The sequence below is a fragment of the Brucella sp. LJL56 genome (assembly GCF_054871705.1).
Genome location: NZ_JBTXLQ010000005.1, coordinates 1 through 57,671 on the forward strand (window position 1 = coordinate 1; position 57,671 = coordinate 57,671).

The window sequence follows — 57,671 nt, forward strand, 5'->3', positions numbered from 1 at the left end:
TCAAGGCCACGCCACATCGTGCTGGCCGAAGGCGAAGACCCGCGCATCATCGATGCGGCGCTGCGTGCCGAACGGGAAGCCATTGCCCGCGTCACACTTCTGGGGTCTGAAAATATCATCGGCAGACAGATCGACGGTTCAAAGATCGCGATCATCGATCCCAAAACATCGGACAGAAGCGCAGATTACGCGCAGAAGCTCTATCGGCTGCGTCAGGCCAAGGGCATGACCGAAGAACAGGCCGAAGCTATGGTGAAGACACCGCTCGGCTTTGCCGCCATGATGGTGCGGGAAGGCGATGCGGATGGAACCGTGGCCGGTGCGGTTGCGACGACAGCCGATGTGGTGCGCCATGCCCTGCAGATCATCGGCAAGGCCGAAGGCGCTTCGCTTGTCTCCAGCTTCTTCCTGATGCTGTTGTGCCAGTCGCATCATCAAAAGAAAGGCGCTTTCGTCTTTGCCGACTGTGGCCTCGTGGTGGAACCGGATTCCGCCCAACTGGCCGATATCGCCATCCAGTCGGCCGATTCATACCGCCAACTGACCGAGAAAGACCCGGCCGTGGCCATGCTGTCCTTCTCCACCGGCGGCAGCGCCGCGCATGAACGCGTATCGAAGGTCGTTCAGGCAACCCGGACGGTGCGGGAGCGCAAACCCGATCTGTGCATTGATGGCGAGTTGCAGTTCGACACCGCTTTCGTGGAGGCGATCAGCCATGCCAAATCACCGGGTTCTCCTTTGAAGGGCAATGCCAATATCTTCGTGTTCCCCAATCTGGAAGCCGCCAATATCGGCTACAAGATTGCCCAGCGCATCGGCGGCGCACAGGCCATCGGCCCCGTGCTCCAGGGCCTCGCCAAACCCGCAAACGACCTCTCCCGCGGCTGCTCCGCCGATGACGTCCTCCACATGATCGCTATTACAGTCAATCAGGTAATGTGAGGGACAATAAGGCGCTACTTGCGGACTGCTACGACTTCAGGAACCGCGCAGCGATGCCATAGAGAAACTGCGGTAGCACCGTAAAGGCATAGGGCGCATAGACCCGTTCCAGCCGCTGATGATACTCGCGTCCCCATGGGCCGATATTTACTACAGGATAAGAAAGCGCCTTTGGATTGGCGCGGTCGATAAACTGAGCGGCGGGCGTGTTGGCCGCGATGACTTCGCTATCCATCGCGTCGGGGATATGACCGAAGAAGCTCATATCCGAAATCCCGGCAAAGATTTCCCTATATCGGATCGTCGTATCGAACTGACGTTCCGCATCCGCACGCGCCTTTTCCAAAGAATCTGCAAAACGCTGTTCTTCAGCCGTTTCAGACCCCATGCGAACATGCGGATAGACGAGACTTCCGAAACCTATAATGACCGTTGGGCCTGTGATACGTGCCTCGGCTACCATGCAATTGACGAGTTCTCGCGTCATGAGGAGTGGGTTGTCGCTACTCGAAAGTTCGGCCTCCATCACGGCAAGCCGTTCCAGCGCCGCATCGCCACCGATACGGCGGACCTCCTCGCGCAGCTCCGCCGTAGTTAGAATTCGTCCCTTGTAATTTATGTCGGCTTCACTGCCGACCAGCTTTGCAAATCGCTCCGCTTCGACATTGAAGTGAGTGATCGCGCGATCCAACGCCTCGCCGACAACCGCCTTGAACCGCTGGAACAACGCGTCGGGCGAAACGGAATGGGTCAGCCAGTTGAAGGCGATCCATGTTCGTTCCGGTGTGGTCACTTCATAGCCGCCACGGAAATCCCGCGCCTCCAGGCAGATCGGAGGCGGCGAAACTTCGCCATCCGCCGTGTCGCAGAGGGTTGCATTGGCTTCCACCGCCCGCATAATTTCGGATGCGATAAGGTGCGCGCTGACACCTTCGAACGGATAGCTCGCATGTGACGGCTGCCCAACGACGAAAGCAAAGGGAAGCTGCTTGCCGATTGTGCCACGATAAATGGCGCGGCCTTCCGCGCCGTTACCTTGATCGCTTGTTGCATCCAGATTGATACCAGCGACGATGTCGAGGCCCCATCGTTCGGCAAGCTCAGGCAAGGCGTCGCGCAGGCTGCGCATTCCCCGCGAACCGCGCTCTTCGTCAGGGGTCGCGAACAGGATCAGATTGCCTTCGCGATCAAGCTGTTGCGAGAAATATTCCAGTGTGGCGATACCCGCTGCTACGCCGCTCTTCATGTCGAGCATGCCGCGTCCTGGGATGTAGTTCCCGCTCTGGAAGTCAGCGAGCGCCTTTTCTTCGTTCGGTGCAAGCGGGCGGCTCGTAAGATCTGCCAGAAGAGCTTCCAGCAAGGCGTCCGGTTCGAAAGCCAGATGCTTCAAATCGCGATAATTGCCCGTTTCCACCACGTCGAAATGTCCGGCCAGCGCCAGGGTTCGCCGCCCGGTACCGCGAACGACCGCGATGACATTCTTCGTCATCGGCGAACCGTGACTGTCGATGACGGCAATGTCGTCTGGATTTTTCTGGAAATAAGGAATCTCACGCAGAAGCTCGGCAAGCTTCGGACCGAAGGATGCCTCATCAGGCGTTCCGGTCTCGCTCGGCCATCGTACCATGCGATAGGAGAGTTCTCGCACCCGTTCCGTCGGGTTCCATTCTTTTGGGGATGTCACGGTCTTTCCTCGCTCAATAATTCCCCGTCTCCGTGCCTTGTTGAAGGCACAGACAGGTTCTCAAAACTGGTTTAAACGTCGACTTACTGGTTGAGATGTTTTTTGAGGAACGCTCTCGTTCGTTCATTTTCCGGATTGCTGAAGATCACGTCCGGCTTGCCTTCCTCAACCACAACGCCCTTGTCCATGAAGAGCACCTTGTCGGAGACTTCAGCGGCAAAGCGCATCTCGTGGGTCACGATCAGCATGGTCATGTGCTCCTGTGCAAGCTGCTTCATGACCTGGTTGACCTCCTCAACCAATTCCGGGTCAAGCGCGGAGGTCGCTTCATCGAACAGCATGACTTTCGGCTGCATGGCAAGTGCACGAGCGATAGCCACGCGCTGTTTCTGTCCGCCCGACAGGCGCGACGGATACATCGAAGCCTTGTCAGCAAGGCCAACCTTCTTCAAAAGTGAAACGGCCAGTTCCTGTGCTTCCTGCCTGCTCTTGCCCTTAAGCTTGATCGGGCCGAGCGTGATATTTTCCATGACATTGAGATGCGGAAACAGATTGAAGTGCTGGAAAACCATGCCCATCTGCTGGCGCACTGCATTGATGTGCCGCTCGAAAGCGCGTCCGCTCAACGACTGGTTGACCTGAACGCCGTCCAGCAGGATTTGGCCTGAATTGACCGTTTCCAGATGGTTGATAGAGCGCAGCAAAGTACTTTTACCGGAACCGGACGGACCGATGATCGCGATGATCTGGCCGCGTCCGACAGACAGGTCGATACCTTTGAGGACTTCGAGTGCGCCATAAGACTTGTGGACGTCCCGCACTTCCACCATGGGGTTACTGTTGCTCATCGGTAAGCCTCGACTTTCTTTTCCATCCAGTGCAATCCGGCTTCCAGGATGAGATTGAGTACGTAGAAGATCACTGCGGCAGTGATGTAGAATTCAAACGGGCTGTAGGTTTCGCTGATCGCCTGTTGCGATGCATGCACGAGCTCGGTAATGCCGATCACCGACACGAGTGCCGTATCCTTCAGCAGGGCGATGAGGTTGTTACCCACCTGTGGCAGCGCGTTACGGACGGCCTGCGGCACGATGATGTAGCGCAGTGTCTGACCACTGCCGAAGCCAAGAGAGCGTGCGCCTTCATTCTGCCCCGGATCGACGGTCTGGATCGCGGTGCGGAAGATGTCAGAATTATAGACCGCAAAATGCAAGCCAAGGCCGATGATACCCGTCCACACAGCCGGTATGTTGATGCCGATCTGCGAGAGACCGTAATAGAGCAGGAACAACTGCAGAAGCAGCGGGGTGCCCATGAAAAGCCAGATGAAAAAGCGAACAGGATAGCGCACCAGCCAATTGCCATAGAGCACGAGCAGGGCGAATGCGATACCGCCGAAGAAGCTGACAATGGACGAGGAGACAGCGATGATAAGCGTCCACCAGACGCCCGTCATCAGAAGTTCGGTATAGGGCGGGACGATGGAAAAATCGAGTTGCATGGGATCACCGCCTATTTGAGTGCGTAGCGGGCTTCGAGGAAATCGACGAAGCGTGCAACAATGTAGATGAGAACCATGTAGATGGCCGCGGCGATGCCGAAGATTTCAAACGGGCGGTAGGTCGAGCCGATGAATCGTTGGGCCGTGTAGGTCAATTCGACCACGGAAATCGCTGAAACCAGAGCCGATCCCTTGATCAGCATGACAGTGTTGACGCCCAGCGAGCGGATCATGAGCCGTGCTGCCTGGGGCAACACCACAAAGCGCATCGACTGTCCGCTGCCAAAGCCGATAGAACGGGCAGCCTCCCTCTGACCGACATCGACCGTCAGAATGGCGCCCCGCATGGCTTCGGCGTAATAAGCGCCGATGTTGAGACCAAGACCGATAGCACCTGCTGCGAACGGTTCGAGATTGATGCCAATTTGCGGTCCACCGAAATAGAGAACAAAAAGCTGCAGCAGGCACGGTGTGCCGCGAAACACGCTGACATAAGCTGTTCCGATGAAACGCAGCGGCCAGAAGCGCGAAAGTTTCGCGGCTGTGGCAAGAGCACCCACGCTCAAACCGATGAGAATGGCAAGCGCCGATATTTCGACGGTAACCAGGGCGGCCTCCAGGAAGTATGGAAAGACCTCCGCCATCAAAGAGAAATTCATTATCTCCCCTTTCCTGTCTGGAAAACCAAGTCGGAAAGCCAAGTTGCCGGGACACTTGTTTTAGCAGTCGTCCCGGCAAGGGGTTTCATACGGTTAGCGGATGTCTCGACCGACCCACTTGGTCGAGATTTTCTCGTAGGTACCGTCAGCTTTCATGTCATCGAGAGCCTTGTTGATCGCATCCTTCAGCTCGGGGTTCCCCTTGCGCAGAGCAATCCCGACATTATCGGTGCCCTTAAGTTCAGGCGTTTCGAGCTGACGAACCTTCTCACCGCTTTCCTTGATGGCAATCAGGATCGGAATGTCGTCCGATGCAATGGCGTCCACGCGTCCCGAACGAAGCTCGAGCAGCAGTTCCGGAATGCCCTTATAGGTACGGACGGTCCAGCCGCCCTGCTCGCGCGCCCACTTGTCACTGGTTTCGCCAAGCGTAACGGCAATGGTCTTGCCCTGCTTCAGTTCGTCCATGGACTTGATTGGCGAAGCTTCCGTCACGAAGATTCCACGGCCACCGCGATAGTATGGGCCTGCGAAATCGACGGCCTTTTCACGTTCCGGCGTAATGCTCATGCTACCCACGACGACATCGAATTTGCCTGCACGCAGTCCGGCAATGATACCGTCGAAAGCGGTGGTCACGACAACCGGCTTCACATCAAGGCGCTTGGCGATTTCAGTGCCGATATCAACGTCGAAGCCGACAACCTGGTTCTGGCCGTCAACAAAGCTGAACGGCGGAAAAACGCCACTCATGCCGATACGCAATTCACCGCTCTGCTTGACCTTTTCGAGGTCACCCGCATGAGCGGGCGCAAGCATCATCAGCGCGCCGACGCCGGCGGCAATGAGCGAAGACAAAAGGGTTTTCATTTCATTTTTCTCCTAAGTGACCGTAACGCGATCACGGGCGATGCCCGTTCCGAGCGCCTGGCGGGACGCATCTTTCCAAATCGTCGACGCCCGACAGGCGGCGACAAATTTCTCGGGAAAACCGATTCGGAACAGGCAAGATCATCGCGTCCTGGTTACCCAAGAGCGGGAGAAAGAAAAGCTCCATCGATCTACCTCCGAAATTCCCCTTGCCGGTTGCGCTGCTGCTTATCCGGCTTGTTTGTTTTCAAGCAGGCTAACGGAGCAAAGGATCAACGAAAACGCCATTTCGGCATAGAAATGTTCAGCAATTTGCGATAAACGCAATTAAACTGACGAAATCGTCAGAACAGTGGTGTATTGATGGATGATCTGGATCAACGATTAATCTCGGAACTGCGCATCAATGCGCGCGCGTCCATCCCGACGCTTGCCAGCATTCTGGGTGTGGCGCGCGGCACGATACACAGCCGGATGGAGCGTCTGATCGCATCGGGTGTCATTGCAGGCTTTACCGTGAGGCTGAAAGATCACGGTTCCACCGACATGATCCGCGGTATCATGATGATCGAACTAACCGGACGAAACATCAAAAGCGTGATCGCGACGTTGCGTAAAAACCCTGGCTTTTCGGCTGTGAACACCACGAATGGAACATGGGACCTGATCGCCGAGATTGAAGTCCCCAACATGAATGAGTTTCACCGGCTGGTGACAGGTATTCGCGCCATGGACGGAATTGCGAAGTCCGAGACGCACATCTTTCTCGGACCCGCTTGAGCAAACGGCGGCTTATTCTGCCGCTTCCGCCACATAACCGAATTGCATGATGGCATCCGGCGCGGCGACACCCGGCAGGATACGACCGTCATCCACCGGCGCACCCATCTGGGTGGTCATCGGAATGACGCCTGCCCAGATCGGCAGGGCATAATCGGCATCATCATCCTTCGGCGGACCAGAACGAACCTTTGCCGAGGCTTCATTCAGTTCCAGTTCCAGAAGCATGGTGGCCTTCAGTTCCTTGGCCATCATTGGGCGCAGCCCTTCCCAACGTCCTGGTAGCAGACCGTTCACGAAACTGCGCAAGTGATGTTCTTTCGTTGCAGCATCCGTCACCTTGCGCGCTGTTCCGAAAGCCATGACCGAGCGATAATTGCAGGAATGATGGAATGCCGAGCGGGCGAGAACCAATCCATCAAGCAGCGTAAAGCTCACGCAAACTTCAGTTTCGTTGCAGCTTTCCAGCATACGGCTGGCGGATGATCCGTGCCAGTAAATGAAATTGCCTTCCCGCCAGACCAGCGTCGGCGTGACATAGGGCGTTCCGTTAAACACATACGCCACGTGCGCCAGAGGCTGCGCATCGATGATTGCGTGAACCGTGGCTGCGTCATAGGCACCGCGCTCATGCATGCGTTTTACGCGGCTGCGTTCGGAAGGGACTGTCGTCATGGCCGATATTTCTCCTTTATGTTCGGCCAGATTGGCGCCATAGTGGCTTTGAGAGAATAGCCACTTTGAATGAATATAATAATGCCAATTTTCAACACGCTTCCAGAGTTAGGGATTGACCGCGCCAGCGATATCCCGCTCACCACCCAGTTGGTCGAGCAGATCAGGCAGGCGGTCCTGGCCGGGCGCCTGAAGCCTGATGCGAGATTGCCGTCCACGCGCGCCTTGTCACTGGAACTGGGCCTCTCCCGCACCACCGTTCTCGCCGCATTCGACCAGTTGATTTCCGAAGGCTATCTAGAGGGAAGGCAAGGCTCCGGCACCCATGTCGCGGCAGAACTTCCAGACACCAGTCTAACGGTCAACCAGCAGCCTGCGCACCGAGCGACAACGCCCCAGCGTTTTCATCGAGAGGAAACCAAACCCTTTCGGCTGGGCGTATTTGATAACGATCATTTTCCGCACAATCAGTGGGGCAAACTGCTCGGGCGTATCTGGCGCGCGCCCTCCCCGGACCTGTTGGACAGTGAGGACATGTTCGGCTTCCATCCCCTGCGGATATCATTGGCCCGCCACCTGCACGAATGGCGTGGTATGATCGTATCACCGGAACAGATCATCATTACCGCAGGTAGTGCCGACGCTTTTTCGCTCATCAGGGAATCCCTGTTCGTGCCTGGCGACAAGCTGTGGATGGAAGAACCGGGTTATCCGCCCGCACGCAAGATACTTGGCGTCAATGGCCTCGACGTCATCCCTATTCCTGTCGATAGAGGAGGCCTTGACGTTTCGGTGGGGCGAGAAAGAGCCTTGGATGCCCGCGCAGCCTTTGTCACACCGGCGCGACATCACCCAACTGGCGTAACGATGACTTTGGGTCGCCGGCTGGAACTTATCACTTGGGCGAGAGAACACGATGCCCTCATCATTGAGGACGACTATGACAGCGAGCACCGTTATGTCGGTCAGCCCCTGCCATCCCTGATGTCACTCGACCCGGAACGCATCCTCTATATCGGAAGCTTCTCCAAAGTCTTCTCACCACTCTTGCGACTGGGTTTTCTGATTATACCGTCGCATATGACTGATCGATTCAGAGCGCTGCGACAAAGTCTGTTCCCCGCGCCATCGCCATTGGCCCAGCCAGCATTGGCAAGTTTTATCGAAACGGGAGCCTTTGCCCAGCATATCAGGCGCATGCGGCGCATACATGCATCGCGGCGGCGGAAGCTGATCGCGGCGCTCGCTCCCGGAGATCCGAAGCTTTTCCGAATTGAAGCCCCTCCTGCCGGGCTTTCATTGCTGCTGGCTTTGCCAGACGGGCAAAGCGATACGCGCCTTGCCACTATTCTCGCAGATGCTGGTATCGAGGTTTATCCGCTATCAACGCTCTATACAAAACTGACGCCACGTCAGGGGCTTATCCTCGGATTCTCAGGATTTGATGAAGCTGCATTGGAGAATTCGGCAACAGCGCTGATAAAAATTCTCGAACAATCGAATTAGAGAGTGTGCATTAGCAATTTCGTAAACTTTGGATTCAGCATTTCCCCGTAAGCTTCGACTGGCAATTAGCTCGGAAAGAGCGTTGCAGCCCACTTGTTTTGCGTTACGGGTGCTCATGCGTTCTTCGGTTGTATCAGTCATTGCCCTTGCCTGCGCCGCTTTGACGGGCTGTACGTCAAGTTCCGGCATCGACAGCATCATGCTCCAGTCGAAGACCTCGGCTGAGACCACGAGTTCGGTCGCTCGCCCGGTCCCGCCCGCTCCCTTGAGCGAAATGGCAAGCGCACCGCAGCCAATGCCGGTATCCCAGCAGGAAGAAGTTTTGGCCTGGGCCGGCCCCATACCTGATGCGGGCCCGTTCAAGGCGGAACCACCTGCGCCCATCACGCCACAGCCACAGCTACAAGAACGACCACAGGCGCGCATCTCGGTTCCAAAGCCCGAAGTCGCAGCCTATCCGCCAGTGCGTCTTGCACCGCAAGAACGGTCGAAAATCTACAGTCATCGTTTCCGTGATGCGAAACCGATCAATTTTGGACGCTCTTCTCCGCGCAAGCTGGCAGTGCACGGCGTAGACGTATCTCGCTGGCAGGGCGATATCGACTGGGTAAAATTGCGCACGCAAGGGGCAAACTTCGCCTATATCAAGGCAACCGATGGTGGTGACCATCTTGATCCTAAGTTCCGCGAGAACTGGCGCGGGGCGAAAGCGGCGGGTATCAAGCGCGGCGCATACCATTTCTTCTACTGGTGTCGCGTAGCAAGCCAGCAGGCTGACTGGTTCATCCGCAACGTTCCGAAGGAAGCCGACGCGCTTCCACCTGTCATCGATGTCGAATGGAACGGCGATTCCTCCTGCAAGAGACGGCCTTCTCCGGCGCAGGTACGGGAAAAAATGCAGGTCTTTATGGACAGGCTGGAGCAGCATTACGGCAAGCGGCCAATCATCTATACCGCACCGGATTTCTACGATGACAATCTGAAAGGCGCCTTCACCAATTATCCATTCTGGCTGCGTGCCGTCGCCCAGCATCCATCCAAGGTCTATCCGGGTCGCCCGTGGACCTTCTGGCAGTATTCAGGATCAGGGCTGTCACAGGGCGTGAATGAAAAAATCGACCTGAATGTCTTCCACGGCTCCGAAGACGATTGGCACAGATGGCTGGCGCGCGCCGCCAGCTAGAGCATTTCCAGCTTAAATTGAATCATTGGAATGATCTAATTCTTTGTTTTTACACGTATCTCATCCGAAAATCGTTTCACATTTTTCGGGATGCGCTCTAATCGCTTGCGGAACTGGCCACCGGCCAGTTTGAGTGTTATGAGGTCATATCAGGGATAACCGAAGCTTTGCCTCGAAACCCGGCATGCAACATCGCCATGCCGGGCCATTTGCTGCCCGCATGGTGTTACCATGAAAGGGAATGGCAAGTATGGACGTTCGGCTATTCGTGTTGGCGCTGGCAACCTTCGTTACTGGCACCGCGGAGAATATCATCGTTGGCATTCTTCCGGGCATCGCCCGCGGTTTGAATGTTTCAGTCAGTGCCGCCGGGCAACTGACTTCTGTTTTCTCGATTACCTTTGCTCTGACTGCACCACTGGCACTCATCCTCACGGCGCGGTTTGAGCGAAAAACCATTCTGATCAGTGCACTGACCGTTTTCATTGCAAGCAATATCATCGCATGCATCAGCCCCAACTATCTCATCCTGTTTGCCGCTCGTATGTGCATGGCTGCTGCAAGCGCAGTCGTCTGTCTGATTGCCACAATGCTGGCAACCGAACTGGTCAGCCCTGCGATGCGCGGACGCGCCATTGGAATCATATTCATGGGCATCAGCGGATCGATGGTGGCAGGCGTTCCAGCAGGAATGATCGTCAACGATTGGCTGGGCTGGCGCACAGTATTCTTCTGTCTGGCATTGATGGCAGCTTTGGCTCTGCTTCTATCATCAGCTTCACTGTCCCAAGCCGGATGCAGTCTGGGCGGTGTACCGCCCTACAAACCTCATCTGAAATCATTCCGGCTGGTGTCAGCGCAACTTGTTTCCATCCTTATGATCGGCGGTCATTTCGCATTATTCGCCTATCTCTCGCCATACCTTCTGGAAGCAGTGCAAATCTCTTCCCAAAACGTTATCTGGGCAATGGTGGCCTTCGGTGTAGCTGGAATGACCGGAGGATATCTGGGAGGGTTGCTTGTTGACAAACTGTCACCGCGGCTGGCTCTCGTGCTGACGCCACTTTTCTATCTGACGGCCCTGGCGGCGATACCGCTCACGACTGGGTCCAGCACTATTTTCGGCGCGGTACTGATGATCTGGGCCTGCATCAGTTGGATGATATCGCCCGTCGTTCAGAGCTTTCTCATCACAACCGATCCAGCAACCGCAGATGCAGGTGTCGGGATCAATCTGTCAGCCATGCACATAGGCGTCGCGCTTGGCACCGCGACAGGTGGGCTTGCACTGCAACGCTTGCCCCTGCAAGCCCTGCCCTGGATCGGGTGTTTTCCAGTCGCGCTTTCGCTGTTGTGCGCTCTCAACGCTTCCCGATATTTTCCAGGTCGTAGGACGTCGATTGATACATCTCGTTGATCCAGTTTCCGAAAAGAAGATGCGCGTGGCTGCGCCAGCGATTTTCCGGCTGGCGCGTCGCGTCGTCACCGGGAAAATAATTCGCCGGAACCTTCGTTTCAGGCTGAGCCTGAATGTCACGGAAATACTCATCCGCAAGCGATGTAGTGTCATATTCCACGTGATTGAACATGTGTAGCGAGCGATGACGGGGGTCATCAAGCAGGCAAAGCCCCGTCTCTGGACTATCGACTAGCACTTTCAGATCACTATTGGCCGGAATGTCGCTTTTGCGCACTTCAGTCCAGCGCGAAACCGGGATCTTGAAATCATCCGAAAACCCGCGAAGGTAGGGCGATGACGGTGCAAGGTTGCGTTGGCTATAGACGCCTGATGCCTTACCCGGCAGTTCGTACTTGCCCATGCCATGGAAATGATGAACAGCGGCTTGCGCGGCCCAGCATATATTCAGAGTCCGGTGTACATGGGTCTGCGTCCAGTTGAAGACACGCTGCATTTCGTCCCAGTAGGTGACTTCCTCAAATTCGAGACGTTCGACCGGAGCCCCTGTGATGACAAAGCCGTCAAATCGCTGGTCCTGCACCTCTTCCCACGGCTGATAGAAGGATAGCATGTGATCAGCAGGCGTGTGGCGTGCCACATGATTGGTGATACGAACAAGGGTCAGCTCGACCTGCAGCGGGGTTGCTCCGAGAAGGCGAGCAATCTGCGTCTCGGTGGTAACCTTGTTGGGCATTAGGTTGAGCAGGCCGATCTTCAGCGGACGAATATCCTGACGAACGGCATCTGCTTCGCGCATGACCATAACGCCCTCGGCCTGGAGAACACTGGTTGCTGGCAGATCATCAGGAATTTTAATCGGCATGTCGCGTCGGTCCCTAGTTTATGCTGGAGATGACGCGAGTGGCTTTATCCGTATATTTGCCGGTTTGGCCACATCCTCTCTTTACAGAGAGTACCACCTTGCCCGGAGAGGCAGGTTGGCGTTGGGCGTCTCCCCAACTCTTGATGTGATGTCACTTCTACTCAAACTCTTTCAGAGTGGCAATAGGGTTTGAGTGTCACCTTAAAGTGTATGAGAAACTTCCGCTTCGCGAACCAAACGGTTCGTGGATTTTACACTCACAGACACCCTGAATTTGGAATAAACGCCCTTTTTAAATGCTTTCGATTGCGACTTTCAAAGCGCTTACGCGCTGGGCCGATGTCCGAAATGACTGTTCGACAGCAAAACCGAAGGCGATAGCGCGAAAATCCTTCTCTTCGAGCGGGACGCGGCACGAAGCATGAACTTCTGTCGCGCCAGTCGCTTCAATTATTCGGCCCACATTCTCAGCGTTGACACCGCTGCCGGGCATGATGCTGATGCGCCCGCGAGCAATTCCAGTCAGCCGCTGCAAATTATCCAGCCCCTCTTCCGCAGTTTGTGACAGGCCGGACGTCAGGATGCGCTCGCAACCAAGTGCAATTGCCTGCTGTAGTGCAACCGTCATATCTGGAACCAGATCGAAAGCGCGGTGAAGCGTCGTTCCAAGACCTTTTGCCTCCGCAAGCAGTCTTTCCAGCATAGTAACATCCAGTGAACCATCATTCAGCGAAGCGCCGACAACGACACCAGTCAAACCAGCACTTCTGGCGTTGCCTATGTCGGACACCATTACGGCCTCATCTTCAGTCGAAAAGCGGAAGTTGCCCGCGCGCGGTCTGATCATTGCGTAAACTGGGATCGGTGCTTTCGAGGCAAGCTCCATCAAAGTCTGTGAGGGCGTCAATCCACCCAGTTCAAGCGCAGAACAGAGCTCGATGCGATCTGCACCGCCTTCGATTGCCAACCGCAACCCTTCAGCGCTATCTACGCAGACTTCAAGTAACATACTCACGTCTGATGCCCCAATATCGCTGCCCCCACCAAACCGCCATCGCTGCCGAATATACCTGGAACGACTAACGGCCTGTCAGTTTTTCGCAGAATTCTGGCTCTCACCGCCGTGTCAAGCGCCGAAACCAACTCCGAAGCGGTAGCAAGCCCGCCGCCTACCGGAATGATCGACGTACCGGTTACGTTGACGACTGCGGCGAGCGGATCGGCCACCAGTTGAAGATAGGCGGCAATTGTCCGTCTTGCCTCCTGACGACCTTCCAGCCATTCCCGCAGGACTCTATGGCTGCTCGCTTCGATACCATTCAGAAACTGGTGTAGTCTCTCGATCCCGCGTGCGCCACCAATCGTATCGACACAACCACTTTGCCCGCAACCACAACTGAAGCGTGGGACCAGCACAGTTTGTCCGTCGATTTCTACACAGGTGTTGAGGATCGGGCCGTGCCCCCATTCGCCGGTCAAGCCGCCTTTACCACGAACCAACCGACCATCGACAACAAGCCCGCCGCCAACACCAGTACCCAACACTATGCAGAAAACAATCTCATGTCCTTTTCCAGCACCTTCGATTGCCTCGGCGAGGGCCAGACAATCGGCATCGTTGGCGGCGATCACCTGTCGCTGCAATCGCTCGCCGAGTTCGAAGCTTAGCCTGTGATCGGTGATGCAAGGGATATTGGCAGAGAAAGCGGTACTTGTATCCGGATCAACCAATCCGGCAATGGAAAGCGCTAGTGGCCCTTCGTCGTTCGATGCATGAATACGAAGCGCTGTTTCCAATGCGCCCCCGAATTCTTCCCAACTGTTTGCTGATGTCGGCAGTTTTTCAAGAAGCTCGATACTTCCTGGATGTGTTGAACGCGCCAGCCGGATGAAGGATCCGCCAACATCTGCGGCGAACACAGTTCCAGCCCGTTGAGACTGACGCATCCTTCTGTCGTGCATGATCAATCTTCCGCCGATACGTTTCGATGTTCCATTCAATCATCGCAAATGTATCGGCAGTCAATCGCGCAGCGCAATCTATTCTACGGTTTCGGCGCTACAAGCGAGATGTTCACGCCTTGCGGGTCCTTGCATTGAACAACCCATTCGCCATTCGGCACTTCCATCGGCTCTTGCAAGACCGCTCCGCCCAGAGACTTGACCTTGCTGGCAGCATCTTTGACGCCATTGACCATGAAGTAGAAACCCCAACCTACATGGGTACCGGGAGGTGCGGTCATGATGCCGCCGTGATCGGCGCCATCGACACTAAACACCTTGTAGTTTCCCATGGGCCCCATGTCGAAGTCGCGTGAGAGCTTCCAGCCAAATACTTTCTCGTAGAAGGGAAATACCGTCTCGCAATTCTGGGCGTATAGTTCATGCCAGCCCGGATGTCCCGGTTTACGCGAACCAAAGTCGGCCGGTGGCGGCATGTCGTCCTTCGGCTCAAAGAGTGCAAAGACGCCACCTTGTGGGTCCGAAACAATCGCGAACCGTCCGATGTCCGGAATATCCTGCGCGGCCCTTAAAACCTTGCCGCCTTCTGCCTCGACTTTCCGGGAATATTCATCGGCATTTGTCACACCGACATAACCGATCCAGCCGGGTTCACCTCCACAATCCTCTTTTGGCATATCCGCCATCGACATCATGCCGGCGATCATGCATCCGGGCACTTCGAACAGTGTATACTTCATGCCGGGGACTCCGGCATCTCTCGCTGTCCAGCCGACAACTTTCGTATAAAAGTCCTGCGCGTTATCAGCGTCTGTCGTCATAAGTTCGTACCAGACGAACGGAGAAGAACCGTTTTTCATTGAATGTACTCCCTTGGATTTTGTTTCGCGTTCGAACGATCAGCCGCAGCAGCTATGTTTGGAAGCCTGCGCCTCATATTCATCGTGCCGCTTGACGAAATGCATCGTGCCATTTTCATTCCGCCCCTTGGGCGCGCGGTCGAGGATCATCAGAGTGCCGATCCATTCTTCAATGCCGCGTGCATAGCTGGAATAGGTATGATAGATCGCGCCGTTTTCATCCTTGTAAAAAGCGCTCATGCCGGGCAGCTCATCGAAAGCATCTTCTGCCGCCAGCTTTTCGAAGTTGTAGAAAACACGATTGTTCTCGAGTTCATCCTTCGTAAAGGAGACGTGGTAATCGAAATTGAAGTCGCTGCCTTCTGACGAAACCCAGGGGAAGTGCCAACCCATCCGCTTCTTGTAAGCTTCCAGCTTTGCCAGCGGTCCGCGCGAAACGGCGGCGAGCGTGACGTCGTGATTATTGAGATGTGTCACGGCGCCATCAAGATTATCGGCCAGGAACGAACATCCTGTGCAACCTTGATCCCAGTCGGGTCCGAACATGAAATGATAGATCAGCAACTGGCTGCGCCCGTCGAACAGGTCAGAAAGTGTTTTCCGTCCCGAAGGCGTATCGAATGTATAGTCTTTATCAACCTTCACCCACGGCAGAGCCTGCCGCTCACGATTGACCTTGTCGCGCAGATGGGTGGCTTCTTTCTCGCTTGCCAGAAGCGCGCGCCGCGCCTCAAGCCAGACTTCTCGGGATACGACCTCATTCATGGTGCAAGCCCTCCTCCGGCTTTTGCCCCGTGTCCATGCCCAGATAACAATCTTCCCGCTTGACGATTTACATTGATATCAATATTAATAATGCATGTCAAATAGCCTCGATGTACCTTTTGAAACAACACTTCTGGTTCGGGACACCTGCCTTTGTTTGCATGTTCAGCGCGCCGCACGCGCTCTCGCCCGACGTTTTGACGATGCCCTGCGTCCGGTTGGGCTGACCAATGGGCAATTCTCATTGATGATGTCGCTTAATCGCCCGACGCCACCGCCGATGAAGCCGGTTGCCGAACTCCTGGCCATGGATCAGACGACTTTGACTGCAGCCTTGAAGCCATTGCAGCGGCAGGGCTGGGTGGAGATCGTCGTAAACCCGAACGACAGACGCGAGCGTTTATTGCAGCTCACATCTGAGGGAAAGACTGCTCTTGCTGCAGCCGTGCCTATATGGAAGACCACGCATGCCGATATCGAGAAACAGCTCGCAAGCGGCACTGGTGACGACGTTCGCCGGGATTTGCTGGTTCTGTCCTCAGTCTGATTGCAGAAGGGGCGCTGATTGCGCCCCTGCCCTGACCACTTATTTCTTTTTCTTAGGCTCGAATTCCTTATTGTAAACCTCTTCCGCCATACGCCGGAGCGAACGTCCGATCGCGGCATATTCATATTCATTGAGGTTGGCCAGCGAGATGCGGCCTGCAGGCTGCAAGGTGCCGAAGCCTGTGCCCGGCAGCATAACAATGCCGGTTTCATCCGCTATGCGGAAAAGCAGCTCGGTCGGAGAGATATTCTTCTTTACCCATGTGGCAAAGTCATCGCCATACAGACGGCGGACAATATCTTCCAAGTCGAGCAAGGTATAGTAGTCGACCTCGTTCTCACCGGACTGAGGCGCCAACCCCAGTTCGCGATAAAGCGCTGCTTCGCGATGGCGGATCAGCTTTTTAAGCTCGGCTTTGTAGGAATCTTTTTCGTCCATAAGGCCAAACAACGAGAACAGCACCATCTGGACTTGCTGAGGCGTTGACAGACCTGCCGTATGGTTTAGCGCAACTGTACGACTATCCGCGACGAGCCTGTCAATGAACTTCAGCTTCGATACATCCGGCGTCAATGAGGAATAGCGCTCGTTCATTTCCTTCTTTGCCGATGACGGAAGATTCTTCAGTTTCTCATCCAGAACATTATCTTTCTGCATTGCAATGACACCCAGACGCCAGCCCGTTGCACCGAAATACTTCGAGAATGAATAGACCAGCATCGTATTATAGGGACAGATCGCGAAGAGCGATTTGAAGTTGTCCGCAAAAGTGCCGTAGACGTCATCGGTCAGGATCATGAGATCGGGGCGCTTTTCCTTTACGATCCTGGCGATCTGCTCAAGGCCACGTTGATCCATCTTGACCGAAGGTGGGTTGCTCGGATTGATCAAGAAGAAGACCTTGACCGACTTGTCGAGCAGCTTGTTCAGCTCTGCTTCCGGATATTGCCAACCCTGATGCGGGTCGGCATTGATGTGCACTTCCTTCAACCGATAATTGTTCAGTTCCGGTATTTCGATGTAAGGCGTGAAAGCGGGCATGCCGATGGCAACGGTATCGCCTTCATCGAGAATCTTGTTCTGCTTCAGCGTGTCGAAAATATAGGTCATGGCGGCAGTTCCGCCTTCTACCGCAAAAACATCGAGTTGATCGGAACTCATGTAACCGCCGATCATCTCGCGCACGAGATAATGCTTCACGATCTCCTCGCTGATCTTCAGCATGCGCGGCGGAACCGGATAGTTACATCCAAGAATACCTTCCACCATTTCGTGCAGGTATTCCGAAGGGCAAAGGCCAAGCTGATCACGAACATAAGACAGAGCCCGCCCGAGAAATTTTACTCCCGGCTGATCGCCATTATCGGAAAGAAAACGCTGGAATCGCCCTTCTATTCCTTCGACTTTCGGCAAACCGCCGACGCTTGTCGACATATAAGAGTATGAAAGTTCCGCTTCGGCGACGGCAAAAAGCCCCAGCCGCAGAAAGGCGCGACGCGGTAGGGTCGCAAGGAAATTCGGATTTCCGCGACCGGCGTTCAGCATGGTCAGGTCAGCCTTGCTGGACGCCAACTGGATCAGTGCATCCTTAAGTTCGAACGGGCTGAGCTTTGCATATTTGCTATAATCAGTCTTCACCATGATCTACTCCTCAGGAGAAAGCGACCACCAGCGGCCCAAGCAATGTCAAAAAGACATTGGCAAGCGCGTAGGTGATTGCGAACGGGGTGGTAGGAATGGAATTACCTGCTTTGTCCAACACTTCGCCAAAAGCAGGATTTGCACTGCGCGAGCCGGAAAGCGCGCCCGCAAACACAGCCACATTGTCGTATTTCAGCACGTAACGACCAAAGAACATCGTGATGATTAGCGGAAGGATCGTTACGACCACACCGATCAGGAAAATGGTGAGACCACTACTGATGATTGTCTGAACGGCCTGCAAACCTGACTGGAGACCGACAACCGCTACAAATCCCGCTAGGCCAAGATCACGCAGCAATGTTGAGGCTCCGGTCGGCATATTGCCGATAGTCATGTTGCGACTGCGATACCAGCCGAAGAGCAGACCCGACAGAAGCGCACCACCACCGCTACCAAGCGTTAGCGGTATTGAGCCGATGCGCACGACAGCCAGACCAATCAAGAGACCTAAAGCAATGCCGAGCCCATGAAACACGAAATCGGTCTTGTCGCTTGGAGCAATCACCGGACCTATAGACTTCGCAGCACGCTGCAGATCCTGATCAGTGCCGTATAGTGAAACGACATCGCCAGCATTGATGACCGTATCCGGCTGCAACGGCAAAGGCTTATCCGCCCGTTTTACTCCGGTAACGTAGACGCCGTGGCGTAGCTCGGAACTTATACTGTCCTTGATCGCAGCTACGGTCTTGCCGACATAATCCGGTGAGGTGATCGTGACATCACGGATCTGCACAACGACATCCATGCCTTCCGAGGCTTGCAGCTCCGCGCCGATCTGATTGCCGGACGCAACGACCCCCGCACGCCGACCGGCCACGAGAACAATATCGTCACGCTCCAGTGTCAGATTGGGCGCAAGACCGATAATCTTGTTGGCGCGTTTGACACGTTCTACGGTCATGGCGTTTTCAACTGAGGTCATCGCCTCAATCTGAGCCACAGTTTTTCCGGCGGCCTGCTCCACCTTGTAGATGCGTCCCACCAGGTCGGGAGCAGCTTCACTTTCGCCCTGTCCCAATACCCTTATGCCGGCCAATAGTTCAGCTTCGGCTTTGATGGCATCGTCACGAATAGTGCGCCCCATGAATTTCGGCAGCAGATTGACGCAGACGATAATCGCACCGAAGGAACCGAAAATATAAGTGACGGCGTATCCAACCGCGACATTGGCCTGTAATCGCTGCACTTCGTCAGCGGCAAGTCCAAGTTTCGAAATGGCCGAGCTTGCCGTTCCGATAATCGCCGATTGTGTTAGCCCGCCAGCGGCGATACCTGCCGCGAGCCCCTTGTCCAAGCCGAATATGCGCGCCATGATTACAACCGTTGCCAGACCGCTGATCGCAAGCACCGCAGCCATTGCGATCTCGCGCAGCGACTGCCGCCCGAGCGAACGGAAGAATTGTGGACCGCTTTCGAAACCGACTGCATAAATAAAAAGGGCGAAAAGCAAAGCCTTCACCCCATTGTCGATCTGGACACCTACCTGACTGATTATCACCGCGACAAGCAGTGACCCGGCAACTCCTCCCAATTGGAACTTGCCGAAGTGTATCTTGCCGATGGCATACCCCCCGGCCAAGGAGAGGAATAAAGCTATTTCGGGTGCCTGCTGAAATATTGCCTGAAGCCAATGCATCCGTCCCTCCAAGCTCCGATAACAACCAAAGATTAGCTAGAGCGGAAATGCCAAAGACAAGAGGTCGACAACACAAATGTAAAAAGAAACCACGACCGCGCAAACATAAGTTAAAAAGTTGAGATCGCCCTCTAGAACCATTCTATTTGAGGATGAAGGCAATTTCTTTACAACGATCTTTGATAAAAACTTGAAAGTGATGAATATGAGATGGATGGCCCGGAAACACCGGATACAGACATAAACTATGTCAAATGCCCCTGTTCACGACGAACCGGCTGGCTACATATGGAATATTGAAAGCAGGCGGAAAGTAATGAACGAAAAACGCGAACCCCATATCGTTGTCGTCGGTGCTGGTTTTGGCGGATTGCAACTGATCCACGACCTTCGAAAGGTCGATGTGCAGATTACACTTATAGACCAGCGCAATCATCATCTTTTTCAGCCGCTTCTATATCAGGTCGCGACAACCATTCTTGCTACGTCCGAAATCGCATGGCCGATCCGGCATCTGTTTAAAGATCGGAAAGAGGTGACTACGTTGCTAGGCACAGTCACCGATGTGAATACTGATCGTCGTCAGGTACAGCTCGAAAACGGCACTGAAATTTCATATGATATGCTCATACTCGCGACCGGAGCGCGCCATGCCTATTTCGGCAACGATCAATGGGAAGCGCTAGCACCCGGATTGAAGGCGCTTGAGGATGCAACCACCATTCGCCGCCGCTTGCTTCTAGCCTTCGAACGGGCGGAGCGGGAAACAGATGAAGCAAAAACGCGGGCGCTGTTGACATTCGCCATCGTGGGTGGCGGCCCAACTGGTGTGGAACTTGCCGGTATTATCGCGGAGCTTGCCAAACAGACGATTTGGCCGGAGTTTCGGAATATCGACACGCGGCAGACACGCGTGATGCTGCTTGAAGCAGGTCCACGCATTCTGGCGGCGTTTCCTGAAGATTTATCGAATTATGCGTTGAAAGCGCTCGAAAAACTGGGGGTGGAAGTAAGGCTCGGAATTCCGGTCAAGGACATCGCAACCGAAGGCGTTACGGTGGGCGAAGAGTTTATTCCTTGCCGAACTGCAATCTGGGCCGCGGGCGTTGCCGCCTCTCCTGCGGCGACATGGTTGAATGCCGAAAGCGACCGCGCAGGACGCGTAAAAGTGCTATCCAACCTCAATGTACCGGGACATGATGATATCTTCGTCATCGGTGATACTGCATGGGTCGAAGGACCGGACGGCAAGCCGGTTCCTGGCATCGCGCCCGCCGCCAAACAGCAAGGTGCCTATGTTGCCAAAGTCATTGGAAGCCGCATCGAAGGAAAGACGCCGCCGATGCCGTTCCGTTACAAGCACCAGGGCAACCTTGCGACCATAGGCAGAGGCGCTGCTGTGGTCGATATGGGGCGCTTCAAACTCAAGGGAATCATCGCCTGGTGGTTCTGGGGTATCGCGCATATCTTCTTCCTCATCGGAACGCGAAGCCGTGCAGCCGTCGCCTGGAGCTGGCTCTGGACCTATATTTCCGGACAGCACAGTGCCCGATTGATAACACAGGGCAAGCCGGTCGAACGCTGAATATAAAACGGCCCGTCGGAAGCGGGCCGTTTTGTTGTTCAAGCCAGTGGCAGTTTATTCGGCAGGTTCCATTTGTGGAACAATATCTGTGATAACAGGCGCTCCGTTCATCGCGGCAGCAAGCTTACCGGTATCGAGTTCGTTTTCCCAACGAGCCACAACGATGGTTGCAACCGCGTTGCCAACAAGATTGGTCAGTGCACGGCATTCAGACATGAATCGGTCGATACCGAGGATCAAGGCCATGCCCGCAACCGGGACAGACGGAACGACAGACAGCGTTGCTGCAAGCGTGATGAAACCTGCGCCGGTAATGCCTGCGGCGCCCTTGGAGCTAAGCATCGCGACCAATAGAAGCAGAATCTGATCACTCAGCGACAATGGAATATCCGTCGCCTGCGCAATGAACAGTGCCGCCAGCGTCATGTAGATGTTTGTACCATCGAGATTGAACGAGTAACCGGTCGGAATGACCAGGCCGACGACTGAACGCTTGCAGCCTGCCTTCTCCATCTTATCCATCAGTGCGGGGAGCGCAGCTTCCGAAGATGACGTACCCAGAACCAGAAGCAGCTCTTCCTTGATGTAGCGGATGAGTGCAAGGATCGAGAAGCCGTTGTAGCGAGCAACCGCCCCAAGAACGACAAGCACGAACAGCAATGACGTAAGATAGAATGTGCCGATCAGCAGCGCGAGATTGGCAATCGAACCAATGCCGTACTTACCGATGGTGAACGCCATGGCACCGAAAGCACCGATCGGAGCAGCTTTCATGAGGATCGCAACCAGTTTGAACACAGGTGCAGTCAGGACATGAAGAAAGTCGGTAACAGGCTTGCCCTTGTCACCGACCAAGGCCAGCGCGATACCGAACAGGACCGAGAAAAACAGCACCTGAAGAATATCGCCTTCGGCAAACGCTCCAACAATTGTCGTTGGAATGATATTGCTCAGAAAGCCGGTAATGCTCTGCTCATGTGCCTTGGCAGCGTAATTGGCAACCGCTTTCGGATCAAGCGAAGCCGGGTCGATATGCATTCCGGCACCTGGCTGCACCACATTGGCGACGATAAGCCCGATGATCAAGGCGAGCGTCGAGAATGTCAGGAAATAGATCATTGCCTTACCGGCAACCCGACCGACCTTCTTCATGTCGGTCATTCCGGCAATGCCAGTTGCAACGGTCAGGAAAATAACGGGCGCAATAATCATCTTCACGAGTTTGATGAATGCATCGCCTAGCGGTTTCAGTTGCGTGCCCAATTCCGGATAGAAATGGCCGAGCAGAATACCGGCAGCAATAGCCACCAATACCTGTACATAAAGATGCTTGTAAAAGGGGATTGGGCCGCGCGGCTCGGCCGCCGCACCTGTCGGTACTGCAATCATGATATCCTCCGTTTGGCCCAGCATGGAACTTGTCCAGCCTCCCGAGCCTTTCAGCCTCAAACTTCAGCGGTATAAGCCGCTGCTAATAGTGTTGATTGCAATGTCCGTGCCAGTTTGCTGGCACCTTATTAACTAATTGTTTTTATTTGATTTAGTGCTCTTTACTCGAATAGAAACGCAAATAAAGTGCGATTATCCGCACATTTCTGTTTCCGATCTGTGTGAGATATTGCACAATGTTAATAATGAGCTCGACCCCATCAACAATGGACATCCAGACCCACCCAGCAAGTTCCAACCGCCGCACATGGGCGTTGTTCGGATTGTTTTGGGCTGCAGTTTTCACGCTTGCTTTCTGGATTGTCGGCGATATGGCGCGAGACAAAGCCGTCCTGACGTTGAGCGAACAGGCAAGGATCGATGCCAACCTGAATACCGCGTTATTGCGCGCCGTTCTCGACAAGCAACGGGCACTTCCTCTGGTACTATCAAAGGACAAGGCGCTGGAAGCGGCGCTACGGGACAAAACGCCTGCAACAATCAATCCGTTGAACGAAAAACTAGAGACGCTGGCTGAAGGTACGCAAGCAGCCGTCATCTATCTTGTGGGCATGGATGGCATTGCCATTGCTGCAAGCAATTGGCGCGGGCCAGTCAGCTTTGTCGGCAACGATTATAAGTTTCGTCCATATTTCCACGATGCATTGAAGAATGGCGCTGCTGAATATTTCGCGCTCGGCAATGTCAGCAACCGTCCCGGTCTATATATATCCCGCCGTATTGATGGTCCGGGCGGCCCGCTCGGCGTGATTGTCGTCAAGCTGGAATTCGATCGACTGGAGAGCGACTGGAACAATGCCGGGCGACCAACCTTTGTGACGGATGAGCGCAATATCGTTCTGATTACAAGCCTGCCTTCCTGGCGTTTCATGACCATTGGTTCAATCGACCAGGAACAGCTCCGGTCCATCCGTGACAGCCTTCAGTTCGGTGATGCTTCCCTGAGCCCCCTGCCTCTGTCGGTGAAATCAAGTGATGGCGATGATGTTATGCTTATTGATGCCTTGTTACCCGGCAATGCTCGCAACACCGATTTTCTTGCTATCCGTTCGGTAGTACCGTCCACCCCTTGGCAGATGTACAGTCTCGCGCCAATTCGTCCGCAAATTCCAGCGGCTATCCGCGAGGCCCGATTGTTCGCTTTCATCGCATTGGCTGCAGCAGCAATGGTCGGCGGACTGCTTCTAAGACGCAGACAAAAGATCGTGGCACGCATTGCCGATGCCCGGCGTACGCAGGCAGAACTGGAAGAACGAGTTGAAGAGCGTACCCGCGATCTCAGCCTGGCACGCGACAGACTACAAGCCGAGATCAGCGACCACCACCGCACCGAAACAATGCTGCAAGGTGTGCAGCAAGATCTCGTTCACGCCAACCGGCTTGCCATTATGGGGCAAGTGGCGGCGGGCGTGGCACATGAAATCAATCAGCCCGTTGCAACCATTCGTGCCTATGCAGACAACGCAAAAACTTTCATCGAACGGAAGCGCCTTTCAGATGCCGCTGAAAATCTCAACGAAATCGCAGCACTGACAGATCGTATCGGCACAATCACCGGCGATCTGAAAGCACTCGCGAGAAAAGGACGCTCACCCTCCGAACCAACGTCGCTCCGTCAGGTCATTTCAGGCGCACTCGTATTATTGCGGAGCCGTTTCTCCGGGCGCATAGATCAACTTGATATAGCGTTGCCACCGCCCGAACTGCGTGTCATCGGTCATTCGATCAGGCTTGAGCAGGTTTTCATAAACTTGTTTCAAAATGCGCTGGAGGCCATTGATTTGGAAAAGAATGATGGACGAGTAGAAGTTCGTACTCACGAAACTCACGGTAAGGTTATCATAACGATTTCCGACAATGGATCGGGCATACCGCAACATATTCGCGACAATCTGTTTTCTCCCTTCAATACATCGAAAGAAAAAGGTCTTGGCCTTGGTCTTGTGATCGTCAAGGAGATCGTCACCGACTATGGCGGAACCATATCCGCCGAAAGCAGCGTCATAGGCACATCGTTCCGCATAGAACTGAGAAAAGCATGATGGATAAATCCCCCTCGGTCATTCTCGTGGATGACGACAAGGCACTACGCCGCGCCACCCGTCAAACGCTTGAACTTGCCGGTTTCGATGTTGCTGATTTTCCAAACGCCTTCGATGCCTTGACCAGCGTTACCTCCGATTATGACGGCGTGGTCGTTACAGATGTTCGCATGCCGCAGATCGATGGTCTCCAGTTCTTTGCACGGATCAAAGCGATTGATCCAGATCTGCCCGTGATCCTGATTACCGGCCACGGTGATATTCCGATGGCCGTGCGGGCCATTCAGGACGGCGCATATGATTTCATTGCCAAGCCGTTTGCGGCCGACAGGCTCGTGCACAGCATCCGCCGCGCACGGGAAAAGCGCCAACTGATCCTTGAAAACCGCGCACTGCGCGAAGCCGCCGATAATGTAGAAGGCGATCTACCGCTGATTGGCCAGACACCCGCGATGGAAAACCTGCGCAGAACTTTGCGCGATATTGCCGACACGGATGTCGATGTGCTCGTGGCTGGTGAAACTGGTAGCGGCAAGGAAGTCGTCGCACAGTTGCTGCACAAATGGAGCCGTCGCCGCAAAGGTAATTTTGTGGCGCTCAACTGCGGCGCCTTGCCCGAAACGGTGATTGAAAGCGAATTGTTCGGTCATGAGGCAGGCGCCTTCACCGGGGCCCAGAAAAAGCGGCTGGGGCTTATCGAACATGCAAGCGGCGGCACGCTGTTTCTGGATGAAATTGAAAGCATGTCCACTGCGACGCAAGTTAAACTCTTACGTGTCCTTGAAATGCGGGAAATTACTCCACTCGGTACGAATGACGTTCGTCCGGTCGATCTGCGCGTCGTGGCGGCAGCAAAAATCGATCTTGGCGACCCTGTACAGAGAGGTGATTTCCGTGAAGATCTGTATTACCGGCTGAATGTCATCACCCTTTCCATTCCACCGCTTAGAGAAAGACGGGACGATATTCCATTGCTTTTCGCACATTTTTTGACACGAGCTGCAAAGCGCTTTAGTCGCGATGTGCCAGCAATCGATACCGCCATACACCGCCATCTAACGAACCACAACTGGCCGGGGAATGTCCGCGAACTGGCGCATTTCGCCGACCGTGTGGCACTTGGCGTTGCAAAACCAGCCCAATCCCCGCAGCCAATGGTCAGCAATCAAGAGCCCCTTCCAAAACGGCTCGAACGCTACGAAGAAACTCTTATTCGCGAGACGCTCGCCGCCAATAATGGCAATGTTCAGGAAACAATCGACGCGCTCGGTATTCCGCGAAAGACCTTTTACGATAAGATGCAGCGCCATGGCATCAATCGTGCGGACTATCGCGCCAATGGTGATTGAAGTTCATCTGCCATCTGTCTGGGAGGACCATGATGACCTTGAAACTCTACCTTCACCCATTCTCGTCATATTGCCAGAAGGCGATAACGGCCTTCTATGAAAAGAACATCGCCTTCGAAGCAAGAATGCTCGATGGTACGGAACCGGTAGCCAGCGAGTTCGCTGCACTTTGGCCATTCGGTAAATTTCCAGTACTAACGGACAATGGAAAACTGGTGTTTGAGGCGACTGGTATCATCGAATATCTTGAAGCTGCCTATCCTCAGACCAAGCGATTGATCCCGTCTGATCCACTTGCCAGTGCGGATGTGCGAATGTGGGATCGTTTCTTCGATAACTACATCAACTATCCACAACAACGCCTTGTTTATATTGCAATTGGCCGAGAACACGATGACGGCGGCAACCGTTGGCGAGCGGCGTTCGATACAGCCTACGCATTTCTGGATCGGCATATGGAGCGGCGCGAATGGGTCTCGGGCGATGATTTCAGCCTCGCCGACTGCGCCGCGGCACCTTCCCTGCTCTACGCAGACTGGACCTGTGCCATTCCCAAAAAATTCGCCAATGTTTGGGCCTATCGCAAACGCCTGCTTGCACGACCGAGTTATGCCCGTGCCCTCGACGAAGCACGGCCATTCCGTCAGCTATTTCCGCTGGGAGCACCTGAAGAAGGTAGAGATTGATAGCTATCGCGGCGAAGCGATGAGCCGGCCCGTAGAGACGTGCTGCATGACTTCCATCGGAATCCCGTAGATTTCCTCAAGGCGTTCCGGCACCATGATCCCCTTGGGGGTCGATTGCGCGATCAACCTGCCGCTGTGAAGCGCGAACACCTCATCGCAAAAGCGCGCAGCCATGTTCACGTCATGCAACACGACGAAGACGCTCAGTTCCTTTTCGTGTGACAGCTTACGCACAAGCGAGAGAACTTCAATCTGGTGCGCGATATCAAGCGCCGATGTCGGTTCATCAAGTAAAAGGCATTCAGCATCCTGAGCAACCAGCATGGCAAGCCAGGCGCGCTGACGTTCACCGCCTGAAAGCGTGTCGACCAAACGATCCGCGAAAGGGCCGATCCCGGTCAGTTCGATCGCTTCCTCCACTTTCTGGCGGTCGGCTACTCCGAAGCGACCAAGGGCGCCATGCCATGGGTACCGTCCCAAAGCGACGAGTTCCTTGACCAACATGCCTGCGGCAGGTGCCGTCTGCTGTGGCAGATAGGCGAGCTTACGCGCGAACTCACGGTCACCCCATTCACCGAGTGCTTTGCCTGAAAAGCGTAAAATGCCGCCGGAGGCGGGCTGTTGCCGGGCCAGGATTTTCAAAAGTGTCGATTTGCCTGACCCGTTATGCCCGATAAGCGCTGTCAGACTTCCCGCCGGTATCGACATCGTCAGTGGCTGCAACAGTGTGCGTCCAGCAACTGAAAAGGTGACATTCTCAAGTTCGAACAGAGCGAAAGCCATCAATCTCATTCCTGATTTTGGTCAACTCTAGGGTCAGGACCTAGATATCTGTCCTGCAATAAAGCAGTTCATCAACGGTTGATAGTAAAATATGAGAAAGATATACATGTTTTGAGAAACGCCATCGGGAAAAAAGAGTTTGGGCTTCCATCCGCACATGAAGAGCCACATCGAGGACGTCAGCTTGCTGGACGATCTTCACTATCGCGTGTGGAATGGCGCAATAGCCGACGTATGGTCAGTCAATTGCGGACCGGCCGCGCGCGGAGAATATGTTTCACAAGCGCCGCGTCTTTTTCTTATACTTGAAAGCCGAGGTGAGCTGACCATCGGTCCTGAACAAACCAATCATGCGTCGGTCAATGCTCACCCGCAGCAAAAGCTCTGCTACATACCTGCGGGCATGACGATCTGGAGCCATGTGACACGCCCCGGAAAACTGAAGCATCTCGATTTGCATTTCGATATTGCGGCTCTGCAACAGCGCTTCGGTTACATGCTGAACAAAAGCAGCATGGAGAAACCGCGCCTGTTCTTCTCTAGCCCGAAGATTGAGCAGATCGGCTCCCTACTGGCGGCAGAATGTCTTTCGAAGGCACCGATGCACAACCTTTATGGAGAAGGTTTGCTAACGGCGCTTGTTGCCGAACTCTTTGAAGCACAACTGGAACAAAAGATCCGTAACAGCAAGCTTTCGCCGCGACAACTGCGCCGTGTGACCGAATTCATGGAAGACAATTACGCCCGTGTTATCCGCCTGCAGGAATTGGCGGCGCTCGCCGGATTATCCGAATCCTATTTTTGCAGCGCCTTCAAGGCCTCGACTGGCATTTCGCCTCACGCCTGGCAGATGCAGAAACGCATCGACCGGGCCCAGATATTACTCCGGCAACCAAGTGCGTCACTACCGCATATCGCAGCCCTCACCGGTTTCGCCGACCAGGCGCATTTCACGCGTGTTTTCAAAAAACTGACCGGCATCACGCCTGCGGCTTGGGTCAGACAGCAGTTCCACTAGACCCGGATCCGTTGATATTCAAAGGGCGCCGTACATTAGCCAAAGATCATTCAATTGGGCGAAATAACGAACAATCTTCCAGAGATATCTTGATGTAAATACTCATATTAATTTGCGACGCGTGGCAACGCCGACGCATTCGTCGCACCCGGCTGAAGCCCTAACGGGTATCAAAAAGCCGGAGCACATATGGGATTTCTCAAGGGGCTTGCACCGGATGACGACATCGATAAAGCAACATTTCCTGACCCTGCTGGCCAGCGGTGCAGCACTTGCAGTTCTGCCGCTCTCAACGGCCGGTGCGCAAGACGCGAACAATGCGGTTCGCCTCGACACAGTCATTGTGCAGACAGGAAATGGCCGCAGCAATGAAGGTGTTGCGCCTGTAAACGGTTTTGTACCGACAGCAACGACGACGGGTTCGAAAGACAGCGTTGCCATCGAGAAGATCCCGCAATCCGTATCCGTCGTGGGTCGGGAGCAGATGGATGCCATTGGCGCGCAGAAGCTGGATGAAGCGCTCCGCTATACACCAGGCGTGTTAGGACAGCCTTTCGGCGTCGATAACGATACCGACTGGCTCTATATTCGCGGTTTCGAAGCCACCCAATATGGCACTTATCTCGACGGCCTGCAGAACTTCAGCTACGGCTTCGGCGGCTTCCTGATCGATAGCTTCGGCATTGAGCGTATCGACGTTCTGCGTGGCGCGTCATCTGCTCTTTACGGCGGCTCCAATCCGGGCGGTATTGTCAACTATATCAGCAAGCGCCCGACCGGCGAACGGTTGCGCTATCTCGAAACGGGCATCAATAGCTACGGCAACGCCTATCTCGGTTTCGATGTCGGCGACAAGGCCAGCGATACAGTCAATTACCGTGTGAACGGTAAAATCCAGGGCGGTGACAATTATACGGACTTCGCAAAGGAATTTCGCGGCGTCATCTCGCCGAGCATTGAATACAAGCCAGACGAAGCGACAAAGCTGACCATTCTCGGCAACTATACCCATCTTGATCTAACCCATGATGGCGGTGGCTTTCTTCCTTATTACGGCACGGTCGTCCCCACAGAATTCGGCAAGATTTCGCGCAAGCGGAACTTCACCGAGCCTGATATTGACTCTTACAAACGCGAACAGGCTTCCATTGGTTATGAATTCGAACACCAGTTCGACAATGACTGGACTGTGCGCCAGAACGTCCGCTACGGCTTTTCCCATGTGAAAGAACACAGTCTCTATGCGTATGGTTACGAAGGCTTCCTGCCGCAACCAGCGCCAGGCAATCCGAATATTGCCCGCATCAATTTCAAGCACGATACCACGGTCAACACCTTCCTTGCGGACAATCAGCTTGAAGGAACGGTCGAGACCGATGCGCTGACACACAACCTTCTGTTCGGTGTGGAGTACCGTTATTTCCATATCGATCAGATGCAACAGACGGGCGGGGCGACCGTTATTGACGGCTTCAACCCGGTTTATGGTGAACCGCAGGGGCCAATGTTCGATCCCTATATCGATCAGAATCTGCGACGTCACCAGATCGGCATTTACGCTCAGGATCGAATGGAGTTCGGCGACGGCTGGATCGCGACGCTCAACGGTCGTTACGACTATGTCAAAACCGACGCGACAGGATTGCCAAGCTACGGGTATAACAAGGGCAAGGCGTCCGGGCGTGCGGGTCTCGGCTATGAGTTCGACAATGGCATAACGCCTTACGTCAGTGTTGCCACCTTCTTCAATCCTATCATCGAAACGCTGGCTGACGGCAGCTACGCTCAGCCGGAAACGGGGACGCAGTATGAGGTGGGTGTCAAATACCGTCCGGAACTTTTCGACGGATTGATTACCGCTTCACTGTTCGACCTGACCAAGGAAAACGCCCTCACTGGTTCCAGTTTCGCTCGCGAACAGCTTGGCAAGGTCAACTCTCGCGGTTTCGAACTGGAGGTTCAGGCTAATATCACCGACGCATGGAAATTGACCGCTTCGGTAACCGCCTATGATCTGAAGATCAAAGAGAACGACAGCAACCCCGACATCATCGGCAATCGTCCCTATCTCCTGCCCGAACAACAGGCCTCCGTCTTTGTTGAATACAAGGTACCGGATGGCGCCTTTCAGGGCGTGACCCTCGGTGGCGGTGTACGTTATCTCGGTTCTTCCTACGCGGATGAAGAAAACACGCTCAAGGTGCCGGCTGTGGCACTTGCAGACCTGAAACTGGGTTATGAAAAAGACAATTGGGGCGTTGACCTCAACGTTACCAATCTGTTCGACAAGAACTACGTCGCAGGCTGTCAGGGCATCTATGTCTGCGGCTATGGTGAAGGGCGCAAGGCACTTCTGAAAATCCACACCAAGTGGTGATCTGACTATTAAATAGCGAAGAAGAGTGCCACAGAGTTATGGCACTCTTCGAAGTTGTCTATAGAGTTTGCATGAACTCATGCAGGACGACCGCTTGATTGTGCTCTTCGTCCTTCGCGCCGTATAATAGCGTCAGTCGGCCACCTCTCGCCTTGGCATGGGCGATCAAATCCTTCAGTGCAGGCTTACTTCCTTCGAGTTCCTCGCGGTACTTTTTCTGAAAATCGTTCCATTTCGCGGGATCATGGCCGAACCATTTACGAAGATCGGTCGATGGCGCGATGTCCTTGGCCCAAAGGTCTATATCCGCCTTCTCCTTCGTCATACCACGCGGCCAGACACGGTCTACAAGTACGCGATAGCCGTCGTCCGGCGAAGGAGCTTCATAAATCCGCTTCAGTTCAATCGTCGTCATAGGAACGGCTCCTCAATGCCTTTCCGACACATATGGCGAGTGAAACACCTTCGGCAAGGCCAATCCGACCTCGTGGGATGAAAGAAAGAAAAGGCCGCTGCTGATCGAACAACTTACGTCCGACAGACAGCGGCCTTTGACGGCTTAAGCAAAGACGGTCGCGACTGCCTTTTTCGTGGCTGCTACAACCTTGTCTGCTTCCTCGGGCGTGAGGCAGAGCGGCGGCGCAAATCCCAGAATATCGCCTTCAGGCATGGCGCGACCAATAACGTCATTGGCCAACAGCGCAGCAGAAACCTGTGCGCCGATCTTCAGCGACGGATCGAAAAACCTGCGGTCGTCAAGGTCTTCTACAAATTCGATTGCCGCCATCAGGCCTTCGCCGCGAATTTCACCTACATGTTTGTGATCGCCAAGAGCGTCCTGCAGCGCCTTGCGGAAATAAGCGCCGGTCGAACCCGCATTTTCTACGAGGTTCAATTCATCAATCAGCTTGAGATTGGCGACGCCTGCTGCTGCGCAGATCGGATGGGCGGAATAGGTCCAGCCGTGGCCGATAGGCCCCATCTTGTCCGATCCCTGCACCAGCACCTGCCACATACGGTCGGAAACAATCGACCCCGAAAGCGGTGCATAGGCTGAGGTAAGGCCCTTGGCGATGGTGATCAGATCAGGCTTCATGCCGTAGTGATCAGAACCGAACATGCTGCCCAGACGGCCAAAGCCAGTGACGACTTCATCGGCAACAAGCAGAATATCATAGCGATCAAGAACGGCTTGAATTTTCTGCCAATAACCAGCCGGTGGTGGGACGATACCGCCAGTACCCAGAACAGGCTCGCCGATGAAGGCTGCAATCGTATCCGGCCCTTCAGCAAGGATCATTTCCTCGAGCTTGTCCGCGCAATGTTGCGAGAACTGCTCTTCGCTCATCGAACGGTCGGCACGGCGGAAATAATATGGGGACTCCGTATGCAGGATCGGTGCACGCGGCAGGTCGAACGCGTTGTGGAAGGTCGCAAGTCCGGTCATGCTGCCCGTCATCACGCCTGAACCATGATATCCGCGCCAGCGCGAAATGATCTTCTTTTTCTCGGGACGGCCAAGAATATTGTTATAATACCAGATCAGCTTGATGTTGGTTTCATTCGCATCCGAACCCGAAAGACCGAAATAAACGCGGCTCATATGCTCCGGTGCGCGATCGATAATCATCTTGGCGAGTGTAATGGACACTTCGGTGCCGTGACCGACATAGGCATGATAATAGGCGAGCTTGCGCGCCTGCTCTGCAATCGCATCTGCAATTTCCGTGCGGCCATAACCAACATTGACGCAATAAAGACCTGCGAATGCATCGAGGCTCTTGCGGCCATTCACGTCAGCAATATACACGCCCTCGCCGCCTTCCAGCACACGCGTTGGCGTTTCACCGCGGGCATGCATGCCCATGTGCGTGGACGGGTGAAAGAAATGATCGCGATCCCAGGCGGTGAGTTCATTGCTATTGTTCAACATGGGTATGTTCCTTTCCTGTCGCCACGTTTTCACGCGGCGGTATCGATGCAGAGATATTTGAGTTCGGTGAAGGCTTCGATGCCCTGATGGGAACCCTCGCGGCCAAGCCCGGATTGTTTCCAGCCTCCGAAGGGTATCGGTGCGCCGGTGATCTTTGCGCGGTTGATGGCCACCATTCCGTATTCGAGCGCACGCCCCATGCGGAGCTGCCGTGCACCGTTTGCCGTTACAACGTACGCAACGAGACCATATTGTGTCGCATTGGCACGTGCGATGACTTCGTCTTCATCATCGAAAACCGTGACTGCGGCTACCGGTCCGAAAGTCTCGTCGTGCATTATCGCAGCATCGTCTGCCACATCGACCAGCAATGTCGGCTCGAAGAATAGTGCATTTTCTCCCACGCGGTTGCCGCCAACGAGCACCTTGCTGCCCCGCTTCTCGGCGTCCCGCACGTGTTCTTCAACCTTGTCGACCGCACGGCTATGCATTAGCGGCCCGATTTCTGTAGCCGGATCAAGCCCGTTACCAACTTTAAGTGCGGCGATGCGCGCAGCGAAGGCTTCGGTGAAGGATTTCAAGATGCCGCGCTGGACAAAGATGCGATTTGCAGCAAGGCAATCCTGACCGGAAGTGGCAAACTTTGCAGCCATGGCGACATCGACCGCCCGCGTGACATCGGCGTCGTCGAAGATGATCAAAGGTGCATGCCCGCCGAGTTCCATGACAAGCCGCTTCACGGTGTCGGCACATTTGGTGGCAATCAGCCTGCCAATTTCGGTTGAGCCGGTGAAGCTCAACGCCCTGACACGCTCATCGCGGCACATTGTGTCGACGATTGGCGCGGCCTTGCCGGTTACTACATTGAAGATGCCCGCAGGCAATCCAGCTCTTTCGGCCAACTCGGCCAGGGCAAGCGCTGAAAGCGGTGTTTCAGAAGACGGATGCACGACGACCGGGCAACCGGCAGCAATCGCTGCGGCTGCTTTGCGTGTGATCATGGCATTCGGAAAATTCCACGGTGTGACAAGCGCCACAACACCAAGCGCCTCGCGACGCACGAGCATCTCGGCATCCGCTAGATGGCTCGCTATGGTTTCGCCGTTCAGCCGCTTGGCCTCTTCCGCAAACCATTCGATAAAAGATGCGCCATAATCGATCTCACCACACGATTCTGCCAGTGGTTTGCCCTGCTCCAGCGTCATGAGCAATGCGAGATCCTCGCGATTTGCGGTGACCAGCTCGGACCACCGCCGCAAGACTGCAGATCGTTCCTGGGGTAACTTATCACGCCAGGCCGGAAACGCCTTTACAGCGGCATCAATCGCAAGCGTCGTCTCCGCTTCACCAAGGCTTGCCACACGGGCTAGCCGTCGGCCGGTCGCAGGATCGAGAACGGAGAAGGTTTCCGCTTTGCCTCCTGCTACCCAGCGTCCATCGACATAGCCGAGTTCGCGGAAAAGATGCTTATCCCGAAGCCTGTTAAGCCCGTCATGTTGTATCGGATGATCCAGAACGGCGTTCATTGTTCTTCTCCCAGTTCTGGAAGAATCTTGTCACAGGATCGCTCTGAATTCGGACCAAAGGCACATCAACAGACATACGAGTTGGACTAAATTTAAAAGCCAGACAGTCTGTTTGGGCTAGTCCGCCACTTCCTTGAACAACGACAAAGGCGCGCTCGCTTTTTCGTCTTTGACCAGCTTCGTCACGATATAGGTGAAGTACCGCTCTATGCCGATGTTCTGATCCAGAACGCGGTCGATCAGGCGCTGATAGCCATCAATATCACGTGCAACGATCATCAGAAAATAGTCCACGCCACCGCCAACCGACCAGCAGGACACAATTTCCGGAATGGCTATGATAGCCCTTTCGAACCTGTCAAAATCGCTTTGACGATGATTGCCCAGGGTGATCTGCACAATGACGTGTGCAATGGGGGCTATTTTTCGATAGGCAATGCGTGCGTGATAACCAATCACGATACCCGCATCTTCCAGCTTGCGTAGCCGCAACCAGCAAGGCGTCGCAGAAAGCCCGACCTTCTCCGCCAAGGCAAGCTTGGTGATCCGCGCATTCTCCTGAACGGCTTCAAGAATACGCAAATCGACGGCGTCGAGCTTCAAGGCGGCTTTCATTCTGTGGATCCAGCATCTGCAAACATTCCCGTTCTCATTGGCATGCCCCTGCGTCGCTGACAAGACTCGAGCGTTGAAAAGTCGTTACAGATCAAAATTGTAATGATCCAATTTAATTATTGACATGATGGGAATGGTCTTTCACACATATAGCCAAGAACAAAAAATCAAGCATATGGGGAACGAGGATGCGGCCTTACGGTTTCGCACGTGGTGCATTATTGTGCCTTCTGTCTGCTCTTTCGGTGCAGCGCGGCAAAACTTGACGCAGTCCTCCCCATTTCCATGACGCTATGAGAGGCAGCGCCGTGCCAAGAATGATTGCTGAAATAATTGGCCTTGATGAAATCGAAGCCGCTCACGCCAAGCTGAAAGGTCTTGTCGTGAAAACGCCGCTTACGCGTTCCGAATATCTCAGTGAACTTGCCGGAAACCCGGTTTATCTTAAGCTTGAAAATCGACAGACGACCGGTAGCTTCAAGTTGCGCGGTGCGAGCAATGCCATCCTTGATCTGTCGCCGGAAGATCGCACACGCGGAGTTGTGACTGCGTCAACCGGCAATCATGGACGTGCCCTTGCACATGCCGCATCCGAACAAGGATTGACCGCCACCGTTTGCCTTTCATCGCTCGTGCCTCGCAACAAGGTCGATGCAATCCGCGACCTTGGTGCAGACGTGCGCATCGTTGGAAAATCCCAGGATGATGCCATGGAAGAGGTCGCGCGACTGGCCCGCGAAGATGGAATGAACGTCATTCCTCCATTCGACGATCCGCGCATTATTGCCGGACAGGGTACAATAGGCTTGGAAATTATTGATGACAATCCCGGCACTGAGACGGTTCTCATTCCCCTTTCAGGTGGGGGACTTGCTGCTGGCATTGCGGCGGCAGTGAAAGCCCGGCGCCCTCATAGTCGTGTGATTGGGATTTCAATGCGTCATGGCGCAGCCATGGATGCCAGCCTCAAAGCTGGCAAACCGGTCAATGTCGAAGAACTGGATACACTTGCGGATTCCCTGGGCGGCGGCATCGGACTCGACAATCATTGGACTTTTGAAATGTGCCGCTCGTTGCTGGACGACGTGATCCTGCTCGATGAAGAGGAGATCGCCGCCGGGATAAGACATGCAGCAATACGGGAAGGTGAAGTCATCGAGGGTGCCGCAGCGGTCGGCATTGCCGGCTTGTTGAGCGGCAAGATCAAGCCAACCGGACCAACTGCAGTCATCATATCAGGCGGCAATATCGATCCTGAACATCACCGAGCGATCGTGGAAGATCGCTATCAGAGGGCAGGCTGATGGCTGAGATGAGAATTCTGACTGAAGCCGACCTGCGACAGATCATAGCCCTCGACATTGAAAGCGTGGCTTGTGTGGAGGATGCGTTCCGCGCGCTCGCCAGTGGCGGCGTCAGCATGCCGCCTATTCTTCGGCTGGACATCCCGGCCGAACGTGGCGAAGTGGATGTGAAAACAGCCTATATTCCCGGGCTCAACAGTTTCGCCATCAAGGTAAGTCCGGGTTTTTTCAACAATCCCTCTATCGGCCTGCCGTCAACCAATGGGTTGATGATCCAGTTTTCGGCCAAGACCGGGCTTATCGAGGCACTGTTACTGGACAATGGCTACCTGACCGACGTGCGCACGGCTGCAGCCGGTGCTGTCGCTGCAAAATATCTGGCGCGGGAAAATGCCAGTGTCGCCACCATTTTCGGCGCTGGCATGCAGGCGGGAATGCAGCTTGAAGCATTAACACTGGTGCGGCCCATCAATGAAGCGCGGATTTGGGCACGCAACGTCGATAACGCGGAAAAAGCTGCGCGAAGCTTTAGTGAAAAACTCGGAATCTCAGTGAAAGCAGTCGGAGATGCGCAAGAAGCTTGCGACGGCGCTGACATCATTGTCACGACAACGCCATCGGAAACGCCGATCGTCAGGGCCGGGTGGCTTGTCCCCGGCCAGCATATTACCGCGATGGGTTCGGATGCCGAGCACAAGAACGAGATCGATCCTGCCCTGTTCCAACGCCCAATCATCTATGTTGCCGACAGCCTGTCCCAGACGCGCAGGCTCGGCGAGTTGCATCATGCAATTTCGGCCGGGGTTGTTGCGACGGATGCCGTCTTCCCAGAACTCGGCCAAATTGCACTCAATGCCCCGACATTCCAGCGGAAGGCAGAGGATATAACCTTCTGCGACCTCACCGGAACGGGCGTTCAGGATACGGCGATTGCTCGTCTCGCCACGGAGCGCGCCAGCCTGCGCAATGCAGGCACAAAAATCGATTCAACCAAAACTGCAGGAGCCAGTCGATGAGTGTGGAACTCAACTTCACCCGCGCGGAATACGATCAGCGGATAGCCAAAACCCGTCGCGCCATGGAGAAGGCGGGCTTCGATATCATCATTGTCACCGATCCATCCAACATGCATTGGCTTACCGGTTATGACGGCTGGTCCTTTTATGTCCATCAATGTGTTGTGCTTGCAATGGACGGCGAACCAATCTGGTACGGTCGTGGTCAGGACGGTAATGGCGCAAAACGCACCGCATGGCTCAGCCACGACAACATTATCGGCTATCCCGATCATTACGTGCAATCGTTGGAACGCCACCCCATGGATCTCCTGGCATCGATACTGGAAGAAAAAGGCTGGGGTAACAAGACGATCGCCGTCGAGTTCGACAATTACTGGTACACGGCTGCCGCTCATCACGCCTTGCAGAAGCACTTGCCGAATGCCCGGTTCAAGGATGCGCAAGGATTGGTCAATTGGCAGCGCGCCGTCAAAAGCCCGACGGAAATCGACTATATGCGCAAAGCCGGCCGCATAGTGGAAGCCATGCACCGGCGCATCGCCGACAAAATCGAGCCAGGCATGCGTAAATGCGATCTGGTTGCAGAAATCTACGATGCAGGCACACGCGGCGTTGACGATTTCGGCGGCGACTATCCCGCCATTGTGCCGCTGCTGCCTTCTGGACCCGACGCATCCGCACCGCATCTGACCTGGAACGATCTGCCGATGAAGACCGGCGAAGGCACCTTCTTCGAAATCGCTGGCTGCTATAAGCGCTATCATTGCCCGCTGTCACGTACCGTATTTCTCGGCAAGCCGACACAAGCCTTTCTTGATGCCGAAAAAGCCACCCTCGAAGGTATGGAAGCGGGACTTGCTGCCGCCCGTCCCGGCAACACCTGCGAAGATGTCGCCAACGGCTTTTTTGCTGTGCTGAAGAAGTACGGGATCATCAAGGACAACCGCACTGGCTATTCAATCGGCCTGTCCTATCCACCGGACTGGGGCGAACGCACGATGAGCCTGCGCCCCGGCGATCGCACCGAATTGCAGCCCGGCATGACCTTTCATTTCATGACAGGTCTCTGGCTGGAAACCATGGGGCTGGAGATCACCGAAAGCATCGTGATCACCGAGACAGGCGTCGAGTGCCTGTCGAATGTGCCGCGCAAGCTCGTGGTTAAGGATTAGGACGCTGCGATGATGCACACTTCGCCTCCCTCACGTCCCTCCCCGATCACGCCGACCATCGATCTCAACCGTGACGGCGTGCAGCACGGGCATCTGCGACTGCCTTGGTCCAGAGACGATTCCGCATGGGGATCGCTGATGCTACCCATCTGCGTGATCCGGAATGGCGACGGTCCAACGGCTCTCCTGACGGGCGCCAATCACGGCGATGAATACGAAGGTCCGGTCGCACTCTACGATCTCGCCGCCAATCTCAAACCGGAGCAGATCAGCGGGCGTGTCATCATTGTTCCGGCAATGAACTATCCAGCCTTTCTGGCGGGGACGCGAACATCCCCGATCGACAAGGGCAATCTCAACCGTAGTTTCCCCGGTCGCCCGGATGGAACCGTGACAGAAAAGATCGCGGATTACTTCACCCGCTACCTTCTGCCCGCAGCCGATATCGTCATGGATTTTCATTCCGGCGGACGGACGCTCGATTTCCTACCCTACGCTGCGGCACACGCGTTGCCCGATAAGGCACAGGAAGCGCGTTGCTTTGCCGGTGTGAAAGCCTTTTCAGCCCCCTTCTCCATGCAGATGATCGAAATCGACGCCGTGGGCATGTACGACACCATTGCGGAAGAAGCGGGCAAGGTGTTCGTGACAACCGAACTTTCCGGCGGCGGCACGATTTCAGCCCGCTCTGCCTCCATAGCCAAACGTGGCATTCGCAACCTTTTGTGCCATGCGGGCATTTTGCACGGAGAGGTGGAGCTTTCCCCTACGACGTGGCTCGATATGCCATCGCAGGAGTGCTTTGGCTTTGCCGATACCGAAGGTTTGCTTGAACCTTTGGTCGACCTCGGCGCAGATGTGCGCAAGGGCGATCTCATTGCGCTTGTTCATACTGTTGCCCGCACCGGTGTGGCCCCGCAGGAATATCGCGCAGCACTCGACGGGATTCTCGCTGCCCGTCATTTTCCCGGCCTTATCAAGATGGGCGACTGCCTATCGGTCATTGCCACGATCAGCGAGGAACCAGTCTCAAAATAAACCGATCAATGCCAGCCAACTGACAAGCCGGACGACAAAACAACCGGCATTCAAAAAGAGGAGTGAACACGATGCGCATGAAACTTCATACGATTTCCGCCCTGTTTTCGGCAGCCGCGGTCCTGGCTCTGACGCTTCCGTCACAGGCCGTTACGGTCGACGATCTCAAGAGCGCAGGCTTCGTTCGCGGAGCCACTGCCAACGAAGTCCCTTACGGCTACATGGATGAAAGCGGCGCGGCCAAGGGTATCGGTCCTGACGTCGCTGCTGCAATTTTCAAGAAACTCGGCATCGAGGAAGTCGATTGGACCGTTACTCCATTCGGCTCGCTCATTCCCGGCCTGAAAGCCAAGCGGTTCGAGTTCGTTGCGGCGGAGCAGAATGTCCTGCCGGATCGTTGCAAACAGGTTCAGTTCACTGTTGCAAATTCGAGTTACGGCGAAGGTCTTCTGGTCCCCAAGGGCAACCCGAAGAAGATTCATTCCTATGAAGACATCAAGAAGGATCCGTCGCTGAAAGTTGCGATCGTTTCAGGTGCAGACCAGATCGATTTCCTGCATGGAATGGGTATTGATGAATCACAAATCGTCATGATCCAGGGCAATGCCGATGCGCCATCGACGGTTCAGACCGGACGCGCCGATGCCTATGCCGCAACGGAGTTGACGGTGGCCAAACTGGTCGACAATTCACCGGAACTGGAACAGGCGCATCCATTCACAGACCCAGTTGTCGACGGCAAGTCTGCGAGAAGTTTCGGCGCCTTCAGCTTCCGTCCGGAAGATAAGGAGTTCTACGAAGCCTTCAACAAAGAGCTCATCGAGTTCAAGAAGACTGACGATTACAAGAAAATCCTTATGACATATGGACTTAGTGAGGAAAGCGTAGAAGCTGCCCGAACTGTGGATACGGCCAGCCTCTGCAAAGCAAAGTAAATTGAATTGCTGCCCGCCGAACCGATTAACGGCTCGGCGGGCCTTGTCTCATCTCAACCGGGAGACGAACATATGCACTGGACGGAATATCTTCCTGCTCTCTTCAAAGGGGCGCAAATCACCGTCGTTCTAGCGCTCAGTTCGATGGCCATCGGGACTATATTGGCATTCGCTGCCGGGATCGCCCGATTTGCCGGTGGGCCGATCCTGTCCACGATTGCGGTGATCTATATCGAGATATTCCGCGGCACCTCGCTGCTCGTGCAGCTATTCTGGCTCTACTATGCCTTGCCGTTGATCGGCATTTCGTTTGATCCGATCACGACCGGCATCATGGGGCTTGGGTTCAATATCGGTGCATATGGCGCCGAAGTGGTGCGCGGTGCCTTACAGGCTGTTCCGGAAGCACAGCATGAAGCGGCGCGTGCGCTCAACTTCAGCAAGCGACATACCTTGTTTCACGTAATCCTGCCGCAAGCAGTGGTCGAAATGATGCCAGCCTTCGGCAACCTCGCCATCCACAATCTCAAGGATACCGCACTTGCCTCGCTGATCGCCATCAGCGACCTAACCTTCCAGGCCCAACGTCTGCGCAATCTGACACTCGACAGCGTGACGATCTATACACTGACCCTGTTTGGCTACTTCGCAATGGCGCTCGTGCTTGCTTCGGCTATTCGTTGGCTGGAACGGCGTCTGAAACGCCAGACCATGGCTGGAGGTTTCGCATGATCTACGGCTATGCCTGGGACACCTCGTCCACACTTTCCTTCGCAATTTCCATTCTGCCAATTCTGGCGATTGGTCTTACCGTAACCCTGAAAGCCGCTGCTACCGGCTTTGCAATTGCGCTGGTTCTAGGCCTTGTTTTCGCACTTCTGCGCCGCAGCCCTTACAAGATCATTTCATGGCCGACGGCAGTCGTGGTGGAATTCTTGCGCGACACGCCGCTTTTGGTGCAGCTTTTTTTCCTGTACTACGTGCTTCCGGTCTATGGCATTGTTCTGCCCGCATTCCTGACTGGCGCGCTGGCACTTGGCCTTCAGTATTCAGCCTATACGTCAGAGGTTTATCGAGGCGGCATAGAAGCTATTCCACGCGGACAATGGGAAGCGGCACGCGCCCTGAACCTTACGCCATGGCGTACCTATCGCGATATTGTCATTCCGCAAGCCGTGCCGCGGATTATTCCAGCCATGGGTAACTACCTCGTCTCCATGCTCAAGGAGACCCCGGTTCTATCTGTCGTCAGCATTGTCGACATGCTGAACCTCGCCAATCTGATCGGCGACCGTACCTTCGAATATCTGGTGCCGTTGTCGATGGTCGGCCTGATCTTCCTCGTACTAACCATTATCTGTTCGGCGCTGATACGCCTGCTCGAACGCACACTTCCAAAGAACGGGATCGCTCTCAAATGACCCAGGAAATTATCCGCTTTCAGGACGTAACCAAACGCTTCGGGGCGCTGACGGTACTGGATCGCTTCAATTTTTCGGTCAAAACCGGTGAGAAGGTCACGCTCATCGGCCCCTCGGGATCGGGAAAATCGACCGTACTCCGCATCCTCATGACGCTGGAGCCCTTTCAGGAAGGCACGCTCGAACTCGCAGATATGTCCTACCACGAGCCAAACGGAAAAGGACAATTTCAGGCGAGCGAAGGCCATTTGCGCAAAATCAGATCGCATGTGGGCATGGTGTTCCAGAGCTTTAATCTGTTTCCGCACATGTCGGTGCTGCGCAATATCATTGAGGCCCCGATCCATGTACTGGGCATGAAGCGTGGAGAAGCGGAGGCTCGTGCACTCGATCTGCTCTCGCTTGTGGGTTTGACGGACAAGAAGGATCACTATCCCTCGCAGCTTTCAGGCGGCCAGCAACAGCGTGTCGCCATCGCACGCTCACTGGCCATGCGCCCGCGCGTGCTCTTGTTCGACGAACCGACATCCGCACTTGATCCGCAGCTTGTCGGCGAAGTGCTTTCTGTCATTCGCGGTCTGGCGCAGGAACATGACCTGACCATGCTTCTTGTTACACATGAAATGCGATTTGCCCGGGAAGTATCTGACCGCGTTTGTTTTTTCGACAAAGGACGCATCTGCGAACAAGGCACGCCGGACCAGATATTCCAGGCACCGACCGAAGCTCGCACCAAAGAGTTCCTTCAGTCAGTGCTTTAAAGCCACTGACACGTCCATCACCTGGAGCGCATCCCGAAAAGTATGAAACGCTTTTCAGGATGCGCATAAAAACAAATAGATAGAACATTTCTCATGATTCAATGAGGGCGCGTTTCGATCTGATTGGATCAGATCGGCGCTCTAACTTCTTCTATTTCAAGCATAATCTTATCGATCCTCGTTTCACTCCGGTCGGATTATGCTCTAAAACAGGAAATGCTCTAGGCGATTGCCCCCACATCGTAGACAGGCGGCAACTGGGCAAAAGTCTCGCGGATCGTCTCAAGCGCCATCTGCAAAGCCGAGCGTGAGAGCCGTCCGCCAAGGCAGATACGAATGCCGCCCTTAGCGCGGTCAGCGCCTGCCACAAAAGGATCGGACGGCGTGACCGCTACACCTTTATTGGCAAGCGCGCGCACCAAACTATCCTCCGACCAGTTGTGAGGAATCTTCAGCCAGGCACAAAGCGACAGCGGATTGCTGCCCGCCACATGCGCACCCAGAATATCGGTAACTTGTGCCTGACGGGATCGCAGTTCACTACGCTGCATTGCAATTAGTTCGGCTGCCGTGCCATCTTCGATCCAGCGGCTGGCCATTTCACCCATAAGATTGACCCCACTCCAGCTCGTCACACGCAGAATGGATGTAACCCTAATGGAATATTGGGTCGGAACAACGAGATAACCAGTGCGCAACCCGGTCATGACCGTCTTGGTGAAGCTTGTTACAAAGAAGCCCAATTCAGGCAGAAGTTCCGGCATCGAGGGCAGTTTCTCTTCAAGAATGGGTTTGTAAACTTCATCCTCGATAACGCATACTGCATATCGCCGCGCTATATCAGCAATTGCAATACGGCGTTCGCTTCCCATCAGGTGGCTTGTCGGATTGCCCAGCGTCGGGATAATCACGAGCGCACGAACGTCACCGGCCTTGCAGGCGCTTTCAAGCGCATCGGGGAGAATGCCTTGCTCGTCAATCGGGAGGCCTCGCAGAGTGAACCCAAGTACATTGGCAAGACCGATAATGCCATGGTCAGTCAGGCTTTCCGTAAGCACCACCTCTCCAGGTTGAACGACAGCAGCGACGGCGAGAAAAAGTCCATGCGCAGCACCATTCGTGATGATGATCCGACCCGGATCGACGTCTACCGATAGGCCGCGCAGCCAGTCCCTGGCGACAGCACGATGCCGATCCAGCCCCGCAATCGGACGACACGGGCGCATGAAGCTGGCATTGTCCGACTGGCTCATTTCCTCCAACAGGCGACGCGATGCATTTTCGTGCGCTTCTGTATAGACCGCCCGAATGATTGATAGATCTGCGGTTCCGCTGGGATCCCGGTCAAGCATAAACCGATCAGCTCGCTCCGTCACACGGTTGCAGACATAGGTTCCTCGACCGACCTCTCCACGTAGATAGCCACGACGTTCCGCCTCCTTGTAGCTGATACTGACTGTCTGCACCGAAAGCCCGAGCTTGTGGGCCAAATCTCGATGGGTCGGCATACGCGTTGCGGGCAGCAGAACGCCTTTCTCGATATCATCGATAATTTTGTCCGTTAAAAGCCGATGCTTGGTCACGCCTTTGCGCATTTCCAATATGGGTTCCCACATTCGCAAGCCGACTCCATCATGACATATCCCGGATTGTCTTATTATACTGAAATATTATCATGACAATCCAGTCAAAACAGCAAATATGGAGAAGTCCGCATCGCTGGCGATGACCCAGCCCGATAAGATAGAAAGCCCAATGAGCCGAGCGCCTGAGACACGTAATAAATTGCATCTAAAATGATATCGGAAATGCCGATGCAACATCATAAAAGATGACAAGGCTTACAAAACAAGCTATTGATAGATAAAGATAATTCTATCTTTATCTATACACGTCGCTCCTCGCTGTTGGACGAAATGCGCATGAATGAAAAACGGAGCCCGCAGGCTTCCAAGCCGCAAAATCCAGCCAAACCGTTCCTCGAGAACGAACGCCCGACGCTGAAGACAATTGCATTCATGACCGGTCTCGGTGTGACGACCGTTTCACGCGCTCTGAAGGACGCACCAGAAATCGGACCGGAAACGCGCAAGCGGGTGCAGTTAATCGCACGGCAGATCGGCTATCGCCCCAATCGTGCGGGTGTGCGACTTCGGACCGGCAAGACAAATGTCATTGCGCTCGTCCTGAATACGCAAGACGAGATCATGGGCTTTACCAGTCAGGTCATTCATGGTGTTGCGGATGTTCTGGCTGAAACGCAATACCATCTCATTCTTACGCCCTATTTCCATTCTCGGGCACCGATCGAGCCGATCCGATACATCGTTGAAACAGGTTCAGCCGACGGCATTATCTTCTCACGTACAGAACCGGACGATCAGCGCGTTCATTATCTGACGGAACACGATTTTCCATTTGCCACGCACGGTCGCACAGATGCGGGCGTCGAGCACCCGTTTCATGATTTTGACAATTTCACTTTCGCGCTGGATATGGTCGGAAAACTGTCCGCACGCGGACGAAAGCGGCTCGCTTTGTTGACCCCGCCCCCGCATCTCACCTATTACCGGCATATGGTAGGTGGGTTTTATGAAGGGTTGCGTGCTTTTCATTGCAGCGGATCGCCACTTGAGGGCGTTGATCTGGATACGCCGCTTGAGGACTTGCGGCAGCAAATTGCTCAATTGATGAAGAGACCTGATCGACCGGACGGTATCATCTGCTCCGGCAGTGCTGCGGCACTGGCAATCGTCGCCGGGGTCGAAGATGCCGGATTGAATATAGGCAATGAAGTCGATGTGGCAGCCAAGCAGTCGACGCAAATCTTGCACTGGTTTCGCCCGGGGTTGATTGTCGTCGAGGAGAGTTTCAAGCTCGCCGGGCAACAACTTGGTAAAGCCATCCTGGGCCGGATCAATGGTGTGGATGTCAGGTCCTTGCAGACCATCGGTTAAAATGGGCGGTTAAAAAATGGGCGGAGGCCACTCCGATCCCGCAAGATCGGAATAGCCTCCTATCGCTCGGGAGGAGCGATGCAAAGTCAGTTTGCCGCCCGCTTTTTTCTATTCTCTGCTGGCCGCAGTAAGGATTCTGCTGCGGTAATATCGAGTGCTTCCGGGCGAGTGCAGCGTGTTTCGATATCGATGAAACGCTTTTCTTCGCCCGACTTTAGAATAGCCAGCATGACATCGACCCCATGCAGTGCACGTTCCAGAGAACAACGCATATCGCGACCGTCGAGAATGGCAGCCGCCATATCTGCCAGACCCGCCGTCCTATAATTGGCCATCATACCTTGCGAATGCTGTTCATTGGCAATACCAAAAGGATGCTCCCAATTCTCGACAGGTTTAACCGGCTCACCTGGCTTTGCCAGTTGCACTTCCCCTCCAAAAAAGTTGGGATCCGGCAGATAGAGCGATCCTTCGGTGCCATACAGTTCCATATTCGCATGGCGGTGCGCCCAGACATCCCAACTCGCTGAAAGAGTTATTGTTGCCCCCTGTTCGAATTCCAGCAATGCGTGAATGGTTGTCGGTGTTTCTACCGGAATGGTTTCGCCGTTGCGCGGTTCCGAGCTGATCGTGCGAGTTGGTGTAGCCGCAGAAGTCAAAGCTGCAACACGCTTCACCGGCCCGATGAGATGGACGAGATTGGCGATGTAGTAGGGCCCAAGATCAAGGATCGGGCCGCCACCCTGCCGGAAGAAAAAGTCAGGGTTTGGATGCCAGTGCTCCATGCCATGGCTCATGACATGGCATGTGCCCGACGTGATGCGACCGACATTGCCGTTGTCGATCTCGCGGCGTGCCAACTGGTGTGCACCGCCAAGAAATGTATCGGGTGCACATCCCACTTTCAGATTGCGACCATCGGCAAGCGCCTTCAGTTCCAGCCCCTGTGCCATCGATAGAACCAGTGGCTTTTCCGAGTAAGCATGTTTGCCTGCAGCCAGAATCTGCATCGTAACGGCATAATGGGCATCGGGAACTGTCAAATTTACGACAATATCGATATCGTCATTCTGAAGTAGCTCATCAATAGTCTGCGCTTTTATGCCAAACTCTTCCGCACGCACATTGGCAGCGGCTGGATTAATGTCGGCGCAGGCCCTAATTTCGATACCTCGAAACATGGGAGACAGCCGCAAATAGGCTGCGGATATATTGCCACAACCAATAATGCCGACACCAAGTGTCTTGGTCATTTCGTTCTCCAACTCAGAAATTCGTGACAGTTTCGATGGAACGGCTCGCAAATCGGCTGTCATCCGATGGATTATCGTGTTCCATGATGAAATAGCGGGCAGCTGTCTTGCGCAAAGCCGCAAATAATGTGGCCCAATCGACAGTTCCGTGCCCGACATCTTCCCAACCGTCTTCGTCGATTTTTTCACCAATTGCAGCGATGTCCTTGACATGGACCGCAAGAATGCGGTCACCATAGCGCCCGATCCACTCCAGCGGGTCGGCACCACCTTTGATGATCCACGCAATATCCGCCTCCCATGCAAGATCGGGCGAAGCATCAAGAATATGCTCCTGTGGCACTGAACCATCAACCAAAGGACGGAACTCAAAATCGTGGTTGTGCCAGCCAAATGCATAGCCCGCCTTGCGATAAGGCTCCCCGGCTGCTGTCAGGCGCTTTCCGAACTCCTGCCAACCGGTAATGCTGTCCGGGCGGCGATCTGCCTCGAGATAAGGGCAGAAAATCGCCCTCATATCGGTGACCTTGGCAATTTCCAGAACGCGGTCTACTTCATTTTCCAGCATATCCAGACCAAAGTGTCCGGTAGGCATGGAGAGCCCCAAAGTGTCCAGGTCTTTCTTTAAGCGAACCGGATCACCGTAAATTCCGCCATAGCCTTCTACCCGGCGATAACCGAGATCACGCAGCATGGTGAGCGTGCGCTCCAACGGTTGGAAGTTGCGGGAGCTGTAAAGTTGATAGGAATAACCGTTCATGTCCTCATCCTTCAAACTCTGTCCTGATTTGTCTCGGGCTTTCCTGAGGTCAAAGCATCCCTGCGCGGCCCAAAGCGATCTTCGTGCCGTCCATTGAAAGCCAGTAGTTTCGCCTCTTCCAGGAGGCTCTTAAGGGGAGTGTTTTTCGCTATTCATCTAAAGCCTCTCCTCCGTTTGGGCATCGAAAAGTGATAGGGCGTCAGGTTTGAAACCGATCCTAACCTTCTCGCCTGCCCGATAGCGTTTACCGGCTTCCACTCGCGCGGATAGCGGATGACCGTTCAAGCGAAGCCAGACAAGGCTGTCGGCGCCCATCGGCTCGTCCAGATCGACGGTCGCTTCAAAGCCGTTTTCGACGTCAAGCCTGATATGCTCTGGACGAACACCAAGGATCGCCTTCTGTCCTGGCGCCAGCTTCCCGTCATATCCGTCGAGCCGCACAGCAGTCTCTCCGATATGGAATACGGGCTCGCTTTGTGTGACCGTAATTTCCCCGGAAAAGAAATTCATCGACGGCGAGCCGAGAAAACCTGCGACAAACCGGTTTTTCGGCCGATTATAGATCGTCAGCGGATCAGCCAATTGCTGGACCACCCCGCCCTTCATCACTGCAATACGATCCGCCAGCGTCAGGGCTTCTATCTGGTCGTGCGTGACATAGATCATCGTATTGCCAAGCTTCTGATGGAGGCGTTTGATCTCGACCCGCAGTTCTGAGCGCAATTTTGCATCAAGATTGGAAAGCGGTTCATCAAACAGAAACACATCGACGTCTCGTACCAGCGCACGGCCGATTGCGACACGCTGACGCTGACCGCCGGACAGCGCTGAAGGTTTACGCTGCAACAACGGTTCGATCTGGAGAATCTCGGCCGCACGTTTGATGCGCTTGTCGATCTCCGCTTTCGGCAGACCGGCGACGCGCAAACCGAAGGAAAGGTTCTTTTCTACAGTCATCTGCGGATAAAGCGCATAGGACTGAAACACCATGCCGATGCCGCGATCCTTCGGCTCTTCCCACGTAACGTTGCGTCCCTTGATGAAAATGCTGCCTTCGGAGATATTGAGAAGGCCCGCCACGCAATTGAGCAGTGTGGACTTGCCGCAGCCGGAAGGTCCAAGAAGCACGAGGAACTCACCCTCCCCGATTTCGAGATTGAGATTTTGCAGCACGTTGACCGAGCCGAAGCCGAGCGACAGGTCCTGGATGGAAACGCTTGAATTCATGAACTCATCCTTTCACTGCGCCAGCGGCGATGCCGCGAACAAAGTAACGGCCTGAAAGAAAGTAAACGAGCAGCGGCACAGCACCTGTGAGAATGGTGGCAGCCATATTGACGTTATATTCCTTCACACCCTGCATGGAGTTGACGATATTGTTTAGCTGGACAGTCATCGGAAAATTCTGCGTTCCCGCAAACACCACGCCGAACAGAAAGTCGTTCCAGATACCGGTCACCTGCAGAATAATCGCGACGACGAAGATCGGCAGCGACATGGGCAGCATGATCTGAAAGAAAATGCGCCAGAAACCGGCACCGTCCACACGGGCAGCCTTGAACAATTCCGGCGGCAAACCTGCAAAATAATTACGGAACAACAGCGTCAGGATAGGCATACCGAAGATGGTATGGATGAAGACAACGCCGGTCAGCGTGCCGAATATTCCAAGTTCGCGCGTAATGATAACGAGCGGATAGAGCATGACCTGATACGGAATGAATGCTCCGAACAGCAGGACTGAAAAGAAGATTTCCGATCCTTTGAACTTCCAGTTTGCCAGTGCATAACCGTTGACCGAAGCGATAGCGATGGAAACGATCACACTCGGCACGGTGATTTTGATGGAATTCCAGAAACCCGCGCTGATGCCTTCGCAATAGAGGCCAGTACAAGCTTGGCTCCATGCCTTGATCCATGGTTCGAATGTGATCTCGACTGGCGGTGAAAAAATATTGCCGAGCCGGATTTCAGGCATGCCTTTCAGAGATGTGACGACCATCACGTAGAGCGGCAGCAGATAATAGACCGCAGCAACAAACAGGACGCTGTAGAGCATGATGGTTGCAGGCGCAAAGCGTCGTTTCGGCTTGCGACCCCAAGGTTGCGATGCCGGCCTCGGCGCTGGGCGGATCTGGGTTGCTACAGCCTCATTTTCTGTTGGCATCTTCCTGTTCAGGACAGCTTCCGTCATCGGGCTTTCCTTCGGCTATATTCAAGCATCGTCCACGGAACGAGAATGATCAGAACAGTGGTCAGCATGACCGTGGAAGCGGCAAGACCCTGCCCCAGATTGGCCCAACCGAACATGAAGTCGTAGACATATTTTGCGGGTACTTCCGATGCGATGCCGGGACCGCCATTGGTCATGGCAACGACCAGATCATAAAGTTTGACGATGCCTGTCGCGATTAATACGACGGTCGTCACCAGAACTGGGCGCATCATCGGGAGGATAATGAAAAGATAGGTTTTCCATTTAGGAATGCCGTCAACGCGTGCAGCTTTCCAGATTTCATCGTCAACATTACGCAACCCCGCCAGCATCAAAACCATGACCAGACCCGTCATCTGCCAGAGCCCGGCAATGACAATGGCATAGATGACGAAGGTGCGGCTCGACAGGATGGCCATCTGGAAATTGTCGAAGCCGATATCCCGAATGACCTTCTCCAGACCAAGCTGCGGATTGAATATCCACTGCCAGACGAGACCTGTCACAATGAACGACAGGGCATAGGGATAAAGGAAGATCGTGCGAAACGTATTTTCAAAGCGGATTTTCTGATCCATCAGCGCTGCGAGCACAAACCCCATCACAAGCGAGAATCCCATGCAGAGGATGCCATAGATCGCCAGATTGCGGACCGACACGTGCCAGCGGGTTGCGGAAAACAGGCGCATATATTGGTCGAATCCGATAAAGTTCCATGTCGGCAGCGATTTGGAAGATGTGAAGGAATAGAAGACCGTCCAGAGCGTGCACCCTATAAAGACCACGAGAACGGTCGCGATCATCGGAATCGCTGCAACCTTCGCATTGAGATTGCGAAATATTCCCGGTGGCTTGCGCTGAATGCCTTCGCCCATAACGGCCATAATGTTTCTCCCTGTCCCGGCTTTCGGGAAGTCTTGCACCGTCGTCCTCATCGACGGCGCAAGAGCTGAACGAGACTATTGTGCCTGTTCAATGATCTCCGCAAAACGTTCCTGAATATCATCGACTGTCATATCGGGATTGGAGAAAAACTCGGCTGCCAGGCTTTCGATCTGCCCCTGCGTATCCGGTGCACGCAATTGTTCCACAGACGGGACGATATTGTCCGGATTCTTCAGAATATCGATACCCGCACGCATGCAACTTGAAGCTGCATCAAGATCAACATCTCCACGGATTGGAAGCGAACCCTTGGCAAGGTTGAAAGCAACCTGCGTCTCCTTGGAAACGAGCATGCTTGCCAGCTTGAGCTGCGCCTTGGTAACTTCCGGATCTTTATTCTTTGGGAAGTAGATCGCGTCACCGCCGGTATCAAGATACTGGTGAATACCAAGACCGGGCAGGCAGTCATAATCCTTGCCTGCAACCTTGCCCGCAGTACCAAATTCGCCCTGCGCCCAGTCGCCCATAATCTGAGTACCTGCGCGACCGGTCAGCACCATATTGGTTGCCTCGTTCCATGAACGACCGACATAACCCGGATCGGCTAGTGATCGCGCCTCTGCCAGAGCTTCGAAGACCTTTTTCATTTCCGGGCCACGTGCTGCCTCGGCATCCTTATCCTTATTCACCTTCAGATAGAGGTCTTTACCGCCAATTGCGGTTGTCAGAACGGTCAGCATGCCGTTCACCTGCCAACCATCGCCGGTTGCTAACGGCACGATGTTTTTTTCCTTGAGCTTGGGACCGGCAGCGACAAGATCATTCCAGTTTTTCGGCGGCTCGGCTCCAGCATCACGGAATGCCTGCGGATTAATCCACATCCACTCCCAAGAGTGAATATTCAAGGGTACGCAATAAAGACGCCCCTCATAAGTGCAGGATTCCAGAAGACTCTTCGGGCGAATGAATTCAGCCCAACCTTCCTTCTCTGCAAGCTCTGTCAGATCAGCCATCAAGCCACCCTGTACCAACTCTTCGGCCTGCCGTCCGTGATTGAGTTGGGTGGCTCCCATGGGATTGCCGCCGAGAATACGACTGATAATGATCGGGCGCGCAGTAGAACCGCTACCGGCAATAGCGCCATCAACCCATTTGTCACCGCCTAGCGCATCATACTTTTCGGCCAGCACCTTGACCGCAGCAGCTTCGCCGCCAGATGTCCACCAATGCGTGACTTCCAGATCGGCCGCGGAAACCGACCCGGTCATTGTTAACGTTGTCATAGCCAGACAAACGGATGCGGCAAGTATTTTTACTCTTCCAGACAACATTTCATATCCTCCCAAATCTGAAACGTTACAGGTATGGTATTCTAAATGGTTTTTCTTGCAAGCCCTTAATTCTCGACATCACCGATTTAGTAGATCGATACAAGATAATTCATTGAATTAACTAATTTTTCTGGAGTTTTGATTTTTTATGTAAATGTGCTTTCTTACACTTCATCTCCATAGAAATTGATTAACGAGTATCGATTTTCTTTGAATCTGTAACGTTACAGATCGCAACTATATGCCAACAAAAAGGGCACCCATAGGGATGCCCTTCTTACATAATTCAGAATACGTTTGGATCAGGCTGCCTTACTCACCAAACCATGCGGATCGAGAACGAACTTTTTCGCGGCGCCCTGATCGAAACTCTCATAGCCTTTCGCCGCGTCCTCAAGCGAAATGACCTGAGCGTTAACAACTTCCGCGATGTTCAGACGCCCATGGAGAATAGCCTGCATCAACTGGCGATTATACTTCAGCACTGGTGTCTGGCCTGTATGGAATGACTGCGCCTTTGCCCAGCCAAGACCGAAACGAAGTGACAGACTGCCTTGTTTCGCAGCATTATCGACCGCACCTGGATCCTCGGTGACGTAGAGTCCCGGAATGCCGATAGCACCAGCCGGGCGGGTTATCTCCATCATCTGGTTCAGCACGACCGCTGGTTGCTCGCCACCGCTATGGCCCCGCGCCTCGAAACCGACAGCATCGATAGCGCTATCGACTTCATTGCTTCCTGTGACCTCTGCAATCATGTCACCTAGACGATCACCTGCCGAAAGGTCGATAGGCTCGAAGCCCACCTTCCGCGCATGATCGAGGCGCTCTTTATTGAAATCACCGATCATGACGACTGCAGCACCCAGAATACGTGCGGATGCTGCCGCGGCAAGACCGACCGGCCCTGCGCCCGCCACATATACAACCGAACCGACCCCGACGCCAGCCTTGACTGCACCGTGAAAGCCAGTCGGCAAAATGTCGGACAGCATGGTCAGGTCGCGGATTTTTTCCATCGCCTGCTCCCGATCAGGAAACTTCAGCAGATTGAAATCGGCATAGGGAACCATAACATAGCGGGCCTGTCCGCCAATCCAGCCACCCATATCAACATATCCGTAAGCACCGCCGGCACGTGATGGATTAACCGTCAGGCAAACGCCTGTGTCTTGTGTTTTACAGCAGCGGCAGCGTCCGCAAGCGACATTGAACGGCACCGATACGATGTCGCCCACATCGAGCATCTCGACATCGCTACCCTTTTCGATGATTTCACCTGTGATCTCATGTCCAAGTACAAGGCCCGGCATTGCTGTGGTGCGTCCGCGAACCATATGCTGGTCCGAGCCGCAAATATTGGTCGAAATTACCTTTAGTATAACGGCGTGCCCCAGCTTCCGCCCGTCCGGTGCCGCTAACGCTGGGTCTTCAATATCGCGCACTTCGACTTTGCCGGGTCGCAAATAAACGACGCCACGGTTCCTGCTCATGTCTACCTCCTCCAGGTCGAACAACACTGACAGATTTCAAACAATGCAATGATCGATAGTTCCCGGGCATATATTGAAAACACCCGCTCGAAGGAGGTTACAGACTGAAAGCAAGCAGCTCAGTCTCAATCGCGACACGTCTCATTCTAATTGACCTTGGGATGATGGAGTGCAGCATCCTCAGTGTATAGGGAGTTTCGTGTGCCCTTCACCTTCATCGAAAATGAAGGCTGGACCGACAACACGTACATTGCGGTCAGTTATGGGCGCAAAAGAGGTTGTCGAAACACTGGCATCCTCATTGCGGGCGGGGCGTGTATCCGGCATCGGAACAACGACGTTCTTGAACGCGCGACCCCCTCTGTTACTAGCGCGTAACTCGCTAATCTTGCCGACATAACCGGCCCAGTCGCATTTCCTGAAATCACTGCCACCCTGATAGTTAAAGGCCGTGGGCAACTCGATATAGGGCCTGCCGCTGGAAACTGAGACCATATCCGCAGTCTCACCATTCGGATCGCTCAAAATATAAAGATCGACATTCTCGCCCTGACAAATGAAGCGACATTGCGCCATTGCTTCTGTCACATTGTCGGATTTCTGAAATTGCGAATGCGGGGCCGGAAACAGATAGCCATCCGACAGGCGTACACAATAAGTCAAAGCACCTTTGATACCGTTAGGTACCCATGGTTTATTGTTCGTGGCAACGGACAAGGCTTTCGGTCGATCAAGTTTCACTTTTGTAGTTTGACTGGCTGCCGGTTGTTCAGCGCATGACCGAGAAGAAAGCGAACTGGATGAAAGCTGCCGCTGGATTTCGGCAATGCGTTGCGCAAGGTCACGACACGGATTGAAGAAACCTCCACGTCCATCGTCTCCCTTACAACCACGACTACGTTCCATCGCACGCAGCGCTGAAAGTTGGCGTTGCGTCATCAGATCCGCTGCACCGGCTGCTCGCGTACAGGACGCGGCAGCCAACTGCGGATAACAAAACAGTCCAATCAAAAGCAGTAAGGCGAAAGATTTTGCCACAATCAACACCTTTGAAACCTATGAATCCAGACCATTATCTTGCCGACAAGAGGTGAAGAGGCCTTTCCATTTCTGAACTCCCGCGCTTGGAATTCAGCACTTTATCCGGGTCCATTTCCGATACCAAAGCAGCCAGCGCCAGCCGCAGATAAAGAGGCGCGTCCGTGCGATCAATCGCTTTCAGCGCAACTCGCGAAATACCGAGAGAGTGGGCCAGCTCCTGCTCGGACGTGTTCAGGGATGCACAGATTCTCGCGAGCTTTTCATATGCGCGTCTACCCATTACCGTTGTTCCCTCCTCTGTAATTGGCGATCAGTTTCGACAGCCATTGTCTTTACCATTTTATGTTCAGCCCCAAATTACCTTCCCATATCCGGCTGCGCTCGCCACCAAGATTGGTCGTGTAGTCCGCTGTCGCAAACAGACTGGCTTTCTCGGTAATATCTAAAGTCAGCCCGCCCCCCAGTTCTAGCGAAGTGCCTTTGAGGTCGGTTACAATCGGATCGGTGGCAAAACGCACGGACTGGTCTGATGAAAAGTTCTGCCAGAGATTGGCTTTCAGATATGGCCGTAGTTTTCCGACCGTTGTATCCTGTTTGCCCTGCAGTCTGAACCCGATACGTCCAGTCCACGCATCGTCTGTATCAAACGATACCGAAGAATATCGATCAGCCTGATCGTCAAGCGAGAGACGCTGCCAGATCAACTGCGCCTGCGGCTCCAGTGTCCAGCTTTCGCTCAGAGCGATAGGATACCCGCCTTCAAGCGAAGCCGTAACCCCATGCCCGTGGAGATCGATACTCTGACCTTCATTCGAGGTCGCATCTCCACCGAACCAGGTTCCCATAAGTATGGCGTCGAGATACCAGCCTTGCGGCCCGACATGAGTCCAATATCCGCCGAAACTCGTACCTGTAACTTCCAGATCACCGACAGCGAGATCGTTCCATCCCAGCGCTTGCCCGGTGACGTCGCCAGCAGCACGGGCATAACCGAAGAATAGACCAAACCGGTCAAAATGTCCGCCATCGGTTTCGCGGCCCAGAATATCCTGTCCAGCCTGAATACCAAAGAGCTTTCCGTCAAGCCCTGGAGCGACCGTACCTTTCCATTTCATGTCGATGTCTTGTCCGAAAACTCTGGCCCAGCTTGAAGGCAGGTATCCGGCGGCTTCTAGCAAATCTTGTTCACCGCGACGTTCATGGAAGGTGCCCAGAGTGGAGAGAGCCAGATGATGCGCGACAGGTGGCAAAGCCGAATAAACCGGCACTTCCACACGATAGAGCGGTATAACGTCGCCCTTCACCCGCGTCGCTCCCGGCGAAGGCGGAACTGCGCCATCAAAGGGAAGTGCAACATCCCGTTGCTGCCCCGTTGTGTTGTCAGGAGGGTTGGGTGCTTCAGCCGACACTGGGGGCGGAGGTGCGTCAGGCGCGGGAGATTCTTCAGTTACAGGAGTTGATGTATCGTCGGGATTTCCTTCATTGGGGTCGACGGGCAACACCGCTGGCGGTTGTTCAAGCGCAGGTGGCGGCGCGGTTGCTTCTGGCTCTTCCGGCGCGACAGCGGTTCCATCCGTCGCAGCGGGTGGCTCGCTTCCGCGCACCAACGTGGATCTCAGATACCAGTTCTCGGTCGTGTTCGCCGATACACCACCCCTGAACAGAAAATACTCGTAAGCACCGGCTGCCGCACGACCATTCAGCGAGAACGCATTCTGACTGGTGGAGCCACCATTCAGCGCCTCCACGACCATGATACCGTCCGCATTCGTTGCGGCACCTACCCCACCAACATTCGTCACAGCAATACTGGTGCTGCCTGATGCAACACCTGTATCGATCACGAGTTTATCAGAAGGCGAATTATCGGAACCGAGAACAGTATCGACAAACAAAAGGCCGTTCTGCCCGACATAGTTGCCCTTGATCGTAAATGCGTCGGCGGTACTCATCCCATCGTTGGTGAGATCAATACGCCCAGCGTTGAAAACATTGGCTAACTGACCAGCAGTGAAGGGATTCACACCGCTCTTTGTGGCACCACCATAAACAGTACTCGTTGCATCGATACTGAGCGTTCCCGTTCGGGTTCCAGCATCGCCGAGTGTAAGAGCATTGTCGAATACGAGCCGCGTGTCATTGGTAAGGTTGATTGTCTCCCAGCTATCGAAACGGGCGACGTTTCCGGTTTTTACATTGCTGAATGTGAGGACATCACTCCCCTCACCACCGGTAAGCTGTTTGGTCGCGCCTATATTGGCATCCGTCAGATTGGCAAAAACAGCAGTATCGTTATCTGGGCCGAGGTCGATCTTCCCATAGATTATGCCACCGCCATTCCATGAGAACTGGTCATGACCGAAGCCGAGCAGAACATCGCCCGCAACCGTGCCACCCGTCATCGTTACACTATCGGTTCCGCTACTGATGCTTACATTGCCGCCAATCATCCCCCCCGAAACGATAACCGTATCGTTGCCGAGCCCGGCGATCAGGTTACGGTCAATCGTTCCGCCAGACATGTTGAAATAATTATTGTCGAGCTTGAGATTGACGCGCCCAATACGGCCATCCGTCATGACAGCATAATCGCCGTCATCAAACGCATCGACGATCCGCCCGCCCGACATGAAAAAACGGTCGTAACCATTGCCCTGATTAAGCGAGCCAATCTCGCCGCCCGTTATCTGGAACTCGTCTATATCGTTTCCCTGACGAACATTGCCTGTAACGCTTCCACCCGAGATGAGAAAACTATTAAGACCGTCGCCCTGATTGACACTACCCACAATCGAACCGGAATGGACCTCCACTCGATCTACACCGGAGCCGAAGGTAACATTTCCATTCAGGATTCCCGTTCCTCCGGTCGGCAAAAGCAACGTATTGTTACCATTGAGGTCCGTAAGGCCGCCGGGTGACGTGCCACTATTACAAATGAATGTATCGTCGCCAAGTGTCGGCGAAAACGAACATGCGGCAGCGGCCGGAGTGCTGTGCAGCAAAACCGCGCCCAGCGATATCACCGCTGTACTGGATAAAAAATGGAACGCGCACAGACCGGTGTTGCGGCGATGCATTGAAACCCCTCAGCTACCTGCGATACGTTACTCGCAACAATAGAAGGGCATTTTCTTCCATTAGGCAACGCAAAATATCAGACA

At 54.3% G+C, this 57,671-nt stretch carries 51 protein-coding genes and 1 riboswitch; of the genes, 21 read left to right on the forward strand and 30 right to left on the reverse strand.

What is annotated here, in order from left to right:
• On the forward strand, positions 1 to 942 hold a 942-nt coding region (gene pta / locus ACYSN1_RS15935; protein WP_461726581.1), incomplete at its 5' end, for a phosphate acetyltransferase.
• A gap of 28 nt (positions 943 to 970) precedes the next feature.
• On the opposite strand, the gene ACYSN1_RS15940 is transcribed toward pta, so the two are convergent.
• The 5 genes from ACYSN1_RS15940 to ACYSN1_RS15960 all read right to left on the reverse strand — a co-directional run bounded on the left by ACYSN1_RS15940 (position 971) and on the right by ACYSN1_RS15960 (position 5,656).
• Complete coding sequence (locus ACYSN1_RS15940; protein ID WP_461726634.1) at positions 971 to 2,569, reverse strand: M20/M25/M40 family metallo-hydrolase; 1,599 nt, start codon at positions 2,567 to 2,569, stop codon at positions 971 to 973.
• 140 nt (positions 2,570 to 2,709) lie between these two features.
• Positions 2,710 to 3,474, reverse strand: a complete 765-nt coding sequence (locus ACYSN1_RS15945) for an amino acid ABC transporter ATP-binding protein (RefSeq protein WP_461726582.1) — start codon at positions 3,472 to 3,474, stop codon at positions 2,710 to 2,712.
• Positions 3,471 to 4,127 carry an amino acid ABC transporter permease gene (locus tag ACYSN1_RS15950; RefSeq protein WP_461726583.1) on the reverse strand — a complete coding sequence of 219 codons (657 nt, stop codon included), beginning with the start codon at positions 4,125 to 4,127 and terminating at the stop codon, positions 3,471 to 3,473. The genes ACYSN1_RS15945 and ACYSN1_RS15950 overlap by 4 nt, the downstream gene beginning before the upstream one ends.
• Positions 4,128 to 4,138: 11 nt before the next feature.
• Entirely contained in the window at positions 4,139 to 4,786 is a 648-nt protein-coding gene (locus ACYSN1_RS15955; protein WP_176036183.1) for an amino acid ABC transporter permease, read from the reverse strand.
• A 93-nt stretch (positions 4,787 to 4,879) separates the two neighbouring features.
• The gene (locus tag ACYSN1_RS15960; protein WP_461726584.1) at positions 4,880 to 5,656 is read right to left on the reverse strand and encodes an ABC transporter substrate-binding protein; all 777 of its coding nucleotides are present in this window, start codon (positions 5,654 to 5,656) and stop codon (positions 4,880 to 4,882) included.
• A gap of 363 nt (positions 5,657 to 6,019) precedes the next feature.
• Between ACYSN1_RS15960 and ACYSN1_RS15965 the strand changes: the two genes are divergently transcribed.
• Positions 6,020 to 6,436 (forward strand): Lrp/AsnC family transcriptional regulator, encoded by a 417-nt coding sequence (locus ACYSN1_RS15965; RefSeq protein ID WP_461726585.1) that lies wholly within the window; start codon positions 6,020 to 6,022, stop codon positions 6,434 to 6,436.
• Positions 6,437 to 6,448: 12 nt separating this feature from the next.
• Here the strand turns inward: ACYSN1_RS15965 and ACYSN1_RS15970 are convergent, their stop codons facing one another.
• Positions 6,449 to 7,111: a pyridoxamine 5'-phosphate oxidase family protein gene (locus tag ACYSN1_RS15970; protein ID WP_461726586.1), complete on the reverse strand. Its 663-nt coding sequence runs from the start codon at positions 7,109 to 7,111 to the stop codon at positions 6,449 to 6,451.
• 81 nt (positions 7,112 to 7,192) lie between these two features.
• Between ACYSN1_RS15970 and pdxR the strand changes: the two genes are divergently transcribed.
• The 3 genes from pdxR to ACYSN1_RS15985 all read left to right on the forward strand — a co-directional run bounded on the left by pdxR (position 7,193) and on the right by ACYSN1_RS15985 (position 11,217).
• The gene (pdxR, locus tag ACYSN1_RS15975; protein ID WP_461726587.1) at positions 7,193 to 8,617 is read left to right on the forward strand and encodes a MocR-like pyridoxine biosynthesis transcription factor PdxR; all 1,425 of its coding nucleotides are present in this window, start codon (positions 7,193 to 7,195) and stop codon (positions 8,615 to 8,617) included.
• 115 nt (positions 8,618 to 8,732) lie between these two features.
• Complete coding sequence (locus ACYSN1_RS15980) at positions 8,733 to 9,800, forward strand: glycoside hydrolase family 25 protein (protein WP_461726588.1); 1,068 nt, start codon at positions 8,733 to 8,735, stop codon at positions 9,798 to 9,800.
• Between the two features lie 250 nt (positions 9,801 to 10,050).
• Positions 10,051 to 11,217 (forward strand): MFS transporter, encoded by a 1,167-nt coding sequence (locus ACYSN1_RS15985; RefSeq protein ID WP_461726589.1) that lies wholly within the window; start codon positions 10,051 to 10,053, stop codon positions 11,215 to 11,217.
• Here ACYSN1_RS15985 and ACYSN1_RS15990 read toward each other — a convergent pair.
• The 5 genes from ACYSN1_RS15990 to ACYSN1_RS16010 form a co-directional block, all read right to left on the reverse strand.
• Positions 11,162 to 12,082, reverse strand: coding sequence for a homoserine O-succinyltransferase (locus ACYSN1_RS15990; RefSeq protein ID WP_461726590.1), 921 nt, complete (start codon positions 12,080 to 12,082; stop codon positions 11,162 to 11,164). The genes ACYSN1_RS15985 and ACYSN1_RS15990 overlap by 56 nt on opposite strands.
• Before the next feature lie 42 nt (positions 12,083 to 12,124).
• Positions 12,125 to 12,234: riboswitch (SAM-I-IV-variant riboswitch) on the reverse strand.
• A gap of 140 nt (positions 12,235 to 12,374) precedes the next feature.
• The gene (locus tag ACYSN1_RS15995) at positions 12,375 to 13,097 is read right to left on the reverse strand and encodes a copper homeostasis protein CutC (RefSeq protein ID WP_461726591.1); all 723 of its coding nucleotides are present in this window, start codon (positions 13,095 to 13,097) and stop codon (positions 12,375 to 12,377) included.
• The gene (locus ACYSN1_RS16000) at positions 13,094 to 14,044 is read right to left on the reverse strand and encodes an ROK family protein (RefSeq protein WP_461726592.1); all 951 of its coding nucleotides are present in this window, start codon (positions 14,042 to 14,044) and stop codon (positions 13,094 to 13,096) included. Before ACYSN1_RS16000 ends, ACYSN1_RS15995 begins: the two co-directional genes overlap by 4 nt.
• 83 nt (positions 14,045 to 14,127) lie before the next feature.
• Positions 14,128 to 14,904 (reverse strand): VOC family protein, encoded by a 777-nt coding sequence (locus ACYSN1_RS16005; RefSeq protein ID WP_461726593.1) that lies wholly within the window; start codon positions 14,902 to 14,904, stop codon positions 14,128 to 14,130.
• 39 nt (positions 14,905 to 14,943) lie between these two features.
• The gene (locus ACYSN1_RS16010; RefSeq protein WP_461726594.1) at positions 14,944 to 15,669 is read right to left on the reverse strand and encodes a DUF899 domain-containing protein; all 726 of its coding nucleotides are present in this window, start codon (positions 15,667 to 15,669) and stop codon (positions 14,944 to 14,946) included.
• 94 nt (positions 15,670 to 15,763) lie between these two features.
• On the opposite strand from ACYSN1_RS16010, the gene ACYSN1_RS16015 reads away from it, so the two are divergent.
• Positions 15,764 to 16,216, forward strand: coding sequence for a MarR family winged helix-turn-helix transcriptional regulator (locus ACYSN1_RS16015; protein WP_461726595.1), 453 nt, complete (start codon positions 15,764 to 15,766; stop codon positions 16,214 to 16,216).
• 39 nt (positions 16,217 to 16,255) lie between these two features.
• Here the strand turns inward: ACYSN1_RS16015 and ACYSN1_RS16020 are convergent, their stop codons facing one another.
• A complete protein-coding gene (locus ACYSN1_RS16020) occupies positions 16,256 to 17,857 on the reverse strand; it encodes a bifunctional aspartate transaminase/aspartate 4-decarboxylase (RefSeq protein ID WP_461726596.1) in 1,602 nt (533 codons plus the stop codon).
• 10 nt (positions 17,858 to 17,867) lie between these two features.
• Positions 17,868 to 19,559 (reverse strand): aspartate-alanine antiporter, encoded by a 1,692-nt coding sequence (aspT, locus tag ACYSN1_RS16025; protein WP_461726597.1) that lies wholly within the window; start codon positions 19,557 to 19,559, stop codon positions 17,868 to 17,870.
• A gap of 316 nt (positions 19,560 to 19,875) precedes the next feature.
• On the opposite strand from aspT, the gene ACYSN1_RS16030 reads away from it, so the two are divergent.
• A complete protein-coding gene (locus ACYSN1_RS16030; RefSeq protein WP_461726598.1) occupies positions 19,876 to 21,144 on the forward strand; it encodes an NAD(P)/FAD-dependent oxidoreductase in 1,269 nt (422 codons plus the stop codon).
• Between the two features lie 54 nt (positions 21,145 to 21,198).
• On the opposite strand, the gene ACYSN1_RS16035 is transcribed toward ACYSN1_RS16030, so the two are convergent.
• On the reverse strand, positions 21,199 to 22,533 hold the full coding sequence (locus tag ACYSN1_RS16035) for a dicarboxylate/amino acid:cation symporter (RefSeq protein ID WP_461726599.1): 1,335 nt from the start codon (positions 22,531 to 22,533) through the stop codon (positions 21,199 to 21,201).
• A 236-nt stretch (positions 22,534 to 22,769) separates the two neighbouring features.
• On the opposite strand from ACYSN1_RS16035, the gene ACYSN1_RS16040 reads away from it, so the two are divergent.
• Genes ACYSN1_RS16040 through ACYSN1_RS16050 form a run of 3 tightly spaced genes read left to right on the forward strand, consistent with a single transcriptional unit; the run spans position 22,770 to position 26,670 of the window.
• On the forward strand, positions 22,770 to 24,635 hold the full coding sequence (locus ACYSN1_RS16040) for a sensor histidine kinase (protein ID WP_461726600.1): 1,866 nt from the start codon (positions 22,770 to 22,772) through the stop codon (positions 24,633 to 24,635).
• Entirely contained in the window at positions 24,635 to 25,984 is a 1,350-nt protein-coding gene (locus tag ACYSN1_RS16045; RefSeq protein ID WP_461726635.1) for a sigma-54-dependent transcriptional regulator, read from the forward strand. Before ACYSN1_RS16040 ends, ACYSN1_RS16045 begins: the two co-directional genes overlap by 1 nt.
• Before the next feature lie 32 nt (positions 25,985 to 26,016).
• A complete protein-coding gene (locus ACYSN1_RS16050; RefSeq protein WP_461726636.1) occupies positions 26,017 to 26,670 on the forward strand; it encodes a glutathione S-transferase family protein in 654 nt (217 codons plus the stop codon).
• Between the two features lie 3 nt (positions 26,671 to 26,673).
• Here ACYSN1_RS16050 and ACYSN1_RS16055 read toward each other — a convergent pair whose 3' ends face one another.
• Positions 26,674 to 27,453, reverse strand: a complete 780-nt coding sequence (locus ACYSN1_RS16055; protein WP_461726601.1) for an ATP-binding cassette domain-containing protein — start codon at positions 27,451 to 27,453, stop codon at positions 26,674 to 26,676.
• 157 nt (positions 27,454 to 27,610) lie between these two features.
• Between ACYSN1_RS16055 and ACYSN1_RS16060 the strand changes: the two genes are divergently transcribed.
• Positions 27,611 to 28,471 (forward strand): helix-turn-helix domain-containing protein, encoded by an 861-nt coding sequence (locus tag ACYSN1_RS16060; protein ID WP_461726602.1) that lies wholly within the window; start codon positions 27,611 to 27,613, stop codon positions 28,469 to 28,471.
• 217 nt (positions 28,472 to 28,688) lie between these two features.
• Entirely contained in the window at positions 28,689 to 30,848 is a 2,160-nt protein-coding gene (locus ACYSN1_RS16065; RefSeq protein ID WP_461726603.1) for a TonB-dependent siderophore receptor, read from the forward strand.
• A 58-nt stretch (positions 30,849 to 30,906) separates the two neighbouring features.
• Here the strand turns inward: ACYSN1_RS16065 and ACYSN1_RS16070 are convergent, their stop codons facing one another.
• The 4 genes from ACYSN1_RS16070 to ACYSN1_RS16085 form a co-directional block, all read right to left on the reverse strand.
• Complete coding sequence (locus ACYSN1_RS16070) at positions 30,907 to 31,263, reverse strand: DUF488 domain-containing protein (RefSeq protein ID WP_461726604.1); 357 nt, start codon at positions 31,261 to 31,263, stop codon at positions 30,907 to 30,909.
• 144 nt (positions 31,264 to 31,407) lie between these two features.
• On the reverse strand, positions 31,408 to 32,781 hold the full coding sequence (locus tag ACYSN1_RS16075) for an aminotransferase (protein WP_461726605.1): 1,374 nt from the start codon (positions 32,779 to 32,781) through the stop codon (positions 31,408 to 31,410).
• A gap of 29 nt (positions 32,782 to 32,810) precedes the next feature.
• Positions 32,811 to 34,307, reverse strand: a complete 1,497-nt coding sequence (locus ACYSN1_RS16080; RefSeq protein ID WP_461726606.1) for an NAD-dependent succinate-semialdehyde dehydrogenase — start codon at positions 34,305 to 34,307, stop codon at positions 32,811 to 32,813.
• Between the two features lie 117 nt (positions 34,308 to 34,424).
• Positions 34,425 to 34,910: an Lrp/AsnC family transcriptional regulator gene (locus ACYSN1_RS16085; RefSeq protein WP_461726637.1), complete on the reverse strand. Its 486-nt coding sequence runs from the start codon at positions 34,908 to 34,910 to the stop codon at positions 34,425 to 34,427.
• A 329-nt stretch (positions 34,911 to 35,239) separates the two neighbouring features.
• Between ACYSN1_RS16085 and eutB the strand changes: the two genes are divergently transcribed.
• The 8 genes from eutB (at position 35,240) to ehuA (ending at position 42,572) form a co-directional block, all read left to right on the forward strand.
• A complete protein-coding gene (gene eutB / locus ACYSN1_RS16090) occupies positions 35,240 to 36,226 on the forward strand; it encodes a hydroxyectoine utilization dehydratase EutB (RefSeq protein WP_461726638.1) in 987 nt (328 codons plus the stop codon).
• On the forward strand, positions 36,226 to 37,242 hold the full coding sequence (locus tag ACYSN1_RS16095; RefSeq protein ID WP_461726607.1) for a cyclodeaminase: 1,017 nt from the start codon (positions 36,226 to 36,228) through the stop codon (positions 37,240 to 37,242). The genes eutB and ACYSN1_RS16095 overlap by 1 nt, the downstream gene beginning before the upstream one ends.
• Positions 37,239 to 38,417, forward strand: a complete 1,179-nt coding sequence (gene doeA / locus ACYSN1_RS16100) for an ectoine hydrolase DoeA (protein ID WP_461726608.1) — start codon at positions 37,239 to 37,241, stop codon at positions 38,415 to 38,417. The genes ACYSN1_RS16095 and doeA overlap by 4 nt, the downstream gene beginning before the upstream one ends.
• 9 nt (positions 38,418 to 38,426) lie before the next feature.
• Positions 38,427 to 39,455 (forward strand): N(2)-acetyl-L-2,4-diaminobutanoate deacetylase DoeB, encoded by a 1,029-nt coding sequence (gene doeB / locus ACYSN1_RS16105; protein ID WP_461726609.1) that lies wholly within the window; start codon positions 38,427 to 38,429, stop codon positions 39,453 to 39,455.
• 71 nt (positions 39,456 to 39,526) lie between these two features.
• Positions 39,527 to 40,390, forward strand: coding sequence for an ectoine/hydroxyectoine ABC transporter substrate-binding protein EhuB (gene ehuB / locus ACYSN1_RS16110; RefSeq protein WP_461726610.1), 864 nt, complete (start codon positions 39,527 to 39,529; stop codon positions 40,388 to 40,390).
• A 72-nt stretch (positions 40,391 to 40,462) separates the two neighbouring features.
• Entirely contained in the window at positions 40,463 to 41,122 is a 660-nt protein-coding gene (gene ehuC / locus ACYSN1_RS16115; protein WP_461726611.1) for an ectoine/hydroxyectoine ABC transporter permease subunit EhuC, read from the forward strand.
• The gene (gene ehuD / locus ACYSN1_RS16120) at positions 41,119 to 41,811 is read left to right on the forward strand and encodes an ectoine/hydroxyectoine ABC transporter permease subunit EhuD (protein ID WP_140021203.1); all 693 of its coding nucleotides are present in this window, start codon (positions 41,119 to 41,121) and stop codon (positions 41,809 to 41,811) included. The genes ehuC and ehuD overlap by 4 nt, the downstream gene beginning before the upstream one ends.
• Complete coding sequence (gene ehuA / locus ACYSN1_RS16125) at positions 41,808 to 42,572, forward strand: ectoine/hydroxyectoine ABC transporter ATP-binding protein EhuA (RefSeq protein WP_140021202.1); 765 nt, start codon at positions 41,808 to 41,810, stop codon at positions 42,570 to 42,572. Before ehuD ends, ehuA begins: the two co-directional genes overlap by 4 nt.
• A 221-nt stretch (positions 42,573 to 42,793) precedes the next feature.
• Here the strand turns inward: ehuA and ehuR are convergent, their stop codons facing one another.
• On the reverse strand, positions 42,794 to 44,188 hold the full coding sequence (gene ehuR / locus ACYSN1_RS16130; protein WP_461726612.1) for a MocR-like ectoine utilization transcription factor EhuR: 1,395 nt from the start codon (positions 44,186 to 44,188) through the stop codon (positions 42,794 to 42,796).
• A gap of 306 nt (positions 44,189 to 44,494) precedes the next feature.
• On the opposite strand from ehuR, the gene ACYSN1_RS16135 reads away from it, so the two are divergent.
• On the forward strand, positions 44,495 to 45,529 hold the full coding sequence (locus ACYSN1_RS16135) for a LacI family transcriptional regulator (protein WP_461726613.1): 1,035 nt from the start codon (positions 44,495 to 44,497) through the stop codon (positions 45,527 to 45,529).
• Positions 45,530 to 45,615: 86 nt separating this feature from the next.
• On the opposite strand, the gene ACYSN1_RS16140 is transcribed toward ACYSN1_RS16135, so the two are convergent.
• From ACYSN1_RS16140 to ACYSN1_RS16185, 10 genes are all read right to left on the reverse strand, one after another.
• Positions 45,616 to 46,782, reverse strand: coding sequence for a Gfo/Idh/MocA family protein (locus ACYSN1_RS16140; protein WP_461726614.1), 1,167 nt, complete (start codon positions 46,780 to 46,782; stop codon positions 45,616 to 45,618).
• Positions 46,783 to 46,795: 13 nt separating this feature from the next.
• Positions 46,796 to 47,542, reverse strand: a complete 747-nt coding sequence (locus ACYSN1_RS16145; RefSeq protein ID WP_461726615.1) for a sugar phosphate isomerase/epimerase family protein — start codon at positions 47,540 to 47,542, stop codon at positions 46,796 to 46,798.
• Positions 47,543 to 47,698: 156 nt separating this feature from the next.
• Positions 47,699 to 48,769 carry an ABC transporter ATP-binding protein gene (locus tag ACYSN1_RS16150; RefSeq protein ID WP_461726616.1) on the reverse strand — a complete coding sequence of 357 codons (1,071 nt, stop codon included), beginning with the start codon at positions 48,767 to 48,769 and terminating at the stop codon, positions 47,699 to 47,701.
• A 4-nt stretch (positions 48,770 to 48,773) separates the two neighbouring features.
• Positions 48,774 to 49,709, reverse strand: a complete 936-nt coding sequence (locus ACYSN1_RS16155) for a carbohydrate ABC transporter permease (RefSeq protein ID WP_461726639.1) — start codon at positions 49,707 to 49,709, stop codon at positions 48,774 to 48,776.
• 23 nt (positions 49,710 to 49,732) lie between these two features.
• Positions 49,733 to 50,641 (reverse strand): carbohydrate ABC transporter permease, encoded by a 909-nt coding sequence (locus ACYSN1_RS16160; protein ID WP_461726617.1) that lies wholly within the window; start codon positions 50,639 to 50,641, stop codon positions 49,733 to 49,735.
• A gap of 75 nt (positions 50,642 to 50,716) precedes the next feature.
• On the reverse strand, positions 50,717 to 51,973 hold the full coding sequence (locus tag ACYSN1_RS16165; protein ID WP_461726618.1) for an ABC transporter substrate-binding protein: 1,257 nt from the start codon (positions 51,971 to 51,973) through the stop codon (positions 50,717 to 50,719).
• 302 nt (positions 51,974 to 52,275) lie between these two features.
• A complete protein-coding gene (gene fdhA / locus ACYSN1_RS16170) occupies positions 52,276 to 53,466 on the reverse strand; it encodes a formaldehyde dehydrogenase, glutathione-independent (protein ID WP_461726619.1) in 1,191 nt (396 codons plus the stop codon).
• Positions 53,467 to 53,646: 180 nt separating this feature from the next.
• The gene (locus ACYSN1_RS16175) at positions 53,647 to 54,504 is read right to left on the reverse strand and encodes a DUF2865 domain-containing protein (RefSeq protein ID WP_461726620.1); all 858 of its coding nucleotides are present in this window, start codon (positions 54,502 to 54,504) and stop codon (positions 53,647 to 53,649) included.
• A 34-nt stretch (positions 54,505 to 54,538) separates the two neighbouring features.
• Positions 54,539 to 54,787: a hypothetical protein gene (locus ACYSN1_RS16180; RefSeq protein WP_461726621.1), complete on the reverse strand. Its 249-nt coding sequence runs from the start codon at positions 54,785 to 54,787 to the stop codon at positions 54,539 to 54,541.
• Positions 54,788 to 54,839: 52 nt separating this feature from the next.
• Positions 54,840 to 57,587 carry an autotransporter family protein gene (locus ACYSN1_RS16185; RefSeq protein WP_461726622.1) on the reverse strand — a complete coding sequence of 916 codons (2,748 nt, stop codon included), beginning with the start codon at positions 57,585 to 57,587 and terminating at the stop codon, positions 54,840 to 54,842.
• Between the last annotated feature and the right edge of the window lie 84 nt (positions 57,588 to 57,671).

Bases quoted from the DNA above. Each gene is read 5' to 3' on its own strand.
- ACYSN1_RS15940 (WP_461726634.1), bottom strand. From the start codon at position 2,569: ATGGTACGATGGCCGAGCGAGACCGGAACGCCTGATGAGGCATCCTTC.
- ACYSN1_RS15945 (WP_461726582.1), bottom strand. From the start codon at position 3,474: ATGAGCAACAGTAACCCCATGGTGGAAGTGCGGGACGTCCACAAGTCT.
- ACYSN1_RS15950 (WP_461726583.1), bottom strand. From the start codon at position 4,127: ATGCAACTCGATTTTTCCATCGTCCCGCCCTATACCGAACTTCTGATG.
- ACYSN1_RS15955 (WP_176036183.1), bottom strand. From the start codon at position 4,786: ATGAATTTCTCTTTGATGGCGGAGGTCTTTCCATACTTCCTGGAGGCC.
- ACYSN1_RS15960 (WP_461726584.1), bottom strand. From the start codon at position 5,656: ATGAAAACCCTTTTGTCTTCGCTCATTGCCGCCGGCGTCGGCGCGCTG.
- ACYSN1_RS15965 (WP_461726585.1), top strand. From the start codon at position 6,020: ATGGATGATCTGGATCAACGATTAATCTCGGAACTGCGCATCAATGCG.
- ACYSN1_RS15970 (WP_461726586.1), bottom strand. From the start codon at position 7,111: ATGACGACAGTCCCTTCCGAACGCAGCCGCGTAAAACGCATGCATGAG.
- pdxR (WP_461726587.1), top strand. From the start codon at position 7,193: ATGCCAATTTTCAACACGCTTCCAGAGTTAGGGATTGACCGCGCCAGC.
- ACYSN1_RS15980 (WP_461726588.1), top strand. From the start codon at position 8,733: ATGCGTTCTTCGGTTGTATCAGTCATTGCCCTTGCCTGCGCCGCTTTG.
- ACYSN1_RS15985 (WP_461726589.1), top strand. From the start codon at position 10,051: ATGGACGTTCGGCTATTCGTGTTGGCGCTGGCAACCTTCGTTACTGGC.
- ACYSN1_RS15990 (WP_461726590.1), bottom strand. From the start codon at position 12,082: ATGCCGATTAAAATTCCTGATGATCTGCCAGCAACCAGTGTTCTCCAG.
- ACYSN1_RS16000 (WP_461726592.1), bottom strand. From the start codon at position 14,044: ATGCACGACAGAAGGATGCGTCAGTCTCAACGGGCTGGAACTGTGTTC.
- ACYSN1_RS16005 (WP_461726593.1), bottom strand. From the start codon at position 14,904: ATGAAAAACGGTTCTTCTCCGTTCGTCTGGTACGAACTTATGACGACA.
- ACYSN1_RS16010 (WP_461726594.1), bottom strand. From the start codon at position 15,669: ATGAATGAGGTCGTATCCCGAGAAGTCTGGCTTGAGGCGCGGCGCGCG.
- ACYSN1_RS16015 (WP_461726595.1), top strand. From the start codon at position 15,764: ATGTCAAATAGCCTCGATGTACCTTTTGAAACAACACTTCTGGTTCGG.
- ACYSN1_RS16020 (WP_461726596.1), bottom strand. From the start codon at position 17,857: ATGGTGAAGACTGATTATAGCAAATATGCAAAGCTCAGCCCGTTCGAA.
- aspT (WP_461726597.1), bottom strand. From the start codon at position 19,559: ATGCATTGGCTTCAGGCAATATTTCAGCAGGCACCCGAAATAGCTTTA.
- ACYSN1_RS16030 (WP_461726598.1), top strand. From the start codon at position 19,876: ATGAACGAAAAACGCGAACCCCATATCGTTGTCGTCGGTGCTGGTTTT.
- ACYSN1_RS16035 (WP_461726599.1), bottom strand. From the start codon at position 22,533: ATGATTGCAGTACCGACAGGTGCGGCGGCCGAGCCGCGCGGCCCAATC.
- ACYSN1_RS16040 (WP_461726600.1), top strand. From the start codon at position 22,770: ATGTTAATAATGAGCTCGACCCCATCAACAATGGACATCCAGACCCAC.
- ACYSN1_RS16045 (WP_461726635.1), top strand. From the start codon at position 24,635: ATGGATAAATCCCCCTCGGTCATTCTCGTGGATGACGACAAGGCACTA.
- ACYSN1_RS16050 (WP_461726636.1), top strand. From the start codon at position 26,017: ATGACCTTGAAACTCTACCTTCACCCATTCTCGTCATATTGCCAGAAG.
- ACYSN1_RS16055 (WP_461726601.1), bottom strand. From the start codon at position 27,453: ATGGCTTTCGCTCTGTTCGAACTTGAGAATGTCACCTTTTCAGTTGCT.
- ACYSN1_RS16060 (WP_461726602.1), top strand. From the start codon at position 27,611: ATGAAGAGCCACATCGAGGACGTCAGCTTGCTGGACGATCTTCACTAT.
- ACYSN1_RS16065 (WP_461726603.1), top strand. From the start codon at position 28,689: ATGACGACATCGATAAAGCAACATTTCCTGACCCTGCTGGCCAGCGGT.
- ACYSN1_RS16070 (WP_461726604.1), bottom strand. From the start codon at position 31,263: ATGACGACGATTGAACTGAAGCGGATTTATGAAGCTCCTTCGCCGGAC.
- ACYSN1_RS16075 (WP_461726605.1), bottom strand. From the start codon at position 32,781: ATGTTGAACAATAGCAATGAACTCACCGCCTGGGATCGCGATCATTTC.
- ACYSN1_RS16080 (WP_461726606.1), bottom strand. From the start codon at position 34,307: ATGAACGCCGTTCTGGATCATCCGATACAACATGACGGGCTTAACAGG.
- eutB (WP_461726638.1), top strand. From the start codon at position 35,240: ATGATTGCTGAAATAATTGGCCTTGATGAAATCGAAGCCGCTCACGCC.
- ACYSN1_RS16095 (WP_461726607.1), top strand. From the start codon at position 36,226: ATGGCTGAGATGAGAATTCTGACTGAAGCCGACCTGCGACAGATCATA.
- doeA (WP_461726608.1), top strand. From the start codon at position 37,239: ATGAGTGTGGAACTCAACTTCACCCGCGCGGAATACGATCAGCGGATA.
- doeB (WP_461726609.1), top strand. From the start codon at position 38,427: ATGATGCACACTTCGCCTCCCTCACGTCCCTCCCCGATCACGCCGACC.
- ehuB (WP_461726610.1), top strand. From the start codon at position 39,527: ATGCGCATGAAACTTCATACGATTTCCGCCCTGTTTTCGGCAGCCGCG.
- ehuC (WP_461726611.1), top strand. From the start codon at position 40,463: ATGCACTGGACGGAATATCTTCCTGCTCTCTTCAAAGGGGCGCAAATC.
- ehuD (WP_140021203.1), top strand. From the start codon at position 41,119: ATGATCTACGGCTATGCCTGGGACACCTCGTCCACACTTTCCTTCGCA.
- ehuA (WP_140021202.1), top strand. From the start codon at position 41,808: ATGACCCAGGAAATTATCCGCTTTCAGGACGTAACCAAACGCTTCGGG.
- ehuR (WP_461726612.1), bottom strand. From the start codon at position 44,188: ATGTGGGAACCCATATTGGAAATGCGCAAAGGCGTGACCAAGCATCGG.
- ACYSN1_RS16135 (WP_461726613.1), top strand. From the start codon at position 44,495: ATGAATGAAAAACGGAGCCCGCAGGCTTCCAAGCCGCAAAATCCAGCC.
- ACYSN1_RS16140 (WP_461726614.1), bottom strand. From the start codon at position 46,782: ATGACCAAGACACTTGGTGTCGGCATTATTGGTTGTGGCAATATATCC.
- ACYSN1_RS16145 (WP_461726615.1), bottom strand. From the start codon at position 47,542: ATGAACGGTTATTCCTATCAACTTTACAGCTCCCGCAACTTCCAACCG.
- ACYSN1_RS16150 (WP_461726616.1), bottom strand. From the start codon at position 48,769: ATGAATTCAAGCGTTTCCATCCAGGACCTGTCGCTCGGCTTCGGCTCG.
- ACYSN1_RS16155 (WP_461726639.1), bottom strand. From the start codon at position 49,709: ATGCCAACAGAAAATGAGGCTGTAGCAACCCAGATCCGCCCAGCGCCG.
- ACYSN1_RS16160 (WP_461726617.1), bottom strand. From the start codon at position 50,641: ATGGCCGTTATGGGCGAAGGCATTCAGCGCAAGCCACCGGGAATATTT.
- ACYSN1_RS16165 (WP_461726618.1), bottom strand. From the start codon at position 51,973: ATGTTGTCTGGAAGAGTAAAAATACTTGCCGCATCCGTTTGTCTGGCT.
- fdhA (WP_461726619.1), bottom strand. From the start codon at position 53,466: ATGAGCAGGAACCGTGGCGTCGTTTATTTGCGACCCGGCAAAGTCGAA.
- ACYSN1_RS16180 (WP_461726621.1), bottom strand. From the start codon at position 54,787: ATGGGTAGACGCGCATATGAAAAGCTCGCGAGAATCTGTGCATCCCTG.
- ACYSN1_RS16185 (WP_461726622.1), bottom strand. From the start codon at position 57,587: ATGCATCGCCGCAACACCGGTCTGTGCGCGTTCCATTTTTTATCCAGT.